We start from the raw sequence: 56,175 nt of genomic DNA, 5'->3' as shown, positions 1-56,175 counted from the left end.
TCGTCGCGGCGTCCACCGACAGCCTCGAGGTCTTCGATCACCTGCACGTCTGCGACCCCGACAAGGCCACGGAGGATGAGATTTGATTTGATTCCAGACGCTGTGGATCGAGGCCGAGCTGCTGGGAAGCCGCACGTTCACCCATCAGTACACATCCAGCGGCTGACGGGGGGGGCGCAGTGGTGGAACGCGGGACAGGACCCCCGGACTGGTAAGTTGCGGCCCGCCGAGGGGTGGTTGCAGCGGACTGGGGCCCGGGAGCACACGCCGGACCATTCACGCTGGCTAACCTTGGGCCATTCACGTTGGGGGGACTCTTGAGGATCGCGCTCTATGTCATCTGGGCTCTGTTCTTCACCGCCGTGGCGATCACGCTGGTCCACACCGTGCGCAAGACCCGAGCTCAGGAGCGGCTGATCGCCAGTTGGCCCAAGGCCGTGGCCGCGGTCACCGGCAGCCGCCAGGGCTGGACACACGGTGGCGGCAACATGAACCGGAACATTCGCTACTGGCCGCGCTTCCAGTTCCACGACTCGCGCGGCGTCCGCTACGTGGGGGAGTCCGAGGTCTCCTACGCCAATGCTCCGGCGCCAGGGTCACCCCTCGAGGTGGCGTACAACCCCCAGGACCCGACCCAGTCCTTTCAGGTCGCCGCGCCGTCCAAGATCGTCCTGGGCTGTCTCGTTCCGACGTTCGTGCTGCTTGGCCTCGTGGCCTTCTGGTTCATCCAGATGCTGCCACTGGACTGATCCGAGGCCGGCCAGTCATTCATAGGGGCGGGCCGTGCTCGCGACCAGACCGTCGCTCCCGGCAAGTCAGGCGCGTAGATGGGCCGCCAACTGGCGTAGCTGCGCGTCGTCCATGCCGCCGGCGTCCTGCAGGATCCACAGTCGCACGGTGGCGCCGCTGACAGTGGCGACCTCGGCCCAGACGCTCCCGTCGGGAAGCAGCCGTCGTCCCAGCCAGAGCCCCGGCGCGGACTCGATCCGGATGACGCCGGGTTGCTGCGCCGAGGGGCGGGCCGGGCAGGCACCCAGTTGCTGCTCGAACGCGCCGAGATAGCGCAGCGCCGCCTGCTGGGAACTGAACTGCATGATCAGGCCAACCCCGGGTCGTCCGTCGCGGCTGACGGCGACCTCCAGGGCGTGCGCCGGGTCGATCCAGGTGCGCCGGTCCACCGGGGCGCAGCCGACCATCATCGCCTCCCAGGCGGCGTAGCGCGGGTCCCGCGCCCGAGTCGCCGTGGGTGCGTGGGCGGCGGTGGGAGTCCAGCCCGGCGGGCGCGGCTGGGAGTCCAGGTGCAGGGGTCCGGAGGTCGCGGCCGGGCTCGGATCCTGGGTGGGCGGTGGCAACGTCGCCGCGGTGTTGGGTGCGGTCGGCGCGCCGGTGGCGGGCTGGGTCACCCACGTCGTCGGGGGGATGGCCCGGGTGGTCGAACCGACGGGGGAGGCGGGTGTCACCGGAGATGGTCGTGCGGTGGCGGACTGGTCCGTGGTCGGGGGGCGAGTGGTCGCGGGACCGGTCGTGGACGCAGTGGTGGCCGAGGGAGCACGGGTCGAGGGACCGGTGCTCATCTGGGGCGTGGTCGCCGGCGCCACGGTATTCGGGTCCGGAAGGGCGTCCTGGTCGCGGGTGCAGGCGCCCATCCCGGCCGCGAGCACCACCACCAGGGCCACGGCCGCAGCTGTGGTGAGGCGACGGGTCATGGGTCTGGTCATGGTTCGAAGTGGTGCCAGTCCCAGCCAGAGAACCAGCGGAAACCCTGGCCCTTCAAGGCGGTCACCATCGGGGACGTGGCGGTCAGCAGACCGGTCACCGAGGCGGGACGGGAGGTGGCGTAGGTGGCGTTGGGGTACCAGACGCCATTGGGGGCGCGATAGGGGTTCTCACGTTGGTTGATGTCGATGGCGCTGCCATAGGAGTGCGGCGACTGGGCGTAGGGGTTGCCCACGACGTGGCGGCAGTTGAACGCGCCAGTGTTTCCGGCGGCCATGATCTTGATGTCGTCACCACCCCACAGGTTCAGGCTCTTCATCGACTGGATCGGCCAGCGCGCGTCAAAGGCCTGGTGGAAGGCGGCCATCACCTTGGGTGCCAGGTCCTTGCGGACGATCAACACCCCCGACCGCACGGTGCCCTGGTAGTCCCAGTGGTTCATCTCGATGGTGGCCAGCCCCGAGGGACCGACTGGACATCCGGCCCGGTACAAGGAGGTGACGTCGGCCGAGGTGGTGGCCCGGATTCGTCCGCCGAACCCCTCGCGCAGCACCACGAGCTGGTTCGAGGCCACCGCGTACCCGGCGCCGTCGCTGATGCTCGCCTGCAGCGTCACCGTGCCGACCACTCCGATGTTCAACCCGAAGGCGACGCGGAACTGGCCGTTGTCGTCCAAGGTGCCCTGGCCGACGATGCGGGTGCTGGTCCCCGAGCCCGTCCACACTCGCACGGGCAACCCGGACGCCTGCGGCCCTGCCGTCACTGTCAGCACGGGGCGGTCGGTCAGGGTGGTCCTGGCGGGGCCGGACAGGCGGAAACTGGCGGGGTTGGCCGTGATCGCGCTGGAGAAGTCCCCTGCTCCGGGCACTTGGCCGGTAGTGACGGCGAAGCGGTGCTTGCCGACTCGCAGGCCGGACGCGAGTGGCAGTTGCAGTTGGCAAGCCGCGCCGGGCGCAGCAGTCAACGCCGGCCGCCACCTCAGGGTCTGCGTGTCGGACCACCACACTGTCACGGGCTGGGCCGGTGCGCAGGTGGTGCGGGTGGCGCGCAGGGTGAGAGTCGCTCCGGCGAGTACCGTCGTCCCCGCCGAGGTGGTGACCACCCAGTGATCGACGGCCCGCGCCGGGGGCGCCCCGAGCACGCCGCCGAGGACCGACAGCAGCACGGAGACCGAGAGCAACGTAGTCAGGGTGCGCATGGAGCCACGATATTCGCGCCACGCCGGATGCCGGGGGACCGCCATGCAAACATGGGGACATGCTCGAGAATCCGCAGATCACCACCCTGGACCCGCAGCACACAGCGGTCGTCCGCCGGACCGTCCCGATGGACCAGATCCGTGACTTCTACGACACCTCCTTCGCCGCCGTCGCTCGCGCCGTCGCCGAGCAGGAGGTGGGAGTCAGGGGCGCCATCGGCCACTACCTGAGCACCCCGACCGACACGGTTGAACTGGAGGCTGGCGTCATCACCGACGGAGCCATCACCGCTGATGGCGACGTCATTCCCGCCGAACTGCCGGGTGGAGAGGTGGCCCACGCCACCCACGTCGGTCCCTATGACGGGCTCGGCTCGGCCTGGAACGAGCTGTACCAGTGGGTGCTGGGCCAGGGCCGCCACGTCGGTGAGAAAATGTGGGAGGTGTACGTGACCGAGCCGACCCCCGAGGTCGACCCGGCCACGATGCGCACTGACCTGTTCTGGCCTCTGGTCTGAGGCCTCAGCCCAGCAGGCCGTCACCGACGATGTCGGCGGCCTCGAGTCGCGCGGCCGCGGCGGCGGCATCGTCCGGCTGCTCCTGGGCTGCCAGTTCCGCGGCGACCCGGTCACGGTAGTTCTGCTTCTCGGCCTCGACCCGGGCATCGTCCCAGCCCAGCAGGGGTGCGGCGATCTCGGCGACCTCGTCCACGGCGGACGCACCGCGGTCGGCGGACTCGGAGTTCAGCCGCACCCGCGCGACAAGGATGTCCTCCAGGTGCAGGGCGCCCTCGACGGCGCAGGCCCGGTGCACGTCGGCACGCAGGTACTGGGGTGCCGCCGCCAGCGGCCGGCCGAGTGAGGGATCCTGGTCGATGAGGGCCAGCACGTCGCCAAGTTCGGAGCCGTAGCGGCGCAGCAGGTGCGTCACCTCGCCGGTCTCGATGCCGTAGTCCGCCGAGATCTCGGCCGCCCGGGCACGCAGTTCCTCGAAGCCGGTCGCGCCCAGCAGCGGCAGGTCGGCGGTCACCGAGGGCCTGGCCTTCGCGGCGTCTCCCAGGGCGAAGTCGACGGCGTCGCTGGCCATCACCCGATAGGTGGTCAGTTTGCCGCCCGCGATGGCGGTCATGCCCGGGGCGACCTCGGTGACGGTGTGCTCGCGCGAGACCTTGGTGGAAGCGGACTCGTCCAGGACCTTGGGCTGCAGCAGTGGGCGCAGCCCGGCGTAGGTGCCGATGATGTCCTGACGGGTCAGCGGGCTGGCCAGGACCTGGTTGGCCTGCTCCAGGACGTAGTCGATGTCGGCCGCCGAGGGAACCGGGTGCTTCAGCGGTTCGTGCCAGGCGGTGTCGGTGGTGCCGATGACCCAGTAGTGCTGCCAGGGAATGACGAACAGCACCGACTTCTCCGTGCGCAGGAACAGACCCGACTGGGCCGTGAGGCGCTCCCGGGGAACCAGGATGTGCACCCCCTTGCTGGCCAACACCTTCAGGCCGCCCGTGCCGCCGGCCAGGTCCTGGGTCTGCTCGGTCCAGACGCCGGTGGCATTGATGACGTGCGTGGCCGACACCGTGATCTGCTCACCGGTCTCGACGTCACGGACGACGGCTCCGGTGACCCGGGCACCGTCCTTGGTCACCGCGGTCACGGCGGTGCGGCTCGCGGCCACGGCACCGTGGGCCAGGGCGGTGCGGACCAGGGTGATGACCAGGCGGGCGTCGTCGACGCGGGCGTCATAGAACTCGATTGCGCCGATCATCGAGGTCGGGTCGATCTCGGGGAAGCGTTGCAGGGCACCCTGGTGGGACAGGTGCTTTTGCACCGGCACCGACTTCTTCCATCCGGCGCCGGCGATGGCCATCGCGTCGTAGAGGCCGACGCCGAGGGCGGAGTAGGCACGCTCGATGACGCGCCGCTTCAGCGGCCACAGGAAGGGCTGGGCCTCGACCAGGTGGGGGGCGATCGTGGTGAGCAGTCGGCCTCGCTCGGCCAGGGCCTCGGCGACGAGCGCGAAGTCGAGGTTGTACAGGTAGCGCAGGCCGCCGTGCACCAGCCGCGAGGAGCGCGACGAGGTGCCCGAGGCCCAGTCCTGGGCCTCGACGATGGCGGTGCGCAGCCCACGCGAGGCGGCGTCCAGGGCGATGCCTGCGCCGGTGACTCCTCCGCCGATCACCAGGACGTCGAACTTCTCGGAGCCCAGTGCCGCCAGAGTGCTGGAACGTTGAGTGGGGGTGAGTGCTGATGTCATGCGAATCCTTCTGGTGTGGAAGTCTCTGCCACGTACGGCGCGTCGCGGGACGCTGCCCCCAAGTCTGCGTCGGCTGCACGTTTGTCTCAAACTGATGCACGAACGTTCAGCGGGGCACCGCGGGGGTGACCGGGACAACCCCGCAGCGGGCCTGGGGGAGAAACGGGGGACTGGGCGGGAGGCGACGACGTCCTGGCCGGTAGCCCGGGCGCCGGGGAACGTGGCGCCGGGTGTCGCACCCCACTGGCAGACTGGGCACGTGAGCACCCACGCCTTCGGAACCGCCCTCTTCGTCCAGGGACCCGAGTCATTGTTGGCCGACCGCGCCGTCCAGGCGTTCGTCGCTGCCGCTCGGCGGACAGAACCCGAGGCCGACCTGAACACGGTCGCCGCGTCCGGACTCGATGCCGGCACGTTTGCTGAACTGGTCGGCGGTTCGCTGTTTTCGTCGGCCTCCATCGTGGTGCTCGAGGACATCTCGCTGCTCGACCAGGACCTCTTCGACGTGGTCGCCCAGACCGCCATTGACCCGCCCGAGGACCTGGCCCTGGTGCTGGTGCACCCCGGTGGGGTGAAGGGCAAGCGGCTGGTCGACCAGCTCAAGAAGGCCAAGGTCCCCTTCGTCGACGCCGCCGCCATCAAGCCGTGGAAGCTACCCGACTTCGTGAGGGCCGAGGCCAAACGGGTCAGGATCTCCCTCGCGCCGGCAGCCGCCGACGCCCTGGTCGAGGCGGTGGGTCACGACGCCCGGGCCCTGGCGAGTGCCCTCGAGCAACTGGCCACCGACCTCACCGAGGGGCAGGTCACCGTCAGTGACGTCCATCGCTACTTCGCGGGACGCGCCGAGGTCTCGGGCTTCTCGGTGGCCGACGACATCATGGCCGGACGCACCGGCCAGGCCCTGCTCAAGCTGCGGTGGGCCATGGACACTGGCGTCGCCCCGGTGCTGCTGACCGCCGCCATCGCCAACTCGTTGCGGGGGCTGGGCAAGTACCACGACCTGCGCTCCACCCGCATCCCCGAACCTGAACTGGCTCGCCAGATCGGGGTGCCCCCCTTCAAGATCAAGCAGTTGGCGCAGCAGTCACGCCACTGGAGTCCCGGCGCCATTGCAGTCGGGGTCAGGGCGGTGGCCGTGGCGGACGCGGCGGTCAAGGGTGCCGCGCACGACCCGGAGTTCGCCCTCGAGCAACTGGTGGCCCAGCTGGCCGCGGCCCGCGACGGTTCCTGAGGGCTGGCGTCGTCCGAGCCTTGTCCGGGCACACAAAACCAGCGTCCCGATCACCCAGAGGACCGGAACGCTGGTGGTGGACGTCAGTGCACTGACGTCAGAGGTATCAGAAAGCAGCAGCCTTGGCAGCGACAGCCGACTTGCGGTTGGCGGCCTGGTTGGCGTGGATGACGCCCTTCGAAGCGGCCTTGTCGAGAGCGCGGGTGGCGACCTTGGCCAGCTCGGCGGCCTTCTCGGTCTCGCCAGCCTCAGCGGCCTCGCGGAAGTTGCGGACGTGGGTACGCAGCTGCGACTTGACGGCCTTGTTGCGCAGGCGCGACTTCTCGTTGGTCTTGTTCCGCTTCATCTGCGACTTGATGTTTGCCATGGGGCGATGTCTCCAAGCTCAAAGTGTTCTGGGTGATGCTCCTACCAGCACGGCAGGTGCGACACACGACTCTATCAGCGTGTCCGGACGTGCCCAAATCCGGAAGCGATGGGGTGATGGACGGGCGGCGCCAGGTGGAGCGGCGGCACTTGGTGAACGATGTGCCCGAGGGGGGTCCATCGCCCGGCACTTTGTGAACGATGTGCCCCCTCCGGGTCCATCGTCCGGCACTTTGTGAACGATGTGCCGGCCGGGGATGCATGGTCCGGCACTTTGTGAACGATGTGCCGGCCGGGGATGGATCGTCCAGCACTTTGCGAACGATGTGCCGCCTCCGGGTCCATCGTCCGGCACTTAGTGAACGATGTGCCCGTCCGGGCCCTGTGGCTGGGCAAGACGCGCCGCCCGAACCCATTGGGGCGGGCGGCACGTCTCAACGCCGTCAGTCGATCTTGAGTTCGCCCATCTCGTCCCAGCCGTTGCCCTCGACCTGGCGGCTGACGATGCTGGGGGTCTTGGCGAGCTTCGGGCGCATCGCATCCAGCCCGGCCTTGAAGTGGTCGGAGTTCACGTGCGGGCCGGCACCCTCGTCGGTGAACGCCTCGACGAGCACGAACGTGTCCGGCTCCTCGATGCTGCGCGACCACTCGAAGAACAGGTTGCCGGGCTCCTGGCGGGTGGCCTCGGTGAAGGCGCGCACGGTCTCGGGGAACTCCTCGGTGGCCTCGGGCTTGGTGGTGAACTTGACGGTGATGAAGTACATGGACGTCCTTTCGCAGGTGTTCATGGGGCTGTGGGGCCCATCGTCGGCCGGAATGGCGAACTCGTCAATAGTGGGTTGGACGTCGAGGCCGTCCACGGATGCGGGGGATACCATCGGGGCATGACGACGACGTCATCGCAGACAGCGGAGACAGGGGCCCCCGACGCTCGGGTGCGGACGGGCCAGTTGGAGCGTGCCCTGGGCATGCTCGAGGTGGCCGCCGACCGCAATGGCGCGAGCGCGCGTGAACTGGCCGACGCCCTCGACCTGCCTCTGCCCACCGTCTATCGCATCGCCAAGGAACTCACCGGCGCCGGGTACCTGACCCACGTGCAAGCCGGACGCTTCGAGCTCGGCCACAAGTTGCACCAGCTCGGCATGTCGCTGCATCGGCAGGTGGGGCTGTCCCGAGGGGTCACCGCCGAGATCAGTCGACTGCACGACGCCACCGGACTCGCCGCGTACCTGGCCATCCTGCGCGGTGGCGAGATGGTGGTGGTCCATGTCGTCGACTCAACCGACTGCCCACGCCTGCAACCCATGCGCTTCGGATTCCACGAGGCCCCCCACGCCACTGCCTTCGGCAAGCTGCTGCTGGCCGACCTGGCCGTCGAATTCCGTGGTGACTACCTGCATCGCCACGGGCTGGTGGCGCTGACGGCGCGCACCATCACCGAGATGGACGCGCTGGACGCCGAACTCGAGCGGATCGCCCGCCGCGGCATCGCCTGGGAGTTCGGCGAGTTCGTGGCCGGCTGGGACTGTGCGGCGGTGCCGGTGCGGGCCGGCGACAACCGGCTGCTCGGCTCGGTGGCGGTCTCGGGGCAGGCGGGACGACTGGCCGGACGCGAACGGGTGCTGGAGTCGACCCTGCGGGCGGTGTCGTCCCGGGTGGGCGGACTGCTGCGCTCGGGTCTGTGAATTCTCAGGTCGTTATCACTGGGTGAGAACTGCCCCTGTTGCTGCAACGGCCACCTGCCTACGTTGAGTGCAGGCCCACACGGTGGTGGGCCGGGCCACCGGGTGCAGCCTCGCGCAACACACCGGTCACGGGGTCAATGCTCAACGGCCCCCTGCTCAAGGGCCCCAAACTCAAAGGAGAGTGCCGTGAGTGTCGACGGACGCGAATCAGAACTTCAACCAGAAGAGATCCAGCAGGACCAGACCGAAGCACCCGAACCCCAGCGCCCCGAACTCGACGACAAGCAGTTCGCCACCCTGGTGAAGGTGCTGCGGGTGCTCTACCCCCACCCGCAGTTCCCCGACGGCCCCTATCAGCGCTGCGCCGAGGCGGTCCGCGACAACACCCAGGCCGACCTGGCCGGGGGACTGGCCCGCGTCGACCAACTCGCCGGCGGCTCGTTCCTGGACGCTGATGACGCCACCGCACGTCAGGTCATCGACGGACTCGGCGAGGACCCCGACTTCCTGCTGGCCGTGCACAGCGTCAGCGTCAACACCCTCTACGACGACCACGAGGTCTGGGACCTGCTCGGCTACGAGGGTGCCTCCTTCGAGAAGGGCGGCTACATCAACCGCGGCTTCGACGACCTCGACTGGCTGCCCGACCCGCGCATCACCGAGTACGAGGGTGATCCCCGCGTCGAACTCGTCCCGCTGACCACCACTGAAGGGAACTGACCATGGCAACCATCGAGGAGAAGGACCCGGTTGTCGTCATCGTCGGCTCCGGTGCCGGCGGCGGCACCCTGGCCTACGAACTGGCCACCAAGGGCGTCAAGGTGGTCCTGCTGGAGGCGGGTCCGCACCTGACCGCCGACGACTACGAGAACGACGAGTGGCGTGCGTTCAGCCAGATGGCCTGGCTCGACCCGCGCACCACCAGCGGCTCGTGGCGCGTGGCCAAGAACTTCCCCAACCTGCCTGCCTGGATCGTCAAGGCCGTGGGCGGCACCTCCACCCACTGGGCCGGCGCCACCCCACGCTTCATGGCCCACGAATGGAAGGCGCGGAGCACCTACGGTGACATCGAGGGCGCCAGCCTGCTCGACTGGCCGATCGACGCCGAGGAGATGGCCCCCTGGTACGACAAGGCGGAGAAGGCGATGGGCTCGAGCCACCGCCACGGCCGTCCGCCGATGCCGGCGAACAACAACTACAAGGTCTTCGCCAACGGCGCCGAACGTGCTGGTCTGAAGCACTACGCCACCGGACCGTACGCCACCAACGCCGAGCCCTACGACGGACGCCCCGGCACCGTGCAGGACGGCTTCAACTTCCAGGGCGACAAGTCCGGTGCCAAGTGGAGCACCGCCGTCCGCGAGATTCCCCGGGCGCTGGAAACCGGCAACCTGGACCTGCGTCCCGAATGCATGGCCACCCGCATCACCCATGGCGCCGACGGCAAGGTCGACGGAGTGGAGTACCTGGACGCCTCCGGCGCGCTGCACAAGCAGGCCGCCCGCATCGTCAGCGTCGCCGGCAACTCGATCGAGTCGGCCCGCCTGCTGCTGCTCAGCGAGTCGACCCAGTTCCCCGACGGGCTGGCGAACTCCTCGGGCCAGGTCGGACGCAACTACATGCGCCACATGACGGCCTCGGCGTACGCGGCCTTCGACGAGGTCGTGCACATGAACCGCGGCGAGACGATGGCCGGGATCATCGCCGACAACGCCATCCACGACCCGAACCGTGGTTTCGCTGGCGGGTACTACATGGAGACGCTGGCGCTGGGGGTGCCGTTCATGGCGGCCTTCGTCAATCCCGGCAACTGGGGCCCCGACTTCACCAAGATCATGGATGCCTACAACCACCTGGCCGGCATGTGGATCGTCGGCGAGGACATGCCGCAGGAGTCCAACCGGGTCACCCTCAACCACGACGTGCTCGACCAGCACGGCCTGCCGGTGCCCAACGTCCACTTCGACGACCACGCCAACGACATCGCCATGCGGGAACACGCCTGGGGGGTGGCCGAGCAGATCTACAACTCGGTCGGCGCCAAGTGGGTCGTGCGGACACCGCCCTACCCGTCCACGCACAACCTGGGCACCAACCGGATGAGCGAGAAGCCCGAGGACGGGGTCGTCAACAGGTGGGGCCAGGCCCACGACGTGCCCAACCTGTTCGTCAGCGACGGCTCGGTGATGACCACCGGCGCCTCGGCCAACCCCACCCTGACCATCGTCGCCCTGGCCATCCGCCAGGCCGACCACATCCTGGGTGAACTCAAGGCCGGAAACCTCTGAGCCAGCAACGAGCCAGCCGGGACGGGGAGCAGACTCCTCGTCCCGGCTGGCACGTCCGGCAGGACCGTCCGGCAGGCACGTCCTGCTGGAGCGCACCCATGGATCGCCCCGCTGGACCGCGTGGCCGGACCGGCCGGCAGGTCAGAGCCCGCTGGACTCCAGGGCGATGCCACCGTCGACCGTGATCGTGGTCGCCGTCAGGTAGGTGCCGTGCCCGCTGGCCAGGAACATCACCAGCCCGGCGATCTCGTCGGGGGTGGCGATGCGTTCCAGCGGAATCTCCTTCTTCAGTGCCCGCTCGGCCTCGCGCCATCCCGCCGACTCGGTGTTCATCGGAGTCGCCACCGCTCCCGGCGCCACGTTCACCACCCGAATGTCGTGGGGGCCCAGTTCGATTCCGGCGTTGCGGGTGAGCATCCGCATGCCGCCCTTGCTGACGCAGTAGGCGTGGTTGCCGGGCATCGGCCAGTCCTCGTGCACCGAGCTCATGTTGATGACCACCCCGCCGTCGCCCTGGGCGATGAACTGGCGGGCGGCGAGTTGGGTGCCGAAGTAGGCGCCCTTGAGGTTGACGTTCATGGTCAGGTCGAAATCAGCCTCCGTGGACTCCAGCAAGGACTTGCGGGTCTCCAGGCCGGCGTTGTTGACCATCACGTCGAGGCGACCGAACTCGCTGACGGCGGTGTCGACCAGCAACTGCAGGTCGGCGACGCTGGTGACGTCAGCCCTGACCGCCACCGCGCGGCCACCGGCGGCGATGATCTCGTCGATCAGCGGCTGGTTGTTCTCCTCGCGGTCGATCCAGTCGATGACCACGTTGCCGCGGTTGAGTCCGACGAAACGGCAGATCTCGGCGCCGATGCCGCTGTTGCCGCCGGTCACGATGAAGGTCTTGCCGGCCACCGAGGCAAAGGTGTCATGGGTGGGTGTGGTGCTCATCGATCTCCTGGTCCGGTCGGGTGCGCGTCGGGTGACGGTCCCAGCCTATGACCGCGGGTCGGGCGAGGACTCAGTCCTTGGCGTAGATCGTCTTGCCGCCCATGGTGCGGATCCACCGGTCGAGCGCTCGTCCGGTGTTGTCTCCGTCGTCGAGCAGGACGCCTTCGTAGTCCCACTGCGACTCGAGTTCGCCCGACTGGGGGTTGTAGACGGTGATGATGCGTTCGGGCACCGCGCCAGCGGCGCGGCAGGCCTGCACCAGTTCCACGTCGGTGTTGGTGTCGGCGATCTCCTCGACGAGGGCCTCGTGGTCGTAGTCGTTGCTCGGGTCGGCAGCCTCGAGGTCACCGTGGTTGTAGAACTCGTCGTGCAGCCGGAAGAACGGGTGGCTCGAGATGCCCCCGAAGGCCATGTCGGTGTAGACCCAGATGCGGTCGACCTCGGTGTCCTCACCCAGGAAGTTCACGATCGACTGCAGGGTGTGCTCGATGTAGGCCTGGTAGGCCTGCTGGACACGGGTCTGGTCCTCGGCTGACATGGGCGGCTCCTCGCGGGACTAGTTGGGGAATTTTCGGATCGGCTGGGTGACCCCGTCGATCACGGTTTTCACAGTAAAGCCTGTGGGTCGGGCGCCATCACCGTAATTGATCTCGGTGAACACTTCGACGGTCTTGCCATCATTGATGGCATCAGCCCAGCTCTCCTCCATGTTCTTCCAGGCACCCTGGTTCAGGTCTCTGGCCTGGGAGACGATGTTGTCCAGACCGCCGGAGCCGTCGAACTGGTCGGCGAACAGGTGACCGGCGTCATCGCCGTCCTGCTTGCCCCTGGACCGGGAGTTGTGCGAACCACGCTTCTGGCCCTCGGGTTTCAGGTGCAGGTTGTCGGTGTAGGCACCCTTGATGCGTCCCTTGTCGTCGGTCACGTACTCGTAGCGCGGCTTGCCGGGGGTGTTCTTGCCGGCCTTGTAGTACATGTTGGGCTCGAGTCCGCCCAGGGTGGATCGGTTGTACTTCGCCTTGTCGAACTCCACGACCTTGAGCTTGTCGACGAGCTTCTTGAACGGCCCGCGCAGCTTCGCGGTCGGAACCCTGGTGGCCATCCCTCAGTCCCCCAGGATCTCGTTGATGGCGATGCCGATGGCCTCACCAATGGCCCACTCGACGCCCTTCTTCACCAGGAAGGCCACCGGCCCGGCAGCGATCGCCGGCGCCATCAGGGCCAACTGGAAGAGCACCACGCCCTTCAGCGTGACCACCGCGTAGGCGCAGATCTCGCACCCGTTGGCCGCGATCTCGGTGCCCTCGGCGAACCGGTCCAGGGTCGACACGTCGCTGTCGGCGCCAGACGCGGTCGCCTGGAAGGCCGCCACGGCCGGCCCCTCGTTGTGGGACTCGACGTGCGAGATGGCGCTGACCACCGAGGTGGTCGAGTCGTTGAACACCGTCGACATCGACCGCAGCTGGTCGGCCCATTGGTGCAATGCGTCTTCGTTGGACTGGGGGAAGTCCATGCCCAGGTAGTGCATGGCTTCGACCAGCCAGCCGGGGAGCGTGAGTGCCATGGTGAGGGGCCTTCCTCAGAGGGTGGTGGACTGGCTGGCATGTTCAGTCGTGGCGGCCTCGAACTCGGCGTAGGTGGCGCCGGTGTCCTGCAGCGACGTCCCGACCGCCTCGAGATTGCTCGCGAGGTTCTCGCAGGCCTCGAGGAAGGCGTCCTTGATGACCGGCACCGCCAGCGCGAGGGCGATGTCGATCGGGTGCTCGCCGTTGGTGCAGCCCAACGAGGCCACGTCGAGGGTGTTCAGGTAGGACGCCACCGCTGAGCGCAGGTCACCCGCCTCGTCGAGGTAGCCCTGGCCGCCCTTGTTCCAGGCTTCGGGACTGAACCGGGTCTGGCTCATCGGACGTCCCCGCGAGGCAGGCGCTCCGCGGCCTTGGTGTAGGCGGCCCGGAAGTCGGCCGAGAGCTCCTTCAACCCGGCATAGACCTCGCTCATCGGCAGGGCATGATCCTGGACGTCCAGGATCTCTTCACGCAGGTACTGGTTCATCACGGCATTGACGGCGGCGGCGGTGTGCCTGGCCACGGTCTCGGCGCTGGGGGACTGGCTGTCGAACCAGTAGGAGTCGAACGAGATGCGATCGACCTTGAAGTCCTTCATGGTGACCGTCACCAGCCCGTCGGGGTCGGTGCCGGTCAGTTCACGGTCGCTGGACAGTTCGAACTCCGCGGGTGGCCCGGGATTGTTCCGGGACCACTCACCGACCTGGGTGGTGAGCCGGTCGAACATGTCGGGCATTTCGGGCGATGACATGGCAACTCCACGAGGTGAGCGGTGCGGACACCCCACATCTTGGTACCCCAGGGGGTCAGTTCCTCACCGGAAGGACGTCCCGGGCAGCTCCTGGGTCGGGCCCAGGTCGAGGTCCTCCGGGTCGGGGGTGCCCGCGACCAGGGAGACGACCTCCCCGTGCCGGGGGACGACCACGTTCCAGCCCAGGTCCTCGGCGATGCGTTGCCGGAGGGCCTGCTGGGCGCGTGGTTCCCCGTGCACCAGGAAGACGGTCCGGGGTTCGGTGCCGAGTTCGCGCAGCCAATCGACCAGGTCGGAGGAGTCGGCGTGCACCGAGAACTCGTGGTCGCGGACCATCTCGGCCCGGACGGCGACGTACTGGCCGTGGATCTTGACCTGTCGGGCGCCCTGCTCCAGGGCCCGGCCACGGGTGCCCTCGGCCTGGTAGCCGGTCAGCACCACGGCATTGCGTGGGTGCGGCAACAGCCGCTTCAGGTGGTGCAGCACGCGTCCGCCCTCGGCCATGCCCGAGGAGCTGAGGATAATCGCCGGGCCCTTGTAGGCGTTGATCTTGCGGGACTCCTCACCGCTGCGCGTCTCACGCAGCCGTGGCATGCCCAGGAAGTCGTCGACGGTGAGGCCGTCCTGGAGTTCGTCCAGGCTGGTGTCGCGGTAGACCTCCAGCGCCGCCAGCGCCATGGGGCCGTCGACGAAGACCGGCACGTCGGGAATGCGTCCGGCGCGGTACATGTCGGTCAGTGCCTTCAGCACGGTCTCGGTGCGGTCGATGGCGAACGCCGGGATGACGACCTGGCCGCCCCGGTCGACGGTGCGGTTGATGACGTCGGCCAGGGCGGCATGCTCGACGTCCGGCTCGGGGTGCTCCCGGTCACCGTAGGTCGACTCCATCACCACGAAGGGTGCCGCCGGGGGCACTGCCCGGCCCCTCAGGATGGGGTGGTCGTGGCGTCCGAGGTCACCGGACAGCAGCAGGTGCGCCTCGCCGTGGCGGATGGTGACCGAGGCGGACCCGAGGATGTGGCCGGCCCGGGTCCACCGGGCGCGGAGCCCGTCGCCGAGGTCGACGTCGGTGTCGAAGTCGACCGCCCGGAACAAGGGCAGGGCCGCCTCGACGTCCTCGGTGGTGAACAGCGGCCGCGGGTCGGCGTGCCGCGAGTAGCCGCCGGCCACCGCCTGCGCGGTCTCGAGTTCCTGCAGCTTGCCGGCATCCCGCAGGACGATCTCAGCCAGTCGGATGGTGCCCTGGGTGGCCCACACGTCGCCGTGGAAGCCGCGTCGGACCAGTGCCGGCAGGTAGGCGACGTGGTCGGCATGGGCGTGGGTGAGCACCACGTCGCTGATCCGGGCCGGGTCGACGGGGAACTCGGCCCAGTTCAGGTCGCGCCAGACCTTTTCTCCCTGGAACATGCCGGCGTCCAGCAGCACCAGGCGCCCGGCGACGTCGAGCAGGTACTTGGACCCGGTAACGGTGCCCGCAGCACCGAGGAAGGTGAGGGTTGCCGTGTCAGCCATGACTCAGCTTGTCACACCGGCCGCCCTGCTGACCCCTGACGGCAGGGTCTCGTGGGCATGCCGGTCGGAGTACTCGCTGAGCGCGCGCAGCGCCCGGCGCAGCACCCGGTACTCGTCCTCGCCGACCACGCCCTGCCATTCCCGTTCGACCCGGTCGACGACCTGGCGGCCGGTCTCGATCATGGCCCGACCCTGGTCGGTGATGGTGACCAGGCGGGCGCGCGCGTCGAGGGGGTCGGGTTCGCGGGTGACGTGGCCGGAGCGGACGAGCTGGTCGACGATGAACCCCACCGACTGCTTGGTCAGCGAGGTGGCCGCGGCCAGGTCCACGATGCGGCTGCCCCCCTCGGAGATGCGTTGGAAGACGCGGGCCTGGGAGGCCGTGATCCGGTGGTCCTCGGCATTGGCTGCCTCCAGCACCTGTTCCTCCAGGTAGCGGTAGGGCAGGTACAGCAGCAGCCCGGTGTTCATGGCGCCGTAGTCGGTGGTCACCAGACCATGCTTGCACATGGTCAGAGAAGCTGACTACAATGGTCAGAGAAGCTGACTAATTTGGTCGGCAGCCCGAAGGAGGGCGGACATGAATACTGTCTCGATCGTCGCGATCCTGGTGGATGCCGCGATTCTCATCGCCGTCGCACCCGTGGAGATGTTCCTGGTCGACCGCCCGTGGGCGCACCGGTTCCTGCACGTCGAACCACGCCACCCGGACGAACTGCGCCTGTGGCCCTTCTGCATTGGTGCCCGGAACCTGATCAGTGCTGTGGGGGCCCTGGTCGGCGTGGGGATGGTGTTCTTCGGGGACGAAGCCTCGGGGCGCGTCGTCGTGCTCACCGTCGCCTGGTACATGCTGCTGGCCAGCCTCGCCATGGGGGTGGCCGACCTTCTCGGCCAATGGCGGCCCCGCGGGGGCAGCGTCATGGGCACCATCATGTCGAGCCTGCTGCCCCTGGTCGTGATCGTCGCCGACGCGCTGTGAGTCCTTCGACGGTGGTGCGCGACGGGTGGACGTGCGGGGGCGGGTGTGCTGACACAATCGCTGCATGACGAGCGCACGCTTCGACGACCTGAGGCCGCAGCGTCGCCGGTCGTTCCGGTTGGAGGGTTTCGTCGAGGCACTGGAGGCGGCGTCCCTGGCTGAGGTCACCGGTGTGCTGGCCCGGGCCGAGGCCGCGGTCGCCGCCGGTCGGTGGGTCGCGGGCTGGGTGTCCTACGAGGCGGCGCCGGCCTTTGACGACGCCTTCGTCGTCCGCGACACCAGCGGCACCGCGTTCAGCGACCTGCCGCTGGCCTGGTTCGGTGTCTTCGAGCGTCGCGTGGCTGCCGAGGACCCGATGGGGGACATGGCTCCGGGGGAGTGGACGCCGACCATCGATGCTGCCCGCCACGCCAGCGACATCGCCCGGATTCGTGAGCTCATCGCCAGTGGTGACACCTACCAGGTCAACCACACCTTCCGGCTGTGGGCACCCTTCGACGGTGACCCGGCGGCGCTGTACGGACGCATTGCCCATGCCCAGCGCGGCGGATTCGGGGCGCTGCTGCAGACCGGACGGTGGGCGATCGCCTCGGCCTCACCGGAACTGTTCTTCGAATGGGCCCAGGGCCGGTTGACGTGTCGTCCGATGAAGGGGACGGCCCGCCGCGGCGTTGATGCGGCCAGCGACCAGGCGGCGCGCGTCGGCCTGCTGGGTTCGGCCAAGGACCGCGCCGAGAACCTGATGATCGTGGACATGGTCCGCAACGACCTGGCCCGGGTGGCGGTGCCGGGGACGGTGGCCGTGCCCGAACTGTTCGCCATCGAGCGCTACGACACCGTCTGGCAGATGACCTCCAGCGTGGTCGCCAGGACCCGCCCCGGGACCGGGTTGGTGGACGTCTTCGGTGCCCTGTTCCCGTGCGCGTCGATCACCGGCGCACCGCGCTCCTCCACCATGGGCATCATCGCCGACCTCGAGACCACCCCGCGCGGCATCTACTGCGGGGCGATCGGCTTCGGCGGTCCCGGGATGGGTACCGACGGGGTCCGTGGCGATCGGGCTCGGGAACCGCGCTGGGCCTTCAACGTCGGCATCCGCACCGTCCTGGTCGACACCGAACACCAGGTCGCCTGGTACGGCACCGGCGGCGGCGTCACCCACGACTCGACCGCGGCGGGGGAGTACGCCGAGGCGGTGCTGAAGGCCGAGGTGCTGCGCCGGGCCCCGGCCAGGTTCAGCCTGCTGGAAACCATGCGCTGGAGCCCCGGGGAGGGCATCGGTCGCTGGACCCGACACCGGGACCGGGTCCGGGCCTCGGCTGCGTACTTCGGCATCTGCTGGGACGAGGCGCAGGTCGCCGAGCTGCTGGCGAGGGCCACCGCCGGGCGCAGGACCGCGGCGCGGGTCAGGCTGCTCATCGACCAGCGCGGTCGTCCCAGCGTGCAGGTCGACGACCTCGAGGACGCCGGCGGCGTCGGCGTCGGCGTCGGCGGCCTCGAGGGGAGCGACGCGGCGTCACCGGTGCCGGTGGTCATCGACACCGTGCCGGTCGACAGCGCCGACCCGTTCGTCCACCACAAGACCACCGAGCGTGACGTCTACGCCCGGGCCGCCGCCCGCCATCCGGGGGCCGCTGACGTGGTGCTGGTCAACGAGCGCGGTGAGGTCACCGAGACCACCATTGCCAACGTCGCCGCGCTGATTGACGGTCGCTGGGTGACCCCGCCCACCACCTCGGGATGCCTGCCGGGCACCGTCCGGGCGGACCTCCTCGATGACGGCACCCTGGTCGAGGCAGTGTTGACCCCGGACGACCTGCGGCGGGCAGCAGCGTTGGTCCGCTTCAACGCCGTGCGCGGCTGGCAGCCGATCACACTGCAGTCATGAGACAATGGCGCGTCAGGCGGACGCTAGCCGCCCCCCACCATTCGACACTGTCTGGAATTTGCTGAATGCCTGCTGCGCCCCACGGTTCCCCCGCTCCCGGTTCGACGCCGGCGGAGATCATCCGGAACTTCTGCATCATCGCCCACATCGACCACGGCAAGTCGACCCTGGCCGACCGGATGCTGCAGTTGACCGAGGTCGTTGATGCGCGCGCCGCCCGCGCCCAGTACCTGGACCGGATGGACATCGAGCGTGAGCGCGGCATCACCATCAAGTCCCAGGCCGTCCGTATGCCCTGGCAGGTGGGCGAGACGACCCACGTGCTGAACATGATCGACACCCCCGGCCACGTCGACTTCACCTACGAGGTGTCGCGTTCCCTGGCGGCCTGCGAGGGCGCGGTGCTGCTCGTCGATGCCGCCCAGGGCATCGAGGCCCAGACGCTGGCGAACCTGTACCTGGCCATCGAGGCCGACCTGACCATCATCCCGGTGCTGAACAAGATCGACCTGCCCAGCGCCAACCCCGAGAAGTACGCCGCCGAACTCGCCGGCATCATCGGCTGCGACCCCAGCGAGGTGCTGCGCGTCTCGGCGAAGACCGGTGTCGGCGTCGCCGACCTGTTGGACGAGATCGTCACCCAGATTCCTGCCCCGGTGGGCGACAAGAACGCCCCGGCCCGGGCGATGATCTTCGACTCGGTCTACGACACCTACCGCGGTGTGGTCACCTACGTGCGCGTCGTCGACGGGGAACTGAGCCACCGCGAACGCATCCAGATGATGTCGACCCGCGCCTCGCACGAGGTGCTGGAGGTCGGGGTCATCTCTCCCGAGCCGCTGAAGTCGGATGCCCTGGGTGTCGGGGAGGTGGGTTACCTGATCACCGGCGTGAAGGACGTGCGCCAGTCCCGCGTCGGCGACACCGTCACCTCGCTGCTGAAGCCCGCCACCCAGAGTCTTGGCGGCTACAAGGACCCGAACCCCATGGTCTTCGCGGGCCTGTACCCGATCGACGGTGACGACTTCACAGTCCTGCGCGAGGCGCTGGAGAAACTGCAGCTCAATGACGCCGCCCTCACCTACGAACCGGAGACCTCGACGGCGCTCGGCTTCGGTTTCCGGATCGGCTTCCTGGGCCTGCTGCACATGGAGATCACTCGCGAGCGACTCGAGACGGAGTTCAACCTCGACCTGATCTCCACCGCCCCGAACGTGGTCTACCGGGTCGAGATGGAGGACGGCAAGGAACACGTCGTCACCAATCCGTCGGAGTATCCCGAGGGCAAGATTGGCCAGGTCTTCGAGCCGATGGTCAAGGCCACGATCCTGGCGCCCAGCGAGTACATCGGCGTCATCCTGGAGTTGTGCCAGACCCGGCGGGGCATCCAGTTGGGACTGGACTACCTGTCCGAGGACCGCGTCGAGATTCGTTACAAGCTGCCGCTGGCCGAGATCGTGTTCGACTTCTTCGACGCGCTGAAGTCGAAGACGAAGGGCTACGCGTCCCTCGACTACGACGAGGACGGCGAGGAGGCCTCCGACCTGGTCAAGGTCGACATCCTGCTGCACGGCGAACCCGTTGACGCGTTCAGCTCAATCGTCCACAAGGACAAGGCCTACAACTACGGCGTGGCGATGGCCGGCAAGCTGAAGGAACTGATTCCGCGCCAGCAGTTCGAGGTGCCCATCCAGGCGGCCATCGGGGCTCGGGTGATCGCCCGCGAGACCATCCGCGCCATGCGCAAGGACGTGCTGGCCAAGTGCTACGGCGGCGACATCAGCCGCAAGCGCAAGCTGCTGGAGAAGCAGAAGGAGGGCAAGAAGCGGATGAAGATGGTTGGCCGCGTCGAGGTGCCCCAGGAGGCGTTCGTCGCCGCGCTGCAGACCGGTGAGGGTGGCAAGGACAAGGACAAGAAGTCCTGAGCCAACCCGGCCTCGGGGCGAGATGACTCCTGGCGCACGGAGTTCTGATCCCACACCCGGTGCCTGGAGGGAAGATCCCTTGCCTGCGCCTGGAGTTCGTGCGGTTCAGTAGCTGACTGCGGGTTCGCAGTGGCAGGGGCAGCCCAGGGAGCAGCCCGGCCCCTCGTGGCAGTCGACGTCACAGAAGCAGGGTTCTGGTGCGGGCACCCTGGGCCAGGTGGCCCGCTCGGCCTGCCGCTGCTGCCGTCGGGTCTGGTGGATTGTGGCGACAATTGCCGACCAGTCGGCATGGTCCTGCGGAGTGGGGATGTCGTGGCACTGGCGACGTGACCCATCGTGGTTGGTGTGGAAGGGCACGCACCCCGACACCCGCGTGACCGCCGTGTGTGCAACGTCATCGCGATGCAGGTCGCGCCGCCAGCGTCGTGGGGTGTGAATGGTGTGCGGGACGGACCGCCACCCACCCGGAACCTCGGGGTCGGCCTGCCACACGGTGTCCTCCTGCAACACGACGTCGAGGTGGGGCGGGATGCGCCGTCCGCGCCTGTCCCGCAGCGTCTCTCTCGGTGCCGGGGTGACGGGCTCGCCGCGATGGTCGATCAGACCCATTCGGTATCCGGCGAGGTCCGCGATGGCCGCGAGGGTGTCGGCGTTGGGCATCCGTTCGCCCGTCTCCCACCGGGCAACAGTGCTGGGGGAGACACCGAGCAGGGCGGCCAGTTCACGCTGGGACAGGTCAGCGGTGCGGCGGCAGCGCAAGATGATGCCGACCACGTCAAAGCCCGGCGGGGCCGATGATGGGTCTGACCTGAGCGTCCCGGTCGCGCTGCGCGGCTGCGTGGCCTCCTCCACCAGCAGCCAGTCACCACTGCAACTGCCGCGGCCGCTGCTGGCGAGTGTCGCGCTGCCATTGGTGCTTGCGGTCTCGTTGCCGCTGCTGTCAGCAGCGCCGTCGTCACTGCCGCTGCTGTCAGCAGCGCCGTCGTCACTGCGGCCGCTGCGGCTTGCCGTGCTGTCAAAGTCCCCGCGACTGCTGCCCCCTCTGACGTAATCGTCAGCGCTTCGTCCCGGTCCGTGCCCCCACAACCCCCGCCACATGAGTCCCCCCCGGAGAGTGTTCTTCGTGTGGATCGTCGTCGACCCGTGATGGGAGCCTCGCACTCGCCTCCGACAATTCTGGTCACGCTGCACCAGCTCTCACACACCCGCGAGGCGACCCCCGGCTTCCGCATGCTTGGGCGTGACCCATTCGGTTCCTCTGTACTGCTGCCCTGAGGTCAGCAGTGCAGAGCGTGCGAAACGGGCAACCTTGCCGGCTCGCTCGCAGCCCTGGGCACCGGCAGGGGCAGTGCGATGGGACGGGCAGTGAGATGGGACACGGCACTGGGGGTCACAGCAGCACTGGGGGTCACAGCAGAGGGACGGGCCCATGCAGCGAGACCGGGCACTGCCGTGGAACACCAACGCGGACGTCTGGGATCGCCCGGCGTGCCAGGGTCGCCCGGCGCTGGGTCTCACCTGATCCCCGAGGTCTCCACACCTTCGACCAGGTAGCGCTGCAACACCAGGAAGACGATGACCACCGGGACGATCGCCACCAGTCCGCCAGCGAACAGTTCCGGGTAGCGCACTCCTTGGCTGGTCATGAACTGGCTCAGCGCCAACTGCACCGTGGTGGTGTCGCCACGGGTCACCAGCAGGGGCCACAGGAACGCATTCCAGGCACCAATGAAGGTGATGGCGCTGACGGCCCCGATGATTCCGGTGCAATTCGGCACCACCACCCGCCAGAACGTCGAGAAGGGGGTCGCGCCGTCGATCAGGGCCGCGTCCTCGAGTTCGGTCGGGAAGTTGCGGAACGCCGAGTGGAACATGAACGTGGCGAACGCCGAGAACATCACCGGAATGATCAGGCCGCGGTAGGTGTCGATCCACCCGAACTGTGCGGTCATCACGAACATCGGCAGAAACACCACCGCCATCGGCACCATCAGGGTGAGCACCGTCAACGCCATGAACACCCTGCCGAGCCAGTTGTTCAACCGGGCCAGGGCGTAGCCGGCCAGCAGTGAGACCACCACCGTCGCCACCGTCTGCACCACCGAGACCACCGCCGAGTTGACCATGGCATTGGCCAGGTTGAGGTTCTTGTCGGCGAACATGCTGGTGATGACGCTGAAGTCCCATTGCTGGGGAATCCATTGCCAGCGGGCAGCGATGATCGTCGAATTGGTGCTGAACGCGTTGCGGACGATCACGTAGAACGGCAACAGGAAGAACAGCGCCAGCCCCACCAGCACGACGTAGCGAATGACATTGACCACCCTGGAGCGACGACCACCGACCATGCTCATGACTGCTTGGCCTCCTTGCGGTCAGCGCGTCCCAACAGCCAGTTCTGGGCGAGTCCGAACAGGACGATGATGGTGGTGATGATGACCGTCGCGGCGCCACCGAGGCCGAGGTCCTGCTGACCCCCGCCCAGGCTGATCAAGTACATGTGCACCAGTGGTGGACGAGCGTAGGGCGGGTAGCTGCCGATGCTGCCGAACAGGTTGTAGAACTCATCAAACGCCTGGAAGGCGCCGATCAGCAGCAACATCAGCACCGCGATGGTGGTCGGACGAAGCTGCGGCAGGGTGATGTGGCGCAGCCGCCGCCACCCGGTGGCACCGTCGATCGCGGCCGCCTCATAGGTGTCCTGCGGAATGCGGTTCAGGCCCGCAATCAGCAGGATCATGTAGAAACCCACCTGAAGCCACAGCCGCAACGAGATCACCACCGGCCAGTACCAGTAGTTCGTGCCGCCCAGCCACAAGATGTTCTCACCGCCGAGTTGCCGCCAGATCGAGTTGGCCAGGCCGAAACGTGCCCCGTTGAAGAAGCTGAGCCGCCACACCATGGCAGCAATGACGTAGGACACCGCGGTGGGGATGAAGAAGACCGACCGAAAGAATGCCTGGCCCCATCGGGCACCCTGCAGCAGCAGCGCCAGACCCAGCGAGCAGACATAGGTGAGCGGCACGATGAAGATCGCGAACACCACGAAGACCAGCAGCGACCCGACGAACAGGTCACTGTTGAACAGGTAGGCGTAGTTGTCCCAGCCGACGAACGTGGTCGGGTTGATGGTGTTGCGGGCGTCGAAGAACGACAGGTAGATGCTCCACACGATCGGGATGTAGACGAAGACGACCAATCCGACCAGGAACGGTGTGAAGAAGGCGAGGTACCAGAGGTTGCGGCCCTGGAAACCGCGGAAGGCCCGCCACCGCGACAACTGTCGGGTGGCGGGCTTCGTGGCGGTGGGCGCCGCGGGCATCAGCCCTTGACGCGCTTGAGCTCGGTGGCCGCCAACTGTCCGACCGAGGCGAACTCGGCGGCGGGGTCGGCATTCTTCTTGATGACGTTGGTGACGGCGGCACCGTAGGCGTCGCCCAGCGGACCGGTCCACATGATGTCGTTGGTGAACCCGTTCTCGGCGACGAACTTTGCGGCGTCGGCGCCGGGGCCCTCGGCGAGCTTGGAGGCCTTGGGCACCAGTGCGGTCTTCGCCGGGATGTGGGTGCCGAAGGCGTCAGCGAACTCGACCTGCTTGTCCTCCTGGTCGATCCACAGCCACTTGACGAAGGCCTTGGCGGCGTCGACGTTCTCGCCCTTGGCGGCGACGCAAGAACCGAACGCACCGAACGGGACGGCCACGCGTCCGCTGCTGCCGATGGCCGGGAACGGCACCACACCGAAGTCGTCCCCGTGGGCCTTGGTGATGTCGGGCATCGACCACAGACCACCCCACTGCATGGCCGTCTCGCCATTGACGAAGGCGGCCCCGTCGTACCACTCCTTGGAGGCGGCCTGCAGCAGCCCCTTGGTCTTGGAGAAGTCCCGGTAGGCCTTGAGGGCGTCGTAGAACGCCGGGTCGGTGAAGGTGGCCTTGGTGCGTGCCTCGTCAAACTGGTCCAGACCGGAGGCCCAGATCAGCATGGTGCCCAGCACCCCGACACCGCCGTCGTTGCCGGCGAAGAAGCCGCCCATGTCGTTGGTCGCGACCTTGTTGGCGGCATCCACGAGTTCGGCGAACGTCTTCGGCGGCTGCACCCCGGCTGCCTCCAGGACCGACTTGCGGTAGTACAGCAACTGCATGTCGATCACCTGGGGGACCGCGTAGTACTTGTCCTCGAAGATGAAACGCTTCATCACGGCCGGGGCGAACTGGTCTGCCACCGGGCCCATGATGTCGGTGAGGTCGGCCACCTGGCCCTGCTTGATCATGTCCAGGCTGGCGCCCTGCTCGGACTCGAAGACATCGGGGAAGTCGTTGGTCAGCAGCGCCGCCCCCAACTTCTTGGTGTACTCACCGGGGTTCCAGCCGACGGTGACCTTGGCCTGGGTGTAGTCGGCCGCGTACTTCTCGACGGCCTCCTTCACCCCGGCCTCGCCGTACTCGTGGTACCACTGCGACAGTTCGATGGTGGCGCCGCCACCGTTGGTGCTGGCCGGTGCCGACGACGAGCCGAGGCCTCCGTCATTGGAGCCACAGGCAGCGAGTGTTGCCGCGGCGGCGAGTCCGCCGGCCGCAGCAAAGAGGTGACGACGATTCAAGTTCATGCTGCGATCTTAGGAACCGGGCCCTGCAAAATTGATCCGTCCACGGCGTTGAGACCCAAACGAGTCCAAACTTCGCTGTCGGCGGAACCGTGCCGGGTGTCATGGGCCAGGTTCGGCAACACGACCGCCGCCCCGCGGCGAACCCCGACCGTCGAGCAGGAGCCGGGCCGCGTCAGCCACGTAGGATGACCACCCATGGGATCACAACAGCCAGACGGTGACGACGTACCCGCCGGCGGACCGATCCCGGCGGGGCATCCGACGGACCCCGCGACCACGCTCAGCGCCTACCTGCACGTGCCCTTCTGCACCACCCGCTGCGGCTACTGCGACTTCAACACCTACACCGCCTCCGAACTGGGCGAGGACCCGGGTCTGGGCATGGGCAGCTGGTTGAAGGGCATGCATGCCGAGATCGACGCCGCCGCCATCGCCCTGGGCACGAGTCGGCCGCTGACGACCGTCTTCGTGGGTGGCGGCACCCCGTCCCTGGTGCCCGCCGCCGACATGGCCGGGCTGCTGGCCCACCTGGGTGACAAGTTCGGATTGGCCGACGGGGTCGAGGTGACCACCGAGGCCAACCCCGAGTCGGTCACCGAGGAGTGGCTGGACGGGCTGTTGTCGGCGGGTTTCACCCGGCTCAGTCTGGGCATGCAGTCGGCGCGCCCCCACGTGTTGGCTCTTCTCGACCGCCGGCACACCCCCGGGCGGGCCCTCGAGGTGGTCGCCATGGCCCGGCGGGCCGGGTTCAGCGACATCAGCCTGGACCTGATCATGGGCACCCCGGGGGAGTCCCTCGACGACTTCCGCGCCAGCCTGGAGGCGGTCCTCAGCGCCGAGGTCGACCACGTCAGCGCCTACTCCCTGATCGTGGAGGTGGGTACCCGGTTCGCGGCTCGAGTGCGGCGCGGCGAGATCCCGATGCCCAGCGAGGACGACCATGCCGACAAGTACCTGCTGGCCGAACAGGTGCTGGGCGGTGCCGGCTACCAGAACTACGAGGTGAGCAACTGGGCGCGCCCCGCCGATGGTCGCCAGCACCGCAGCCAGCACAACCTGGCCTACTGGCGTTCACAGGACTGGTGGGGGTTCGGCCCGGGCGCCCACTCCCACGTCAACGGCGTGCGGTGGTGGAACCACAAGCATCCGGCCAAGTACACCCGGGCCCTGGCCGAGGGTGCTCCCGCCGCCGTCGGCCGGGAGAGCTTGACGTCCGAGCAGCGTCACGAGGAGCGGGTGCTGCTGGAACTGCGGATCGCCGACGGGCTGCCGATGGACGTCCTGACGGCAGAGGAATGCGCCCGGCTGGACCGGTGGGTCGCGTCCGGCCATGCGGTGGTCACCGAGCAGAGGGTGCGGCTGACCCTGTCCGGTCGGTTGCTGGCCGACGGCATCATCCTCGACCTGTTGGTGTGATCGAGCTGCTCTGAGCGCCCTGTTGCTCTGTTCGGCGTCGACACACAAGCACCCCAGAGCACGCGGGGTGCATATCTGCAGGGCTCGTGCTCCGGGGAGCTTGGTTGTTCACCGCACCTGAGGCTGACTGCCACGCGTGTCGGTTCGGGGCTGCCCAACGTCTCACCGACACGTCGCCGACAGAACAGCCCCACGCGCGTAGGGTCGGGGCATGAGTGTTGACGTAGCCAAGGTCCTTGCCGCTGTCCCTGTCGGCCAGTTCATCGGCGGTGAGTTCGTCCAGACCCAGGACACCTTCGAGGTGACCAACCCGGCCACGGGCCAGACGCTGGCCACCGTCAGCGACGGCAGTCCCGACCATGCCCGCGCCGCCATGGACGCCGCCTGCGCCGCCGCCGAGGCGTGGGCTGCCACCGATCCCCGCGAACGGGCCGAGATCCTGCGGCGCGCCTTCGACCTGGTCACCGAACGCGCCGACACCTTTGCGGCGCTGATGACCCTGGAGATGGGCAAGCCGTTGGCCGAGGGACGCGGTGAGGTCGCCTACGGTGCCGAGTTCCTGCGCTGGTTCGCCGAGGAGGCCTGCCGGATCGAGGGTCGCTGGTCGGTGGCCCCCAGCGGCGGCAACCGGATCATGACCATCAAACAACCCGTCGGCCCCGTCTACGCGATCACGCCGTGGAACTTCCCGCTGGCCATGGGCACCCGCAAGATTGCCCCCGCCCTGGCGGCAGGGTGCACCGTGGTGATCAAGCCGGCCTCGTCCACGCCGCTGACGATGCTGTACCTGATGCAGGCGCTCCAGGACGCGGGCGTGCCCGACGGGGTGGTCAACTGCGTCGTCAGTTCCACGTCCAGCGACGTCTCCGAGCCGATCATGGCTGACCCACGGCTGCGCAAGCTCACCTTCACCGGCTCCACCGAGGTCGGCCGCAAGCTGCTGGCCCAGGCCTCCGACAGCGTGCTGCGCACGTCCATGGAACTCGGCGGCAACGCGCCCTTCCTGGTGCTCGAGGACGCGGACGTGGAGGCAGCGGTGAAGGGGGCGATGGTCGCCAAGTTCCGCAACAACGGCGAGGCGTGCACCGCCGCCAACCGGTTCTACGTGCACCGCGACGTCGTCGAGCAGTTCCAGGTGGCACTGGTCGAGGCGACCGAGAAGCTGGTCGTCGGCCCGGGCATCGAGGACGCGACGACGCTGGGCCCGCTGGTGGACCAGGACACGCTGGACAAGGTCGCCGAACTCACCCAGGACGCCGTCAGCAGGGGCGCCCGGGTGCTCACCGGCGGCGACCGCGTCGATCGTCCGGGGTTCTTCTTCGCCCCCACGGTGCTGGGCGACGTGCCGCGCGATGCCCGCCTGCTCAAGGAGGAGATCTTCGGGCCGGTCGCCCCGATCGTGGTGGTCGACTCCGACGAGGAGGCCATCGACCTGGCCAACGACACCGAGTTCGGGTTGATGGCCTACGTCTACAGCCGCGACCTCGGACGGGCGATGCACGCCGTCGAGCGCCTCGAGTCGGGCATGGTCGGACTGAACACCGGTCTGGTCTCGAACCCGGCCGCGCCCTTCGGTGGGGTGAAGCAGTCCGGGCTGGGGCGTGAGGGCAGCCACGAAGGCCTGGAGGAGTACCTCGAAACCAAGTACGTCGGCATCAGCCTGTAACCTCAACTCACGTGAATCGATACTCCGGCGACGTGCTCAAACAAGGCTGGCGCAAGGAAGGCCGCCCCACCTCCACCGACGTCCCCCTCGAGAAGGGGCTGGTCGTCGAGGAACCCACCAGCGGCTTTGTCGGCGCGGTCATTGGCTGGGAGAACGGCATCGTCATCCTGGAGGACCGCAAGGGCGCCAAGCGGTCCTTTCCCGTCGGACCCGGCTTCTGGGTCGAGGGCAAGCCGGTCAACCTGCGCATCCCGCTGCGCAAGGGCGCCAGCTTGCCGACCTACACCGCGTCGGGGTCACGCGCCGACGTCACCCCCACCAAGCCCCGGGTGGCGCTGCCCAGCCGCATCTACGTCGAGGGACGCCACGACGCCGAACTCGTCGAAAAGGTCTGGGGCGATGACCTGCGCCACGTCGGCGTGGTGGTCGAGTTCATCGGCGGCATCGACGAACTGCCCTCGATCGTCGCCGACTTCGCCCCGGCACCCGGACGCCGGCTGGGGGTGCTGGTCGACCACCTGGTGCCCGGGTCCAAGGAGTCACGGATCGCTGCCCAGGTCGCCAAGGCCGGCTACAAGGACCTGGTGATGGTGACCGGCCACGACTACATCGACATCTGGCACGCCGTGAAACCCGAGCGCGTCGGACTCAAGGCCTGGCCCAGCATTCCCAAGGACGTCGACTTCAAGAAGGGGACGCTGGCCGCGCTCAAGCAGCCGCACGAGACCCAGGCTGATGTCGCCCATTTCTGGCGGGCGCTGCTGGCCACGGTGCGCAACTACCGTGACCTGGACGCCCGGTTGGTCACCGAGGTCGAGAAGCTCATTGACTTCGTCACCGCCGACCACCTGCAGGACTGAACGGAGCGCGGGCATGGCCGAGAACCCGACGATGCCGCCGCTGCACGTGATCACCGACGAGTTGTACTCCCGTGACCCCGGCGAGTTCGTCGCCCGCCGCGACGCCTGGGCCAAGCAGGCCCGCACGCTCAAGCAACGCGAGCTGGCCGCCCAGATCAAGGCGCTGCGCCGCCCCACCGTGGGGGCCAGCTACCTCAACCGCGCCGTCCGCGCCCCGCTGCCGGCGCTGCTGGAGTTCCTCGACCTCGGTGAGCCCATGCGCGAGGCGCAGGCGGCCCTGAGCATCGCCGAACTCGGCCAGTTCGGGGCCCGGCGTCGGCAGCTGGAGGACCAGGTCATCACCGACCTAGTGGCGTTGCTGCGCGACGCCGACGTGCACCCCAGCCCGACCAGCCTGGACGAGGTGCGCCACACCCTGACCGCCGCTCTGGCCGACCCCGCCGCCGAACAGGCCGTCCGGTCCGGGTGCCTGGCCCGCACGCTCAGCTACGCAGGGTTCGGCCCGGTGGACCTCGACCAGGCGCTGGCCGCCGACCCCGGGACCAGCGCACCCCGCGACCGCTCGCACCTGTCAGTCGTCCCCGACCCGGCACCCGACGTCCAGACCCCCGAGTCCACGGACACCGAGACCCCCGACACCGAAGCCGCCAACACCGACGCCTCCGAGACCGCCGAGCGACGCCGACGTGAGCGCGCCGCACGGGCACTGGCGGAGGCGCAGCAGGCCCACCGGAGCGCCGAACGCGCCCATGACCGGCTCACCCGCAGCCTCGAGCGGGCCGCCACGGCACGCACCCGCGCCCAGAAGGCCCGCGAGGAGGCGGCCTCCCGACGCGCCGAGGCGCAGGCCGAGCTGGAGGCTGCCCGGGCGGCCCTGGCCAGCGCCCAGGAACGACTGGAGCGCGCCGACGCGGCGCTCGACGACGCCGAGACGACGCTGGCCTCGCTCGAGGCCGACCGCGACGAGTCGGCCCACCACCTGCAGCAGGCCGCCGACCTGCTGGCCGAGGCCGCCCGCAGCCACGATCTGGACCCGGGTTCGTGACCCGATGACCACAACTGGTTGACTCGTCTGGCCGGACCAGGCCGCGAACACGACGGACAAACAACCCACATGGGGGAGTGCAATGGATACCGAAGCAGTACTGGACATGATGAAGCAGGTCGCCGCCGAGGTGATCAACCCGCGTTTCCGTGCCCTGGCCGACCACGAGATCATCGAGAAGGCCGGCCCCGGCGATCTGGTCACCATCGCCGACCGCCAGGCCGAGGAGGCGATCGCCGCCCAGCTGAGCGCCGCCTACCCGGGGTGCGTCGTCATCGGCGAGGAGGCCAGCTTCGCCAACCCGCTGCTGCTCGACCACGTCGGCACCGCTGAGCACGCGTTCCTGGTCGACCCCATTGACGGCACCAAGAACTTCACCGAGGGCAAGGTGGAGCACGCGGTGATGATCGCCGAGTTGAAGCACGGGGTCACCACCCGCTCGTGGATCCTGCAGCCGGCCATGGGCCATGCCTACGTCGCCGAACTCGGCTCCGGCGCCTACCGCGACGGCGAACGGATGGCCAAGCGCCGTGCCGTCCAGGGGGTTCCGCAGGGACGCACCAGCCGTCAGCGCCTGCTCAAGGCCGACACCGGCGGCCAGCTGGCGTTTTCCATGAGCAAGTGGTGCTGCGGCGTCGACTACCCCGACATTGCCACCGGGGACAACGACTTCCTGCTCTACGTCAACAACAACCCGTGGGACCACGCCCCCGGGGCGCTGCTGGTCGCCGAGGCGGGCGGTGGCGTGTTCAGCTGGACCGGCAGCCCCTACCAGGCCAGCAGCACCGAACGCGGCCTGCTCGCCGTCGGCCATCCCGACCTGGTGCCGACCATCAAGAGCCTGCTCGACCTGCGCGTCGACGTCTAGGCGCTGCCTGCGCAGACACCACCGTCACGACAGTGGCGAGTCCGCCACCGAACACGGCGTGCGAGATTCGCCACTGTCGGGTGCCCGGCGCAGGACGCGGTGGCTCAGGGACGAATCAGCGGCAGCTTCGTGCGCGGCACCTGCCCGTGCCCGGCGAGTTCGGCATAGACCAGCGGCAGGGCCGCCTTGATCGCGGCAGGGCCGAACGGCCATTCCCACTCCGAGGCCCCCGGATGCGGGCTGCCGTCGGCGAGCACGGGGGTGTCGATGGCGGCCAGCGCCTGCTCCAGGCGGACCCCACGATTGACCAGCGCCTCACCGGCGCCGTACAGCATGGAGATGTTGGCGCGGTGCGCGAAGACCTCGACGGTGCCCGCGACCCGGCCGTGGCCCGGCACGAAGATGGTGCTCTCGTCGGCCCCACCCAGGATGCCGTCCAGCGCCATCGGCCACTTCTCGATGGTCGACTCGTCGCTGATCTCGACGTCCCCGGCGGTCTCGACCAGGTCACCGGTGAACCAGACCTTGCGGGCCGGCACGTGGACCAGCACGTCGCCCTGGGTATGGGCCGGGCCGAAGTGCAGCATCTCGACCCGCAGCCCGCCCAGGTCGAGGGCCCGCACCAGCGAGAACAGGTGCGTGGGCCCGACCAGGCCGACGGCCGTGGCGGGATCCTGCTGGGCCGCGGCCAGGTCGGCCAGCAACTGCTCGTGCCCGTAGGACTCGGCGTCCGGAATGCCGGCCAGACCATGGAAGTGGTCCCAGTGTCCGTGGGTGAGCACCACCCGGTCGACGGGGCGACCGACCAGGTCCCGCGCCGACTCGGCGATGGCTCGTCCCTGCGCCGGGCTGGATCCGGTGTCGACCAGCAGCACGTGCTCACTGCCGACGACCAGGCCAATGTTCACCCCGGCCGGTTCGGCGACCATCACCCAGATGTCCTCGGTGACGGGCTGCCAGCTGCCCAGCGACCAGGCGTCGGTCGGGCGGGGGGAGCGGGGGGCGGCGGGGCTGGTGTCAAGTCGTGGTTCCACGCCCCCAGCCTGCCACGGATGAGGCACCCGACGATTCGGAGTAGACTGGCACTCGTTTGCCGTGAGTGCCAGCATGGGGCACCATCGGCGTGGCCGGAAGAGGAGGGTGGTGTGGTGGACGAACGCAAGATCGACGTACTGCGGGCCATCGTCACCGACTACGTGGCCAGCCGCGAACCCGTCGGCTCCAAGGCCCTGGTCGAGCGTCACAACATGAAGGTCTCGGCCGCCACGGTGCGCAACGACATGGCGGTGCTCGAGGACGAGGGCTACATCACCCAGCCCCACACCAGCGCCGGCCGCATCCCCACCGACAAGGGCTATCGCCTGTTCGTCGACCGTCTGGGCGCGGTCAAGCCGCTGTCGGTGGCCGAGAAGCGTGCCGTCACCACCTTCATGAGCGGTGCCGTCGACCTGGACGACATCGTCTCGCGCACCGTCCGACTGCTGGCCCAGCTGACTCGTCAGGTGGCGATCGTCCAGTACCCGAGCACCCAGGCCGCGGTCATCCGGCACGTCGAGCTGGTCTCGCTGACCGTCGACCGTGCCCTGGTCGTGCTGATCACCTCCAGCGGACGCGTGGAGCAGCGCGTCCTCGACCTGCCCACCCACACCGAGGACCAGCTGGCCTCATTGCGCCAACGGCTGAACGCCGCGGTGGCCGACCAGCTGCCCAGCACCGCCGCCGACCGGCTGCACACCGTCGTCGACGAGACCCACCCGGAGGAACGGGTGGCCACCAACACGGTGGTGGCGACACTGCTCGAGATGCTGGCCACCGATCCCAGCGCCCGCATCGTGGTGGCCGGGGTGCCGAACCTGACCCGTTTCGCCGAGAACTTCGAGACGGCCGTCCAGCCGGTGCTCGAGGCCCTCGAGGAACAGGTGGTGCTGCTGCGGCTCCTGGGCGAGACTCGCGGCGACGACGTCACCGTGCGGATCGGGCAGGAGAACCCCTACCAGGGTTTGCAGTCCACCTCATTAGTGACCTCGTCCTACGGTGACCCGGGCCACACCTGGGCCAGCCTCGGCGTGGTGGGACCCACCCGCATGGACTACCCCTCGACCATTGCTTCGGTGCGTGCTGTGGCGCGCTACCTGAGCCGATTCCTGGCGGAAGGATGACACAACTCCGATGAGCAGTGACTACTACGAGGTGCTGGGCGTCAGCCGCGACGCGACCGCCGAACAGATCAAGAAGGCCTATCGCAAGATGGCCATGAAGGTGCATCCCGACGTCGCCTCCGACCCGGATTCGGCCGAGAAGTTCAAAGAGGTCCAAGAGGCCTACGAGGTGCTGCACGACGAGCACAAGCGGGCCGTCTACGACCGCGGTGGCGACCCCCACGGACGCGGCGGCGGCTACCAGGACTTCGCCGGCTTCGGCGGCGGCTTCGGTGGCGGTGGCGCCGGCGGATTCGACTTCACCAACCTGGTCGACGCCATGTTCGGCGCCCAGGCCCAGCGCGGTCCCCGCTCCCGGACCCGCCGCGGCCAGGACGCGCTGGTGCGCCAGAGCCTGACCCTGGCCGAGGCCGCCTTCGGCGTGACCAAGCCGCTGACCATCGACACCGCCGTCCTGTGCCCCCGCTGCTCGGGGTCGGGCGCCGAAGAGGGCTCCGAGCCGGTGTCCTGCCCCACCTGCCATGGCCGCGGCGACGTCACCTCGGTGCAGCGCTCGTTCCTGGGCGACATCCGCACTTCGCAGCCCTGCCCCAACTGCCGCGGCTACGGCACCGTCATCCCGCAGCCCTGCGGGGAGTGCTCCGGTGAGGGTCGGGTGCGGCACAAGCGCCAGATCAGCGTCAAGATTCCCGCCGGCGTCAGCACCGGCAACCGCATCCACCTGGAGTCGCAGGGCGAGGTCGGCCCGGGCGGTGGCCCCGCCGGCGACCTGTACGTCGAACTGATCGTCGCCAACCACGAGGTCTTCACCCGCGACGGCGACAACCTCGAGATCGCGCTGCGGATCCCGATGACGGCGGCCGCGCTGGGCACCAAGATCGCGGTGACCACCCTGGAGGCCGAACGCGACGACTCCGACCTGGCCGACCGCGAGGTGCTCGTCGAGGTGCCCTCCGGCACCCAGTCGGGCACCCGCGTCTCGATCCCCAACCGTGGTGTGCCGCGGCTGCGCGGCGGTGGACGCGGCGAGCTGGGCATCACCTTCGTCGTCCAGACCCCGACCCGGCTCGACGACGCCCAGCGCGACCTGCTGCGACAGTTGGCAGAGGTGCGCGATGAGACCAGTGTCGCCTCCGAACCGGACAAGGGCCACAAGGGCGTCTTCGGGCGCCTCAAGGAAGCCTTCGGCGGATGACCGCCGCGCTGTACCTGGCCGGGGCCGACCAGGTCGCCGCGGCGACCGTCGGTGACTCCTTCACCCTGGCCGGGGACGAGGGGCGCCACGCCGTGACCGTCAAGCGCACCCGGGTCGGTGAGACCATCCTGGTCGCCGACGGCCTGGGCCGGGTGCTGGACCTGCTGGTGGCCTCGGTCGACGGGAAGTCGCTGACCGGTCAGGTGCAGGCGGTCCACGACTACCACCAACCGCGCTGGACCTGGCGGGTGGTGCAGGGTCTGGCCAAGGGCGACCGCGGCGACCTGTCGGTGGAGATTCTGACCGAGGTCGGCGTCCACTTCCTCAGCGCCTGGCAGTCGCGTCGCAGCATCGTGAAGTGGGACGCCAAGGCCGACAAGGGGCTGGCCAAGTGGCAGGCAACCGCCCGGGAGGCTGCCAAGCAGTCCCGCCGTGCCTGGGTGCCGCAGGTCCATCCCGAGGTGATCACCCCCAAGAGCCTGGCCCGCCACCTCGAACAGGTCGGGGGACTGGTGCTGGTCGCCCACGAGGAGGCCACCACCCCGCTGGCCTCGGTGGCCCTGCCCGACGCCGGCCCGGTGACCCTGCTGGTCGGCCCCGAGGGGGGCATCAGCCCCGAAGAAATCGCCGAGCTGACCGCCGCCGGTGCCATCCCGGTGCTGATCAGCGACGGGGTGCTGCGCGCCTCCACCGCGGGCGCGGTGGCACTGGCCCAGCTGCAGCTGTTGGCCCACCAGCAGCACGGCGATGCTGCCGTGACGGTGGACGCACCGGTGGACGTGTCGGCGGACGCATCGGAGGCGGCGCGGTGAACGACCCCTGCTTTGGTTTCACCCCCGGTGCCGTCCTGGACAACGGACTGGGACGCACCGGGGTCATCCACACCCCGCACGGCCAGATCCAGACCCCGGCCTTCGTCGCCGTCGGCACCAAGGCCACCGTCAAGGCGGTCGTCCCCGAAGCCGTCAGCGACCTCGGCGCGCAGGCCGTGCTGGCCAACGCCTACCACCTGTACCTTCAGCCCGGCGCCGACATCGTCGAGGCCGGCGGCGGGCTGGGTCGGTTCATGAACTGGCCCGGGCCCACCTTCACCGACTCCGGCGGCTTCCAGGTGATGAGTCTGGGGGTTGGCTTCAAGAAGGTGCTGGCCATGGAGACCCAGCGGGTCACGGACGACCAGGTCATCGCCGAGGGCAAGGAGCGGATGGCCCACGTCGACGACGACGGGGTCACCTTCAAGAGCCACCTGGACGGCAGCCGGCACCGGTTCACCCCGGAGGTGTCGATGCAGGTGCAGCACCAGTTGGGGGCCGACATCATGTTCGCCTTCGACGAGTTGACCACCCTGATGAACACCCGCGCCTACCAGGAGGAGTCGCTGGAACGGACCCGGTTGTGGGCGATCCGGTGCCTGGCCGAGCACCGTCGGCTGACCGAGGCCCGCGCCGGGATGCCCTACCAGGCACTGTTCGGGGTGCTCCAGGGCGCCCAGTACGAGGACCTGCGCCGCACCGCCGCCCGCGACCTGGGCTCGATGGAGGTCAACGGGCAGCGTTTCGACGGGTTCGGCATCGGCGGGGCCCTGGAGAAGGAGAACCTGGGCACCATCATCAGGTGGGTCGCCGAGGAACTGCCCTTCGACAAGCCTCGACATCTGCTGGGCATCAGCGAACCGGACGACTTCTTCGCCGCCTGCGCGGCCGGCGCCGACACCTTTGACTGCGTCAACCCGTCGCGGGTGGCCCGCAACGCGGCCATCTACACCGCCGACGGGCGCTACAACGTGAACACCGCCGCCTCGCGTCGCGCCTTCGTCCCGCTGGAGGAGGACTGCGACTGCTACACCTGCACCCACTACACCCGGGCCTACCTGCACCACCTGTTCAAGGCCAAGGAGATGCTCTCGGCCACCCTGGCGACCATCCACAACGAACGGTTCACGGTGCGCCTGGTCGACACCATTCGTGCGGCGATGGCCTCGGGCGACTTCGAGGCCTACCGCGAGGAGTACTTGGGTCGCTTCTACGGCAACAGCACCTCGAGGTCCAGGTAGCGCCCCAGCGACGCCAGCTCCGCCTCCACCCCGTCACGCACCGCAGCCGGCCACGGCTCGTCGGCGTGGACGGCATGCACGTGCAGCTGCCCATGGCGACGGTCGGCCTCGGCGTCGACCTTGCCGACCAGGCGGTCGCCGTGCAGCACCGGCAGGGCGTAGTAGCCCCACCGTCTGGCCGCGGCCGGCTTGTACATCTCCAACGCATAGTCGAACGCGAACAGTTCCTCCATCCGCTTGCGGTCGAAGACGAGCCGGTCCAGCGGGGACAGCAGCGCGGTGCGGGGTGCGAAGTCGTCGTCCAGCAGCGCCGGGTCGACCTGCCAGTGGCCACGCAGGCCCTCGACCCGCACCCGCTCACCGACCTCACCGACAGCCAGCGGCTCGACCGGGGTCTCCCGGGTCCGGGCCCGGGCAATCCCCAGGCTGCGCAGCCGGCGTTCGGCGCGGATGCGCAGGGCCTGCTCCAAAGGCACGGGTGCCACGGCGGGGTAGATCCGCTCGGCCAGGTCCCAGATCCGCTCCTTGCCCTCCCGGTGGCTGACGGCCACCTCGCCGCGTTCCGACATCCGTTCCAGCAGCATCGGGATGTTCTTGTGGTGGTTCCATCCCGACGAGCGCCAGCCGACGGCGACCTCGACGTCGATGGCGCGGGCCGGCAGCGGACCCTCGGAGCGCAGTACCTGCAGCACCTGCTCGCGGGCGTGGTCGTTCTGTTCCACCCAGCGGGCCAGCCCCGCACGCCAGGCCGGCGGATCGGCACCCGGCCAGGCAGCCATCTCGGCGGTGAACAGGGCAATGTCCTCGCACCGGCGCAGGAACCCCTGCACCTCGACCAGGTCGCGTCCGTCGATGGCCTCGGCCAGGTCGTCCCTGCTGGTCCGGTCGCCCAACCGCGACCAGACCACCAGGTCGGCGCTGGGCGCCAGGTAGGCGGTGATGTCGACCTGGATGGCGCCCAGTCCCGCGGCTGCCTCCAGCAGAGCATCGGGACGCCGCGCGTCCAGCAGTTGGGCCCTGACCGCCACGCGGCGGGCGTCGGCCCGGGCCAGCTCACGCATCCTGGGCCCTCATGTCAGGGTCGGTGTCGTCCAGGGTGGGCAGGGGGTGTGCAGCGTCGGCGGGGTGAGCAGCACCTCTTCGGGTGGAGCGCCGGTCCGCGGGGTGATCGACAGGACGTCGTGGCATCCACGGCAGAATGTCCGGTCCGCGGGGCGATTCCACCCGACGTCGTGGCATCCACGGCAGAACGTCCGGTCCACGGGGCGATTCCACAGGATGTTGTGGCATCCAGGGCAGAACGTCCGGTCCGCGCGGCGATTCGGCGGGAACGAGGTGGCACCGGCACGAGAATCTGCACCCGTGGTCCCGGTCGACCTGGGTGGGACCGGCATCGAGAACCATTCCTCCATGGTGGCACCGGTTCAGAACAGTTGGCATCCGGATTGGTGTCCAGCGTGGAGGTACCCCAGGGAAGGGGACCGACATGACGACCATGACCGGCCGGGCCGAGGGTGCGCTGACCCATCGGTCGCCGGGTCGGGAACCGCCGCGCTCAGAGCTGGTGCAGCGCGGCCTGGTAGCTGGGCTCGTGGCGCTTCAGCCGTCCGATGATCGCCCGGGTGATCGGCACCAGGGCAAACTCGACCAGTGTCTTCCACAGGAACCCGAAGAACACGTAGCTGGCCCACTGGCTGAGCGTGGTGATGCCGATGGCGCCGGCCGCAATCGTGCAGAACAGGATCGTGTCAATGGCCTCGCCCACGCCTGTCGAGCCCATCAGCCGCAGCACCAGACCCTTTTCGTGGGTGCGGGCCTTCATCCGGCTCATCACCCATGCATTGGACAGCTGGCCCGCGACGAATCCCACCATGCTGGCCACCACGATCTGCCAGACCGGGCCCAGGGCGACCTCCAGGGCCTGCTGCTTGGCGATGCCGTAGTCGTCGGTGAAGCCGGGCAGGGCGATGACCACCCAGAAGCTCACCACCGCCAGGGCCGAGGCGGCGAAACCGACCAGGGTGGCGCGGCGGGCCGCCCGGAAGCCGTAGACCTCGCTGATGACATCCCCCAGGATGTAGGCCAGCGGGAACAGGAAGAACCCTCCGTCGGTGACCACCGGCCCCAGCTGCACGCCCTTGGACGCCCCAATGTTGGACAGGACGATCACCACGGCCATGCCGGCGACCAGCAGGTCGAAGTAGGCGGAGCCGCGCTGGGCGTACGCAGGAGCACTTCGGGGGGCGAGGATCGCAGTCACCCGCCAGAGTGTAGGTGCTGGTCGGGTGGGTTTCGCGACACCGCCGGGGTTTCCTCCCGCGAGTGCGCCGGTGGTGGCAGAATCAGGTCATGGAAGCCATCTACGAGACCCAGGCCGACGACGACCACGTCGTCGAGCAGCTGCAACCAACCGAGACGTTGATTGATCGTGGTGTGGATGACGCCCTTGACGAGGGCATCATCGCCCCCTTCGACTACTCGCCGGCCCAGGGCTACGGCAACACCCCTGCCGAGATGCGCCAGGGAGAAACCCTGGAGATGCGGATCAAGCAGGAGGAACCCGAACGTCGCCGCTCCGACCCCGACCAGGACGAGGACTGGAATCCGCTGAAGGAACGCCGCCAGGTCGGCGACCGACGCGCCGGACGCCTCGTCGCCCATGACGGCGGCTACGACGCGGTCGACACCGAGAAGGAGGCCGTGGGCGAGGACGTCGGTTTCGCCGGCGGCGCCGCCTCGGCCGAAGAGGCCGCCATGCACATCATCACCGACGACTACGTCGAGGACGACGAGGACGCCGACGAGGTGTTCGGAGCCGGCCTCGACCAGGCTGCCGCGACCGAGGCCAACGTATCCGAGCGGACTGCCTAACTGCCGCTCGGCGGCCGGTGGGTGACCGTGTAGCGCCAGAAGGCGGGGGTCAGCGCCGCGGCGACCAGCACCCCGACCACGACCAGGACGCCGCCAATCGTCGAGGTGGGTCCGGCACCAATGATGCCGGCCGGGGCGCCGTGGAGGATGTCGGCCAGTCGGGGACCGCCCACCACCACCACGAAGAACACGCCCTGGATGCGTCCGCGCACCTCGGCGCTGGCCGCCTGCAGCAACATCGTCTGCCGGAACGCGGCCGAGACCATGTCGGCCATCCCGCCGAGCACGAAGAACAGTGAGGCACCCAGGAACCACGGCCAGACCCGTCCGTCGGCCAGGCTCACCGAGACACCGAAGCCGACCATGGCCACCCCCCACACCCCGATCGCCACCACGATGGCTCGCCCCTGCCGGGTCACCCGGGACACCCAGCCGCTGAACACCCCGCCCAGAAAGGCCCCGGCCGGCATGGACGCGTACAGCACCGCCATTCGCCAGTCACCGGCCAGCGGCCCGCCGAAGTCGACATTGGCGATCTGCGGCACGAGGATGCGCGGCATCCCGAAGACCATGGCGATCAGGTCCAGCACGAAACTGGCCAGGATGATCTTGTTCAACCACGCGTAGCGCAGCCCCTCCAGGATGGAGCGCAGGCCGTGTTGTTTGCGGGGAGTGACCCCCTGCACCTGCACCCCCACGGCCACCGGCGGCATGCTGTGCAGCTTGACCACCGCGTACAGGGTGGCCAGCAGGAAGACCGCATCCAGCAGGTAGAGCAGGTCGAAGCCGAGCAGCGGAATCATCGAACCGCCGATCAGGGGCCCGGCGATGCCGCCGAAGGTGAGCACCGTGGTGTTCAGCGCATTGGCTGCTGGCAGTTCGCCCGGGGTGACCAGGTCGGGCAGGATCGCCGTGCGGGCCGGGGAGTTCAGCCCGAAGAACGCCTGCTGCACCGAGAACAACCCGAGGATCACCCAGACGTTGTTCAGGTCAAGCCACGACTGCAGGAAGAACAGGAAGCCCACCACGATCAGGCCCACCGTCGCCACGATCAGCACCGTGCGCCGGTCGAAGGCGTCGGCGATGGCGCCACCCCACAGGCCGAAGATGACCAGCGGCACCAGCCCGAAGATGCCGGTCAAGCCGACGTAGAACGAGTCCTGGGTGATCGTCCAGATCTGGGCGGGCACACTGACCACGGTCAGCTGGGCACCGATGGTCGTAATGATGTAGGCCAGCCACATCCGACGAAATTCCGGTCGCCTCAGGGGGCGGGTGTCGGCGAGAATGGAACGCAGGGGCAGGGCCACCCGGTGAGGCTACACGTGAACAAGTGCTGCTCTAGGATGGATTTACACAACGCACGGAGGACCACCCTGACCAGTCAGCAGCACGAGACCAACCGCCCCCGCCCGGTGGCAGCAGTGGGCAGCCTGCACGGCACCCGCCAGTTCGACATTCCGGTGTCGATCCCGATGGTGAACATTCTTGGCCCGCGCGATGAGTTCCTGCGCCTGCTCGAGAGCCGACTCGACGCCGACATCCACGTCCGCGGCAACACCGTCACCCTGACCGGAACCGCCGACCAGATCGGTCTGGCCGTCGACGTGTTGACCGAGATGGTGACCATCCTGCGCACGGGCCAGGGTCTGACCGGCGAGACCGTCGAGCGGGTCGTCGCCATGACGCTGGCCGGCGACGAGGTGGCCCCGGCCGAGGTGCTCACCCAGAACATCCTGTCCGGTCGCGGCAAGACCGTGCGTCCCAAGACCCTGAACCAGAAGCGCTACGTCGATGCCATCGACCAGCACACCGTCGTCTTCGGCATCGGCCCGGCCGGCACCGGCAAGACCTACCTGGCCATGGCCAAGGCCGTCCAGGCGCTGCAGGCCAAGCTGGTCAACCGGATCATCCTGACCCGGCCGGCCATCGAGGCCGGCGAGAAGCTGGGCTTCCTGCCCGGCACCCTCAACGACAAGATCGACCCCTACGTGCGTCCGCTCTACGATGCGCTGCACGACATGGTCGACCCCGAGTCGGTGCCCAAGCTGCTCACCTCCGGCACCATCGAGGTGGCGCCGCTGGCCTACATGCGAGGCCGCACCCTCAACGATGCCTTCATCATCCTGGACGAGGCCCAGAACACCTCCATGGAGCAGATGAAGATGTTCCTGACCCGGCTGGGCTTCGGATCGCAGATGGTCGTCACCGGCGACATCACCCAGGTCGACCTGCCCAACGGCCAGCTCAGCGGTCTGCGCGAGGTCCAGCAGATCCTGGACGGGGTCGACGACATCACCTTCTGCCAGTTGACCAACCACGACGTGGTCCGCCACAAGTTGGTCGGCCACATCGTCCAGGCCTACGACCAGTACGACGTGACCCGCGCCCCCGACGACCGCGAACAGCGTCGCCGCCCGCACCACGACCGGGGGGACAGGCGATGATCGACCTGAACAACGAGTCCGGCGAGGTCGCCGACGAACTCGGGCTGGTCGCGTTGGCCACCTTTGCGCTCGACGAGTTGCGCATCCATCCGCAGAGCGACCTGTCGATCCTGCTGGTCGATGAGGAGACGATGGCCAGCTACCACGAGCGCTACCTGGACCTGCCCGGGCCCACCGACGTGATGAGCTTCCCGATGGACGAGCTGCGCGCCCCCGACCCGGACGACGAGCCGCCGCTGGGCCTGCTCGGCGACATCGTGCTGTGTCCGCAGGTGACCAGCCGTCAGGCCGCCGAGAACGGTCGGCGTCCCGACGAGGAGGCCGAGTACCTGCTGATCCACGGACTGCTGCACCTGCTCGGCCATGACCACGCCGAGCCGGCGGAGAAGGACGTCATGTTCGGGCTCAACGACAAGATCATCGCGGCCTGGCAACGCCGCAAGCTGGGGGCCTGAACCCGATGTCCACCCAGGATTGGGTCCTGCTCGTCGTCGCGTTCGGATGCGCCGTGCTGGCGGGCGTCTTCCAGGCGGCCGACGCCGCCCTGCAGTCCATGTCACGCTCCCGGGCCGAGAAGCTCGTGGAATCGGGCCACCGCAGCGCCGCCCGGGTCCGCCAGATCTCGGAGGATCCGGCGCCCTACGTCAACACCGCCATGTTCGTGCGCACCATCCTGGAGATCAGCACCATCGTGCTGGTCAGCCTGGTGGTGTTCCGCCACGTCGAGAACTTCGCGCTGCAACTGGTGATCTCGATCAGTTCCATGGTGCTCATCTCGTTCATCATGTGGGGGGTCGCGCCGCGGACCCTGGGCCGGCAGCGCGCCGAGAACATCGCCGCGTCGACCTCGGGCATCATCTCGGGGTTGAACACGGTGCTGGGCCCCATCCCGCAGCTGATGATCCTGCTCGGCAATGCGCTCACCCCCGGACGAGGGTTCGCCGACGGCCCGTTCTCGTCCGAGGCCGAACTGCGCGAGATGGTCGACATTGCCGAGGCCACCGACCTGATCGAGGCGGGGGAGCGCAAGATGATCCACTCGGTCTTCGAGTTGGGCGACACCCTGTTGAAGGAAGTCATGGTGCCGCGCACCGACGTGGTCTTCATCAGCGCCGACAAGACCCTGCGTCAGGGCCAGTCGCTGGCCCTGCGATCGGGGTTCAGCCGCATCCCCGTGGTCGGGGAGGGTGGCCTGGACGAGGTGCTGGGCATCATCTACCTCAAGGACATCACCCGGCGCATCTACGACAATCCCGACGCCGCGCAGAACGAGACCGTCGACCAGTTGCTGCGTCCGGTGAGCTTCTCTCCCGACTCCAAGCCCGTCGACGAGGTGCTGCGCCAGATGCAGCGGGACCGCAACCACCTGGCCCTGGTCATTGACGAGTTCGGCGGCACCGCGGGACTGGCGACCATCGAGGACATCCTGGAGGAGATCGTCGGTGAGATCGTCGACGAGTACGACGCCGAGCCGACGCTGACCCACGACCTGGGCGACGGTGCCTTCCGCATCTCGGCCCGGATGCCCGTCGACGACATGGCCGAGTTGTTCGGCCTGTCGGCCGACGACGACGACGTCGAGACCGTCGGCGGACTGATGGCCAAGGTGCTGAACGTGGTGCCCATCCCCGGCACCCAGATCATCTGGGAAGGCATCGAGATCACGGCCGAGAAGGCCGTGGGACGTCGCCACCAGATCGACACCTGCGTGGTGCGACGCGCCCCAGACCATGACCCCCAGGACGAGGAGTCCGACGATGACGCTTGACCCGAACCACCTGCTGGTCGGTGAACGCCCCGAGGGTTTCCGCTCGGGCTTCGCCTGCTTCGTGGGGCGCCCCAATGCCGGCAAGTCCACCCTGACCAATGCGCTGGTCGGGGAAAAGATTGCGATCGCCTCGTCCAAGCCGCAGACGACCCGCCACGCGATCCGCGGGGTCGTCAACCGTCCCGACGCGCAACTGGTGCTGATCGACACCCCCGGCCTGCACAAGCCCCGCACCCTGCTCGGTGAGCGGCTCAACGACCTGGTCCGCGAGACCTGGACCGAGGTCGACATCGTCGGGGTGTGCCTGCCCGCCAACCAGCGGATCGGACCCGGCGACACCTACCTGGTCAGCGAGATCGCCAAGCTGAACCGCCGTCCGAAGCTGGTCGCCCTGGCCACCAAGTCCGACCTGGTCAGCGACAGCCGCCTGCGCGAGCACCTGATGTCGATCACCAAGCTCGAGGACGAGCTGGGCATCCGTTTCGAGCACATCGTGCCCTGCTCCTCGGTCACCGGCGCCCAGTTGGACGACGTCGAGAACGTGCTGGTCAGCCTGCTGGAGGAGGGGCCGGCCTTCTATCCCGACGGGCAGGTCACCGACGAGCCGACCGAGACCCTGGTCGCCGAACTGGTCCGTGAGGCGGCGCTGGAGGGCGTGCGTGACGAGTTGCCGCACTCGATCATGGTTGTCGTCGAAGAGATGGGCCTGCGTGAGGGCCGTCCCGAGGACAAGCCGCTGCTGGACATCTTCGCGACCCTGGTCGTGGAGCGCGACTCCCAGAAGGGCATCATCATCGGGCACCAGGGCAGCCGCCTGCGCGACCTGGGCATGCGGTCGCGCCAGCAGATCAGCGCCCTGCTCGGCACCCCGGTGCACCTGGACCTGAAGGTCAAGGTCATGAAGGAGTGGCAGCGCGACCCGAAGTTCCTCAACCGACTGGGCTTCTAGTGCAGCTGCTGCGCGGCCGGGTCGCCGCCGAGCCCGACCCGGCCCTGGAAATGGCCGCCTCGCATGCCCTGCTGACCCGGGCCAGGGCTGGTGAGCTCGAATCGGTGCTGCGGGTCTTTCGTCCGACCCCGATGGTGGCCTTCGGACGCCGAGACGCCAATCGTCCGGGATTCCCGGCGGCGGCCTCAGCCTGCCTTCGGGTCGGTTTCACCCCGGTGGTGCGGGCCACTGGGGGACGGGCGGTGGCGTGCACCCCGAACGCCCTGGTGCTGGACCACGTGCAGCGAGCCCCCGGTGCCCTGGGTGGGATCGCCGTGGACGGCGCGAGTGCGGGGGACGGGTCTGCGAACACAGTGTTCGGAGGCATGGAACAACGCTTCGAGACCTTCGGGGCGATGCTGGCCGAGGTGCTGGCCGACGTCGGCATCGACGCCCGGGTGGGGGAGGTGCCGGGCGAGTTCTGCGCCGGAGCCCATTCGATCAACGCCCGCGGGACGGTGAAGCTCATCGGCACCGCGCAGCGGGTGGTCCGCGATGCCTGGTTCTTCAGTTCGGTGGTGATCACCGACGACCGCGACGTGATCGCACCGCTGCTGGTCGAGGTCTACGACGCCCTCGAACTGCCCTTCGACCCCGCCTCGGTGGGTGCGGTCGCCACGGAGGCACCCGGCACCACCATCGACCTGCTCGAGCAGGCCTTCATCGGCGCCTACGACGACCGCTTCGGTCTGGTCGAGACGCGAATGGACGCCGATCTCCTCACCGAGGCCGAGGGGCTGCGCGCGGACCACCAGGTGGCCCCCGCCGGCTGACCCCGCGACTCCCCCTCAGCCGGTCTCCTCAACCACTACGTCGGCAGCCTCCAGGGCCGTCACGTCGGGACGAAGCCGACGCAGCACCGGGTGGCGCAGCTGTCCGGCGTCACCCACACCCATGGCACCCTCGCGGGTGAAGCTACCCCTCCGACCCAGGAAACGCACCTGGACGCACAGGATGGGCTCCACCCACCGTGCCCGCCGCGCCTCGGGGCCTTGCGGCCTCGGTACGAAGGGACAGTGGTCGATCTCGATGGAGCGCAACACCTGCAGCAGCTGGTCGCGTTCGGCGTGCCCCAACCCCGATCCGGCGCGGGTGATGGGGTAAAGCAGACCGTCCTCGGCAAAGGTCTGCTCGTCGTGCGGGTGGCCGATCCACAGCGCCCCGAGCCGCCGCGGGTTGTCGGTCTCGGGCACCCAGCCGCCGATCACCCCGACGAACTCCGCACGATGGGGAACCTTCACCCAGTCGGGGCTGCGGACCCCGGGTTGGTAGATCGAGCCACGCCGTTTGCTGATCACCCCCTCGAGTCCCTGCTCGAGGGTCGCCTGCGTCAGCAACTCACCGTCGTCGTACTGCGGGGGCACCTGCCAGCCGGGTCCGTTGGATTCCAGGTCGAGGCCCTCGAGCAGACCCCGGCGCTGTTCCAGGGGCAGCCCCACCACCGGTCGTCCGTCCAGTCGGAGCACGTCGAAGACCATGAAACGGGCCGGCGTCGAGGCGGCCAGTTGCGCCACTCGCCGCGGGTCGCGCTGGTGCATCCGCGGCGCCAACGACTGCAGGTTGGCCACCCCGGACGGCGTGACCGCCACCACCTCTCCGTCCAGCACCACATCAGCCGGCAACTGCTGGGCGCCGTGCAGTTCGGGGTAGGTCACCGTCACGTCCACCTCGTTGCGGTTGCGCAACCGCAACTCGCCCTCGGCAACCTCTGCCAGCAGCCGGATGCCGTCCCACTTCACCTCGTGCACCCAGCGGTCGTCGGGCGGCAGTTGGCCCGGGACGGGGGGATGGGTGGCGAGCATCGGACGCATGGGTCCCATTGTGGCCGTTCGGCATGTCGACGGAATCAATTCCGGGCCGCCCGTGTTGAGCCAATGATTGAATCTGGAAGGATTGTGTTCATGAGTCTTCGCGTCGACATCTGGTCGGACATCGCCTGCCCGTGGTGCTACATCGGCCAGTCCCGGTTCAGCAAGGGGGTCGAACTCTTCGGCGAGGACGTCGACGTGGTCTGGCACTCCTACCAGCTCGACCCGACCCTGCCCGAGCAGTTCGACGGCACCGAGGTCGAGTACCTCAGCCAGACCAAGGGCATCCCCGTCGAGCGGGTCGAACAGATGACCGCCGGGGTGAAGCAGGCCGCCGACGGCGAGGGACTGCCCATGGACTTCGCGGCGGTGCGCCCCGCCAACTCGATGAAGGCCCACCGGCTGCTCAAGACCATCGGCCGCCATGACGGCGACGTCGACGCCGCCGAGCACGCGCTGTTCTCGGCCCACTTCGCCCAGGGCGAGGTGATCAGCGATGACCAGGTGCTGACCCGCATCGGTGTCGATGCCGGCCTCACGGCCGCACAGGTCGCTGCCGGCCAGGCCGACCCCACCATCGCCGCCGAGGTGGCCGAGGACATCGACACCGCCCGCCAGATCGGTGTGACCGGTGTGCCGTTCTTCGTCTTCGGCGAGAAGTACGCCGTCTCGGGCGCCCAGCCGGCCGAGGTCTTCGCGCAGGCACTGCAGCAGACCTGGGACGAGTTGCAGCCCCAGAAGCCAGCCTTCGTCACCCTCGGGGGAGAGCAGGGGGAGGCCTGCGGCCCGGCGGGCTGCTGAGGCTGGTGCGGGATGGCCCTCGGATGGCCCTAGACTCACCGCCATGGCCCACATCCTGGTCGTGGACGATGATCCTGACATCCGCGAACTTGTCACCCTGAAACTTCAAGCCTCCGGGCACACCACGGTCGACGCCGACTCCGCTGAGTCGGCCCGTGAAGTGCTCGCCACTCTGGTCGACGTCGACCTGGCGGTGATTGACCACATGATGCCCGGCATGACCGGCGTCGACCTGATCCGGCTGCTGCGCTCTGAAGGGTCGACCCTGCCCATGATCATGTTGACGGCCCGCAGCCAGGAGCGTGACCTGGAGCGCGGGTTCGACGCCGGGGCCGACGACTACCTGACCAAGCCGTTCTCGCCGCGAGAGCTGTCGGTCCGCGTGTCAGCACTGCTGGCGCGGCGATGATCGATGGGTTGACGCCCCGGGTGGTCCTGGCCGCCCTGGTGATCGTCTGGTCAACGGTCCTGTTCCTGGTCATCGGCACCGGCGTGGCCCATGGCACCCGGGTGCTGGTCGAACGGCGCCGCGCCCGCCACGACGAACTGGCCCGCCCGTGGGTGACGGCCTATGCGCTCGGTGACAGCGAGGACGCCCCGCGGTTGCGAGCTGCCTCCGGCGTCCTGGGCGATCGGGTCGACGAACGACTGCTGGCCCTGCTCGACGTGGTCAGCGGTGACGCGCGAGCGCGTCTGGTCGCCATGCTGGTCGACCGCGGACACCCGCCGCGGCTGCGCCGCCGGATGCGTTCGGGGTGGGCCGCCATCCGCGCCGGCAGCGTCCGCCGACTGGGCATGCTGGCACTGCCCGCGGACGAAAGACTGCTGCTGGACGCGCTCACCGACCGCTCGTCGGTGGTCCGCAGCGTCGCCGCCCGCGCCCTGTGCGCCTACCCGAGCCGTCGGGCCGTCCAGGCCGTGCTCGACCTGGTCAGGTCGGACGGCCATGTCCCCAGCCTGGTGCTCGTCAACGTGCTGATGGCGTTGGGTCGCGAGGACCAGGATTGCCGCGACGCGATCCGCGAGGGCCTGCTGGACTCCTCCGAGCGCGTGCGTGCCGCCTGCGCGCAGACGCTGGGGCTGCTGACCAGCGTCATCGATTCGCCCCGGCTGGGCATTCTGCTCAACCGTGACCCCGCACCCGTGGTCCAGCTCGCGGCAGCCACCGCACTGACCCGCATCGCCACCGGCAGCAGCGTGCCGGCGCTGCTGGCCGGCACCACCTCGTCATGGCCGCAGGTGCGCGTCGAATGCGTCCGCGCCCTCCAGGCGCTGCCCAGCGCTCTCGCCGGCACCGCTCTGGCCGAGGTGCGCCAGGCGCAGGACCCGGTGCTGGCAACGGTGCTGGCACCGGCAGCCCTCGGGGCGGGTGTCGACCGTGGCTGACATGATCCGTCTGCTGTTGTTCTGGACCGCGGTGCCCAGCCTGCTGTACTTCATCGTCATCAACGTCTCCTACGGACTGCTGGTGCTGCTCGGATGGTGGGAGGTTCGACGCTCGGCGCGTCGCCGCTCCGTGCTGGACCTGGCCGAGACGGCGACCGCGCCGGTCTCGTTGGGTCTCACCGTGGTGATTCCGGCCTACAACGAGGGACTGGTGATCGAGCAGTCGGTACGCTCCACGCTTGCCCTGGACTATCCCGACCACGAGGTCGTCGTGGTCAACGACGGATCCACCGACGACACCCTCGAAGCGCTGACCCGTGCCTTTGACCTGGTGCCCAGCGCCCGCACCGTCGACACCTCGGGCCAGGTGCAGGTGCGCGGCGCCATCCGTGGCGTCTACCGGGCGCGGGACCGCAGCACCCCGCTGGTGGTGCTCGACACCGACAACTCGGGACGTTCTGACTCGGTCAATGCCGGCATCTGCATCGCCGCCAAGGACCTGGTGGTCTTCATGGACGCCGACTCGGTGCTCGACCACGACGCGCTGCTGCTGGCGGTGCAACCCTTCCTCGACGACCCGGTGCGGGTGGTGGCCACCGGCGGCAGCATCCGAGCGGTCAACGGCTGCCGGGTGCTGGCCGGGCGGGTCACCAAGGTGGGGCTGCCCACGTCGTGGCTGGCCCGTCTCCAAGTGGTGGAGTACCTGCGCGCGTTCAGCCTCGGCAGGGCCGGGTGGTCGATGATTGGCGCGCTGATGTTGATCTCGGGGGCCTTCGGTGTCTACCGCCGCGACGTCCTGCTGACCGTCGGCGGGCTGGACGCCGACACCATCGGTGAGGACTTCGAGCTCGCCATGGCCGTGCACCGCTGGTACCGACGCTCGAAGCGCGACTACCGGATGGTCTACGTCAGCGAGCCGGTGAGCTGGACCGAGGTTCCCGACACCGGCAAGGTGTTGCGCAAACAACGCGCCCGGTGGCACCGCGGCCTGTGGGAGGTGCTGTGGAAGTACCGTGGCATGCTGCTGAACCCCCGCTACGGGCGGATCGGCATGATTGGCCTGCCCTACTACTGGCTCTTCGAGCTCTGCGCGCCGCTGTTCGAGGTGTTCGGGCTGGTCGTGCTGGTCGCGGCAATGGCGACCGGGGCGGTCAATCCGGTGCTGCTGCTGTCAATGCTGGGGATTTCCCTGGGCATCGGGGTATTGGTCTCGGTCGCCGCGATCCTGCTGGAGGAGCTCTCCTTCCACCGCACCCCGACCTGGCGCAGTGTGTGGCTCTTGATCGTGTGCGCGTTCGTCGAGAACTTCGGCTACCGACAATTCACCGCGGTGTGGCGGCTGGAGGGTTGGTGGAAGGCGTTGCGCCGGACCAAGCAGGAGTGGGGCGTGATGTCGCGCACCGGCTTCAGCAGCTGAGCCGCGTCCGCCGCGTCCTGTCCTGCAGGGGCGCCGGGGTCGACCCGGGTGGGACGTCCTCAGGTGCGCTGCAGGGGGACCGTCAGCGTCACGGTCGTGCCCTCGCCTTCGGTCGATTCCACCTCGAGTTCACCGCCGTGGGCGTGGGCGATGCGTCGGGTGACAAGCAGTCCGATGCCGGTACCCTCGGTGCCCGAGTCGAGCGCCGTGCGGGCCCGGAAGTAGGGCGTGAAGAGCTTCGGCAGGTCATCGGCGCCCACCCCGATGCCATGGTCGCGCACGGTCAGGGTGACCGACTGGCGGTCGCTGGTCAACTGCACCTCCACCACACCGCCGGGACGGGAGTACTTGACGGCATTCGACAGCAGGTTGTCGACGGCCTGTCCCAGCTGCACGCTGTCGGCATTGCCCAGCGGCAGTGGTTCCTCCAGCCCGCTGACCTGCCAACTGAGCTGCTGGGACTCGGCCCGCGGGCGCATCGACTCGACCTGCTCGCGCACCAGCATGGCGAAGTCCATGACGCAGGGGTCGCCGTTGCGGACCGAGCTGTGCAGCGTCCGCGCCGTCTCGAGCAGGCCGAGGATGAGCCGTTGGAGCCGGACGACGTTGCGGCCGACGACCTCGAGCCTGCGCAGCACGACGGCCGCGTCCAGGGTGCCGTTGGGGGCCTCGCGGGCGTCGTCCTCGAGGAGTTCCAGGTAGCCGGCGATGGAGGTCAGCGGGGTCTTCAGCTCATGGCTGACGTTCGCCAGGAATTGCTCCTCCTGCAGCACGGCCGACAGGGACGCCGTCACGTCGTGGACCACCACCAGCACGGTGCCGTCGACATGGCTCGCCGAGACCGACAACGCCACCTTGCGTCCCTTGGTGGCGGTCGTCCAGACCACGTTCCCGACGAACTCGTGGCCGTCGTGGGCCCGGCGCAGGGGGTACTGCTCGGGGGGCAACTCGTCGCGCCCGTTCTCGGCCAGCAGCGGCTGGTGCAGCACCTGGTCGATGGGAAGGTGCCGGGCGGGCCCGGCCAGGCGGCCGCTGACACTGGTCAGGTGCCCATCCGGCCCCAGGGCACCGTGGACGACGCCCAGGGCCGTGGTGACCAGCGCCAGTCGTCGCTGCTGCGAGTCGCGCTGCCGCACCAGTTGGGCCACCAGCAGTGCCACGGCCCCCACCACCACGACGGCGCTGACGCCGCGCACCAGGACGGGCTCCGTGGGCAGGCTGCCCATGCCCACCGGTCCGACGAACTGGGTGAGCACCGCCACGACGATGGCAATGGCTGCCCCGCGGAAGTGCAGGATCGACGCCAACCAGACCCCCGGCAGCGCCATCAAGAAGGCGACATAGCCCAGGCCGTCGGGCCCGGCCCACCGGAGCAGGGCAATGCCCACCATGCTGACGACCGCGGCCGTGGCGGCCAGGGTGATGAGCCGGTCAGGGTCCAGGGCGGCCCTGGTGGCCGGCAGCGCCACCACCACGACGGCCACGGTCACCCCCAGCACCAGGACCAGACCCGACCAGAACAGCCACGGGAACTGGACGAACTCGTGGTTGGCCAGCGGGACGCTGAAGGCGATGCACGCCAGCAGGGTGATCTGGTGGGTGAGGGCTGTCCCGGGCAGACGCAGCGCGACTCTCGGACCGGGGGTGGCTGGGGGCATGGCATTGATGGTTCCACATCGCGGCCACACCACGTGACCCGGCCCGGCCCGATGGCGGTTCAGGACGCGGTGTGCGGCGCCCGCCAGGTGGGCCGTCCACCCACCAGGGTGAGGGTGGGGCTGATCGCGTGGAGTTGGTCGGACGGCACCTCGAAGGGGCTCACGGGCAGGACGAGCAGGTCCGCCTCGGAGCCGACCACCAGCGCATGGACGCCCCGGGTGGAGGCGACCAGCGCCTGGGACAACGTCAGGGACTGCTCCGGGTGCCAGCCCTGGTCGGTGGCCGACGCGCGCCGGACAGCGGCCTCGATGGCCAACCACGGGTCGAGTCGGGCCACCGGGGCATCGGAGCCCAGCGCCAGTTCGACCCCCGCCGCCCGCATTGACGCCAACGGGAAGGCGTGCTCGGTGCGCCCGGCCCACAGCGCGTCCATCGCCTCACGGTCGTCGAGCAGGTGCGCCGGCTGGACGCTGGCCCGCACCCCGAGCCCCGCCATTCGGGTGATGTCCTCGGGGCTGATCAGCTGGGCATGCTCGATGCTGCCGCGGGCACCGGTCTCGGCGAAGGCGTCCAGTGCCTGGCCGGCGGCCCGGTCGCCGATGGCGTGGACGGCGCATTCCATGCCGTGGCTGGTCGCCTGCCGCATCAGCGCCACCAGGTCGTCCATGTCGACGCTGCGCACCCCGTGCTCCTGCCCAGGCAGCGGGTCACCGGTGCCGGTGCTGTGGAACGGTTCCCGGCACCAGGCGGTGCGGGCGGTCAGGGAGCCGTCGGTGATGATCTTCAGCGGGCCGAGGGTCAACAAGCCGTCGGCGTCGAGGACCTGACCGCCGCGCAGCCCCTCGGCGGCGACCCGGTCCAGGTGCTGCGGGTAGACCCCGGCCCGCACCCGCACCGACGAGAACCCGTGGGCGAAGCGTCGGCGCCAGTCGGCGGGATTCCACGCCATGGTCAGGTCGACCAGTCCCACCACGCCCCGGGAGGCGGCTCGACGGGCGCTGTGGTCCACCCAATCGTCGAGCACCGGCACGGGCAGGTCCAGCAGCCGGGTCTGCAGGTCGAAGGCGGGCTGCTCCTGCAGCAGCCCGGTGTTGCTCTGCAGCCCGAAGTGCGCGATGGCCGCGGTGTTCACCCAGGTCGAGTGGACGTCGTGGGAGATGACCACCGTCGGATGATCGGCGATCGCCGCGTCCAGCACGCCGGCCGTGGGGGACTCAGCCCAGGTGGAGTCACGGAAGCCGAAGCCGACCAGCACCGGGTCGCTGCTGGCCCGACGGGCCGCCGCCATCAGCGCCGCCGCCTGCTGCGGTGAGCGTGCGGCCGAGACGTCAACCCATCGGCTGCTCATCGCCCACTGGGTCATGTGCACATGCGCGTCCCACAGGCCAGGCATGACGATGCCGCCACCGTCAACGAGGCCGCCACCGTCAATGACCTCAGCGTCGGGGTGCCCGGTGCGGGTGACCCGACCCTCGACCACGTGCAGGTCGCCGAGCGGGCCCAGTCGTCCGGTGGACAGGTCGAGGCGGCGCACGTTGGTCAGGGTGATGGTCTGCGGCATGTCGGCCAGTCAATCCGACCCCGTGGTGGGCTCGGGCAGACGTCCAACCCGCGGTCGTGGTGTACGTTGGTGGGCATGTTCGGCCTGCGGCTTCTTCACTGCCGCAGCGAGGCCCAGTGAACGATCACCGGCGGCCCCCTCGCTGCGGAGTCCTGTCGTGCCCGCCCCTGCGATGACCTCGCAACCCAGCCGACCACCCCAGTGAGGAACCTCCCATGAGCACCCATTCTTTCGGAACGCGCCCGCAGCCTGTCCCCGTGCAGCAGCCCAGCCCGATGCCGTTCCAGCGCTACACCCCCTTCCAGCCGATCGACCTGCCCGACCGCACCTGGCCCGGTCGTCGCATCGAGAAGGCCCCGCGGTGGCTGTCGACCGACCTGCGCGACGGCAACCAGGCGCTGATCGACCCGATGACCCCGGCCCGCAAGCGCCGCATGTTCGACCTGTTGGTCAAGATCGGCTACAAGGAGATCGAGATTGGTTTCCCCTCGGCCTCGCAGACCGACTTCGACTTCGTCCGGCACCTGATCGAAGACGACGCCATCCCCGACGACGTCACCATCTCGGTCCTGACCCAGGCCCGCGAGGACCTGATTTCGCGCACTGCCGAGTCACTGGTTGGCGCGAATCGGGCCACGATCCACATGTACAACGCCACCGCCGAACTGTTCCGCCGAGTGGTGTTCAAGATGAGCGAGGCCGAGACGGTGGCGCTGGCCACCCGCGGCACCGAACTGGTGATGAAGCACGCCGAGGCCAACCTGGGCGACGTCGAGTTCGGCTACCAGTACAGCCCCGAGATCTTCACCCAGACCCCCACCGACTTCGCCGTCGAGGTGTGCAATGCGGTGGCCGACGTGTGGCAGCCGTCGGCCGGGCGCGAGATCATCTTCAACCTGCCCGCCACCGTCGAGCGGTCCACCCCGAACACCTACGCCGACCAGATCGAGTACTTCACCCGGCACGTCAACAACCGCGCCAACGTCGCGGTCTCGCTGCACCCGCACAATGACCGCGGCACCGCGGTGGCGGCCTCCGAACTGGGCATGATGGCCGGCGCCGACCGGGTCGAGGGCTGCCTGTTCGGCCACGGCGAGCGCACCGGCAACGTCGACCTGGTCACCTTGGCGCTGAACCTGTTCAGCCAGGGGGTCGACCCCCAGGTTGACCTGTCCGACATCGACGAGGTGCGTCGCACCGTCGAGTACTGCACCGGACTGCCCGTGCACCCCCGCCACCCCTACGCCGGCGACCTGGTCTACACCGCGTTCTCGGGGTCACACCAGGACGCCATCAAGAAGGGCCTGGAGGCACTGGAGCGCCAGGCCGAGGCCGCGGGAAAGGACCTGCACGAGATCGACTGGGAGGCGCCGTACCTGCCCATCGACCCCTACGACGTGGGCCGCACCTACGAGGCCGTGATCCGCGTGAACTCGCAGTCCGGCAAGGGTGGCATGGCCTACATCATGAAGTCGGAGTACAAGCTGGACCTGCCGCGCCGGCTGCAGATCGAGTTCAGCCGCGCCGTCCAGCGCCACGTCGACACCGAGGGCGGCGAGATTGCCCCCGCCGAGATCCTGGAACGGTTCAGGGCGGAGTACCTGGACGCCACCAGCCCGCTGCAGATCATCAAGTCGCGCCAGATCTCCAATGGCGGCGACTACCAGATCGACGCCATCGTCCACCATGGGGGCCAGGAGCGGACCATCTCGGGTGAGGGCAATGGCCCGCTGTCGGCCTTCGTCGATGCCCTGGGCCAGCTGGGCATCGCCGTCAAGGTGCTGGACTACTCCGAGCACGCCCTCACTGCCGGCGGCGACGCCCAGGCGGCCGCCTACGTCGAGGTCGAAACGGGCGACGAGGACGAGGGTGGCGTCTACTGGGGCGTCGGCATTGACGCCGACATCCTGACTGCCTCGCTGAAGGCCGTGGTCTCGGCGGTGAACCGCAGCCGTGCCTGAGCGCTCGGCGGGCACCGCCCCCGACGCTGCCTGGCAGCGCTGGATGGTGCGGGCGGTGCTCGCCGCCGCCATCGTCTGGGCCGTGCTGCCGGTCGGGCAGTTGTTCGTCACCTCCCAATGGGTCTGGGCGATCACCGGCACCATCGCGACCCTGGGGCTGGCGTGGGCGCTGATCAGTTCGTGGCGTCGCCGCCTGCGCCGCACGTCATGGATGCCGGTGGTGTGCCTGCTGCTGGTCGTCGGCATGGTGACCGTGGTCGCCGGTGACCCCGCGTGGCCGCTGGGGTAGGTGCCCACACGCCGCCTCGGCACCGATTGCACAGCGACGGTGTGCCTGGCCGCCGGCTCGGCCTGCCGCGAGCTCGGTGCTATCTCGGTGGACACGACCCCGACTGCGGTCCACACTCGAAGGATGACGAAGGACGCGTGGGTCGAGGTCGACGAACGGCTGGGCGAGCTGGCAGCGTCGGGGTCGTTCAGCGGTTCGGCCCTGGTCACCCGCGGGGACGAGGTGCTGCTCGAGACCTGCCACGGCTGGGCCGATCGGGCCCACGGCGAGCCCATCCACCCGGGCACGCGGTTCGGGCTGGCCTCGATGTGCAAGATGTTCACCGCCGCGGCGGTCCTCGACGCCGTGCGCCGGGGTGAGGTCGCGGTGGGCGACCGGGTCGTGGACGTGCTCCCGGCCCAGCGGCGGCCGTCGACGCTGGCCGACGAGGTCACCGTGCACCACCTGCTCACCCACACCTCCGGCATCGGCGACTATGCCGAGGAGGACGAGGACCTGCCCCACTACGTCGCCGACTACGGCTCGCTGTGGGTCCAGCGCCCCTGCTATGCCATGGAGCGCCCCGACGACTTCCTGCCGATGTACGCCGACCTCACGCCGATCGGCCCGCCCGGTGGCGACTTCCACTACTGCAACGCAGGCTACGTCCTGCTCGGTGCCGTGCTCGAGCAAGTCACGGGGACGCCCTTCGTGGACGCGGTGACCGAGCGGGTGCTGGTGCCGGCAGGGATGGCCGACTCGGGCTACCTCCGCTCCGACGAGCCGGCGCCAGACGTCGCGACAGGCTACCTTCCGCGCAGCAGCGACGACGCCCCGTGGCGCAGCAACGTCTTCTCGGTCCCGGTCGTGGGCGGGGGTGACGGGGGAGCGCTGGCGACGGCCAGGGACATCGATCGTTTCCTGAGGGCGATCAAGGACTGCTCCTTGCTGGGCGAGGAGATGACTGCCCTGATGCTCACCCCGTACGTGCCAATCCTGGAGGGCCTCGACATGGGCTACGGCGTGATGCTGCGGCCCGGGGGCACGTTCGGCCACGGCGGCGGTGACCCGGGGGTCAAC

The 56,175-nt window shown here is 68.9% G+C and carries 55 protein-coding genes; 31 read left to right on the top strand and 24 right to left on the bottom strand.

Features of this window, described 5'->3' with window-relative positions; translation table 11 throughout:
* Nucleotides 1-317 precede the first annotated feature (317 nt).
* Nucleotides 318-749: a DUF3592 domain-containing protein gene (locus IPV09_RS07390; protein WP_207474600.1), complete on the top strand. Its 432-nt coding sequence runs from the start codon at nt 318-320 to the stop codon at nt 747-749.
* 66 nt (nt 750-815) lie between these two features.
* Here the strand turns inward: IPV09_RS07390 and IPV09_RS07385 are convergent, their stop codons facing one another.
* On the bottom strand, nt 816-1,706 hold the full coding sequence (locus tag IPV09_RS07385; RefSeq protein WP_207474599.1) for a hypothetical protein: 891 nt from the start codon (nt 1,704-1,706) through the stop codon (nt 816-818).
* Nucleotides 1,707-1,714: 8 nt separating this feature from the next.
* On the bottom strand, nt 1,715-2,914 hold the full coding sequence (locus tag IPV09_RS07380) for a M15 family metallopeptidase (protein ID WP_207474598.1): 1,200 nt from the start codon (nt 2,912-2,914) through the stop codon (nt 1,715-1,717).
* Between the two features lie 59 nt (nt 2,915-2,973).
* Here IPV09_RS07380 and IPV09_RS07375 point away from each other — a divergent pair, with 59 nt between their 5' ends.
* Nucleotides 2,974-3,432 (top strand): GyrI-like domain-containing protein, encoded by a 459-nt coding sequence (locus IPV09_RS07375; RefSeq protein ID WP_207474597.1) that lies wholly within the window; start codon nt 2,974-2,976, stop codon nt 3,430-3,432.
* 4 nt (nt 3,433-3,436) lie between these two features.
* Here the strand turns inward: IPV09_RS07375 and IPV09_RS07370 are convergent, their stop codons facing one another.
* Nucleotides 3,437-5,161 (bottom strand): glycerol-3-phosphate dehydrogenase/oxidase, encoded by a 1,725-nt coding sequence (locus IPV09_RS07370; protein ID WP_207474596.1) that lies wholly within the window; start codon nt 5,159-5,161, stop codon nt 3,437-3,439.
* 259 nt (nt 5,162-5,420) lie between these two features.
* On the opposite strand from IPV09_RS07370, the gene holA reads away from it, so the two are divergent.
* Nucleotides 5,421-6,392, top strand: coding sequence for a DNA polymerase III subunit delta (holA, locus tag IPV09_RS07365; RefSeq protein ID WP_370590254.1), 972 nt, complete (start codon nt 5,421-5,423; stop codon nt 6,390-6,392).
* A gap of 106 nt (nt 6,393-6,498) precedes the next feature.
* Here holA and rpsT read toward each other — a convergent pair whose 3' ends face one another.
* Both rpsT and IPV09_RS07355 read right to left on the bottom strand, forming a co-directional pair.
* A complete protein-coding gene (rpsT, locus tag IPV09_RS07360) occupies nt 6,499-6,759 on the bottom strand; it encodes a 30S ribosomal protein S20 (protein ID WP_207474594.1) in 261 nt (86 codons plus the stop codon).
* 442 nt (nt 6,760-7,201) lie between these two features.
* Nucleotides 7,202-7,636, bottom strand: coding sequence for a putative quinol monooxygenase (locus tag IPV09_RS07355; protein ID WP_242681355.1), 435 nt, complete (start codon nt 7,634-7,636; stop codon nt 7,202-7,204).
* Between the two features lie 6 nt (nt 7,637-7,642).
* On the opposite strand from IPV09_RS07355, the gene IPV09_RS07350 reads away from it, so the two are divergent.
* The 3 genes from IPV09_RS07350 (at nt 7,643) to IPV09_RS07340 (ending at nt 10,731) form a co-directional block, all read left to right on the top strand.
* Nucleotides 7,643-8,443: an IclR family transcriptional regulator gene (locus tag IPV09_RS07350; protein ID WP_207474593.1), complete on the top strand. Its 801-nt coding sequence runs from the start codon at nt 7,643-7,645 to the stop codon at nt 8,441-8,443.
* A 186-nt stretch (nt 8,444-8,629) separates the two neighbouring features.
* Complete coding sequence (locus tag IPV09_RS07345) at nt 8,630-9,163, top strand: hypothetical protein (protein ID WP_207474592.1); 534 nt, start codon at nt 8,630-8,632, stop codon at nt 9,161-9,163.
* 2 nt (nt 9,164-9,165) lie between these two features.
* Nucleotides 9,166-10,731 carry a GMC family oxidoreductase gene (locus IPV09_RS07340; protein WP_207474591.1) on the top strand — a complete coding sequence of 522 codons (1,566 nt, stop codon included), beginning with the start codon at nt 9,166-9,168 and terminating at the stop codon, nt 10,729-10,731.
* A gap of 141 nt (nt 10,732-10,872) precedes the next feature.
* On the opposite strand, the gene IPV09_RS07335 is transcribed toward IPV09_RS07340, so the two are convergent.
* The 8 genes from IPV09_RS07335 to IPV09_RS07300 all read right to left on the bottom strand — a co-directional run bounded on the left by IPV09_RS07335 (nt 10,873) and on the right by IPV09_RS07300 (nt 15,990).
* Entirely contained in the window at nt 10,873-11,670 is a 798-nt protein-coding gene (locus IPV09_RS07335) for an SDR family NAD(P)-dependent oxidoreductase (RefSeq protein WP_207474590.1), read from the bottom strand.
* A gap of 70 nt (nt 11,671-11,740) precedes the next feature.
* On the bottom strand, nt 11,741-12,208 hold the full coding sequence (locus tag IPV09_RS07330; protein WP_207474589.1) for a hypothetical protein: 468 nt from the start codon (nt 12,206-12,208) through the stop codon (nt 11,741-11,743).
* An 18-nt stretch (nt 12,209-12,226) separates the two neighbouring features.
* The gene (locus IPV09_RS07325; RefSeq protein WP_207474588.1) at nt 12,227-12,772 is read right to left on the bottom strand and encodes a DNA/RNA non-specific endonuclease; all 546 of its coding nucleotides are present in this window, start codon (nt 12,770-12,772) and stop codon (nt 12,227-12,229) included.
* A gap of 3 nt (nt 12,773-12,775) precedes the next feature.
* Nucleotides 12,776-13,234: a hypothetical protein gene (locus IPV09_RS07320; RefSeq protein WP_207474587.1), complete on the bottom strand. Its 459-nt coding sequence runs from the start codon at nt 13,232-13,234 to the stop codon at nt 12,776-12,778.
* 15 nt (nt 13,235-13,249) lie between these two features.
* Complete coding sequence (locus tag IPV09_RS07315) at nt 13,250-13,573, bottom strand: hypothetical protein (protein WP_207474586.1); 324 nt, start codon at nt 13,571-13,573, stop codon at nt 13,250-13,252.
* Nucleotides 13,570-13,986, bottom strand: a complete 417-nt coding sequence (locus IPV09_RS07310; RefSeq protein ID WP_207474585.1) for a YbaB/EbfC family nucleoid-associated protein — start codon at nt 13,984-13,986, stop codon at nt 13,570-13,572. The genes IPV09_RS07315 and IPV09_RS07310 overlap by 4 nt, the downstream gene beginning before the upstream one ends.
* A 63-nt stretch (nt 13,987-14,049) precedes the next feature.
* The gene (locus IPV09_RS07305) at nt 14,050-15,498 is read right to left on the bottom strand and encodes an MBL fold metallo-hydrolase RNA specificity domain-containing protein (RefSeq protein WP_207474584.1); all 1,449 of its coding nucleotides are present in this window, start codon (nt 15,496-15,498) and stop codon (nt 14,050-14,052) included.
* Nucleotides 15,499-15,501: 3 nt separating this feature from the next.
* Nucleotides 15,502-15,990: a MarR family winged helix-turn-helix transcriptional regulator gene (locus tag IPV09_RS07300; protein ID WP_370590253.1), complete on the bottom strand. Its 489-nt coding sequence runs from the start codon at nt 15,988-15,990 to the stop codon at nt 15,502-15,504.
* Nucleotides 15,991-16,078: 88 nt separating this feature from the next.
* Between IPV09_RS07300 and IPV09_RS07295 the strand changes: the two genes are divergently transcribed.
* From IPV09_RS07295 to lepA, 3 genes are all read left to right on the top strand, one after another.
* Nucleotides 16,079-16,477 (top strand): DUF1304 family protein, encoded by a 399-nt coding sequence (locus IPV09_RS07295; RefSeq protein WP_207474583.1) that lies wholly within the window; start codon nt 16,079-16,081, stop codon nt 16,475-16,477.
* A gap of 64 nt (nt 16,478-16,541) precedes the next feature.
* On the top strand, nt 16,542-18,365 hold the full coding sequence (locus tag IPV09_RS07290; protein ID WP_207474582.1) for a chorismate-binding protein: 1,824 nt from the start codon (nt 16,542-16,544) through the stop codon (nt 18,363-18,365).
* A gap of 65 nt (nt 18,366-18,430) precedes the next feature.
* Nucleotides 18,431-20,290 carry a translation elongation factor 4 gene (gene lepA, locus IPV09_RS07285; protein ID WP_207474581.1) on the top strand — a complete coding sequence of 620 codons (1,860 nt, stop codon included), beginning with the start codon at nt 18,431-18,433 and terminating at the stop codon, nt 20,288-20,290.
* A gap of 105 nt (nt 20,291-20,395) precedes the next feature.
* Here the strand turns inward: lepA and IPV09_RS07280 are convergent, their stop codons facing one another.
* From IPV09_RS07280 to IPV09_RS07265, 4 genes are all read right to left on the bottom strand, one after another.
* Nucleotides 20,396-21,064, bottom strand: coding sequence for a helix-turn-helix transcriptional regulator (locus IPV09_RS07280; RefSeq protein WP_207474580.1), 669 nt, complete (start codon nt 21,062-21,064; stop codon nt 20,396-20,398).
* Between the two features lie 740 nt (nt 21,065-21,804).
* Nucleotides 21,805-22,644: a carbohydrate ABC transporter permease gene (locus IPV09_RS07275; protein ID WP_242681353.1), complete on the bottom strand. Its 840-nt coding sequence runs from the start codon at nt 22,642-22,644 to the stop codon at nt 21,805-21,807.
* Nucleotides 22,641-23,612: a carbohydrate ABC transporter permease gene (locus IPV09_RS07270; RefSeq protein ID WP_207474579.1), complete on the bottom strand. Its 972-nt coding sequence runs from the start codon at nt 23,610-23,612 to the stop codon at nt 22,641-22,643. Before IPV09_RS07270 ends, IPV09_RS07275 begins: the two co-directional genes overlap by 4 nt.
* On the bottom strand, nt 23,612-24,898 hold the full coding sequence (locus tag IPV09_RS07265; RefSeq protein WP_207474578.1) for an ABC transporter substrate-binding protein: 1,287 nt from the start codon (nt 24,896-24,898) through the stop codon (nt 23,612-23,614). The genes IPV09_RS07270 and IPV09_RS07265 overlap by 1 nt, the downstream gene beginning before the upstream one ends.
* 195 nt (nt 24,899-25,093) lie before the next feature.
* On the opposite strand from IPV09_RS07265, the gene hemW reads away from it, so the two are divergent.
* The 5 genes from hemW (at nt 25,094) to IPV09_RS07240 (ending at nt 30,753) form a co-directional block, all read left to right on the top strand.
* Complete coding sequence (hemW, locus tag IPV09_RS07260; protein WP_207474577.1) at nt 25,094-26,314, top strand: radical SAM family heme chaperone HemW; 1,221 nt, start codon at nt 25,094-25,096, stop codon at nt 26,312-26,314.
* A gap of 211 nt (nt 26,315-26,525) precedes the next feature.
* Nucleotides 26,526-27,980, top strand: a complete 1,455-nt coding sequence (locus tag IPV09_RS07255; protein ID WP_207474576.1) for an NAD-dependent succinate-semialdehyde dehydrogenase — start codon at nt 26,526-26,528, stop codon at nt 27,978-27,980.
* An 11-nt stretch (nt 27,981-27,991) separates the two neighbouring features.
* Nucleotides 27,992-28,840, top strand: a complete 849-nt coding sequence (locus IPV09_RS07250; RefSeq protein WP_207474575.1) for a DUF3097 domain-containing protein — start codon at nt 27,992-27,994, stop codon at nt 28,838-28,840.
* Between the two features lie 13 nt (nt 28,841-28,853).
* Nucleotides 28,854-29,885 carry a hypothetical protein gene (locus tag IPV09_RS07245; protein WP_207474574.1) on the top strand — a complete coding sequence of 344 codons (1,032 nt, stop codon included), beginning with the start codon at nt 28,854-28,856 and terminating at the stop codon, nt 29,883-29,885.
* 82 nt (nt 29,886-29,967) lie between these two features.
* Nucleotides 29,968-30,753, top strand: a complete 786-nt coding sequence (locus IPV09_RS07240) for an inositol monophosphatase family protein (protein WP_207474573.1) — start codon at nt 29,968-29,970, stop codon at nt 30,751-30,753.
* 104 nt (nt 30,754-30,857) lie between these two features.
* On the opposite strand, the gene IPV09_RS07235 is transcribed toward IPV09_RS07240, so the two are convergent.
* On the bottom strand, nt 30,858-31,787 hold the full coding sequence (locus IPV09_RS07235; protein WP_207474572.1) for an MBL fold metallo-hydrolase: 930 nt from the start codon (nt 31,785-31,787) through the stop codon (nt 30,858-30,860).
* Nucleotides 31,788-31,898: 111 nt separating this feature from the next.
* On the opposite strand from IPV09_RS07235, the gene hrcA reads away from it, so the two are divergent.
* From hrcA to tgt, 4 genes are read left to right on the top strand one after another with little or no spacing between them, the layout of a single operon-like run.
* On the top strand, nt 31,899-32,912 hold the full coding sequence (gene hrcA, locus IPV09_RS07230; RefSeq protein ID WP_207474571.1) for a heat-inducible transcriptional repressor HrcA: 1,014 nt from the start codon (nt 31,899-31,901) through the stop codon (nt 32,910-32,912).
* A gap of 10 nt (nt 32,913-32,922) precedes the next feature.
* Nucleotides 32,923-34,107, top strand: a complete 1,185-nt coding sequence (dnaJ, locus tag IPV09_RS07225; RefSeq protein WP_207474570.1) for a molecular chaperone DnaJ — start codon at nt 32,923-32,925, stop codon at nt 34,105-34,107.
* Nucleotides 34,104-34,919, top strand: coding sequence for a 16S rRNA (uracil(1498)-N(3))-methyltransferase (locus IPV09_RS07220; protein ID WP_207474569.1), 816 nt, complete (start codon nt 34,104-34,106; stop codon nt 34,917-34,919). The genes dnaJ and IPV09_RS07220 overlap by 4 nt, the downstream gene beginning before the upstream one ends.
* Complete coding sequence (tgt, locus tag IPV09_RS07215) at nt 34,916-36,160, top strand: tRNA guanosine(34) transglycosylase Tgt (protein WP_207474568.1); 1,245 nt, start codon at nt 34,916-34,918, stop codon at nt 36,158-36,160. Before IPV09_RS07220 ends, tgt begins: the two co-directional genes overlap by 4 nt.
* Here tgt and IPV09_RS07210 read toward each other — a convergent pair.
* Nucleotides 36,130-37,221 carry a DNA glycosylase AlkZ-like family protein gene (locus tag IPV09_RS07210; protein WP_207474567.1) on the bottom strand — a complete coding sequence of 364 codons (1,092 nt, stop codon included), beginning with the start codon at nt 37,219-37,221 and terminating at the stop codon, nt 36,130-36,132. The two genes, tgt and IPV09_RS07210, sit on opposite strands and share 31 nt — an antisense overlap.
* 494 nt (nt 37,222-37,715) lie before the next feature.
* Entirely contained in the window at nt 37,716-38,420 is a 705-nt protein-coding gene (locus IPV09_RS07205) for a queuosine precursor transporter (RefSeq protein WP_370590252.1), read from the bottom strand.
* An 89-nt stretch (nt 38,421-38,509) separates the two neighbouring features.
* On the opposite strand from IPV09_RS07205, the gene IPV09_RS07200 reads away from it, so the two are divergent.
* The gene (locus IPV09_RS07200) at nt 38,510-39,031 is read left to right on the top strand and encodes a DUF5709 domain-containing protein (RefSeq protein WP_207474566.1); all 522 of its coding nucleotides are present in this window, start codon (nt 38,510-38,512) and stop codon (nt 39,029-39,031) included.
* Here the strand turns inward: IPV09_RS07200 and IPV09_RS07195 are convergent.
* Nucleotides 39,028-40,341, bottom strand: a complete 1,314-nt coding sequence (locus IPV09_RS07195) for an MFS transporter (protein ID WP_370590251.1) — start codon at nt 40,339-40,341, stop codon at nt 39,028-39,030. The genes IPV09_RS07200 and IPV09_RS07195 overlap by 4 nt on opposite strands.
* Before the next feature lie 165 nt (nt 40,342-40,506).
* Between IPV09_RS07195 and IPV09_RS07190 the strand changes: the two genes are divergently transcribed.
* The 5 genes from IPV09_RS07190 to IPV09_RS07170 are packed head-to-tail and all read left to right on the top strand — an operon-like array spanning nt 40,507 to nt 45,007.
* Nucleotides 40,507-41,478: a PhoH family protein gene (locus IPV09_RS07190; RefSeq protein WP_242681358.1), complete on the top strand. Its 972-nt coding sequence runs from the start codon at nt 40,507-40,509 to the stop codon at nt 41,476-41,478.
* Complete coding sequence (gene ybeY / locus IPV09_RS07185) at nt 41,475-41,933, top strand: rRNA maturation RNase YbeY (protein WP_207474564.1); 459 nt, start codon at nt 41,475-41,477, stop codon at nt 41,931-41,933. Before IPV09_RS07190 ends, ybeY begins: the two co-directional genes overlap by 4 nt.
* A gap of 5 nt (nt 41,934-41,938) precedes the next feature.
* Nucleotides 41,939-43,246 (top strand): hemolysin family protein, encoded by a 1,308-nt coding sequence (locus tag IPV09_RS07180; protein ID WP_207474563.1) that lies wholly within the window; start codon nt 41,939-41,941, stop codon nt 43,244-43,246.
* Nucleotides 43,236-44,195, top strand: coding sequence for a GTPase Era (gene era / locus IPV09_RS07175; protein ID WP_242681352.1), 960 nt, complete (start codon nt 43,236-43,238; stop codon nt 44,193-44,195). Before IPV09_RS07180 ends, era begins: the two co-directional genes overlap by 11 nt.
* Nucleotides 44,195-45,007 (top strand): lipoate--protein ligase family protein, encoded by an 813-nt coding sequence (locus IPV09_RS07170; protein ID WP_207474561.1) that lies wholly within the window; start codon nt 44,195-44,197, stop codon nt 45,005-45,007. The genes era and IPV09_RS07170 overlap by 1 nt, the downstream gene beginning before the upstream one ends.
* Nucleotides 45,008-45,022: 15 nt before the next feature.
* Here IPV09_RS07170 and IPV09_RS07165 read toward each other — a convergent pair whose 3' ends face one another.
* Nucleotides 45,023-46,045, bottom strand: coding sequence for a DNA ligase (locus IPV09_RS07165; protein WP_207474560.1), 1,023 nt, complete (start codon nt 46,043-46,045; stop codon nt 45,023-45,025).
* Nucleotides 46,046-46,135: 90 nt separating this feature from the next.
* Here IPV09_RS07165 and IPV09_RS07160 point away from each other — a divergent pair, with 90 nt between their 5' ends.
* The 4 genes from IPV09_RS07160 to IPV09_RS07145 are packed head-to-tail and all read left to right on the top strand — an operon-like array spanning nt 46,136 to nt 49,646.
* The gene (locus IPV09_RS07160) at nt 46,136-46,843 is read left to right on the top strand and encodes a DsbA family protein (protein WP_207474559.1); all 708 of its coding nucleotides are present in this window, start codon (nt 46,136-46,138) and stop codon (nt 46,841-46,843) included.
* A gap of 43 nt (nt 46,844-46,886) precedes the next feature.
* On the top strand, nt 46,887-47,252 hold the full coding sequence (locus tag IPV09_RS07155) for a response regulator transcription factor (protein WP_207474558.1): 366 nt from the start codon (nt 46,887-46,889) through the stop codon (nt 47,250-47,252).
* Nucleotides 47,249-48,229, top strand: a complete 981-nt coding sequence (locus tag IPV09_RS07150; protein ID WP_207474557.1) for a HEAT repeat domain-containing protein — start codon at nt 47,249-47,251, stop codon at nt 48,227-48,229. The genes IPV09_RS07155 and IPV09_RS07150 overlap by 4 nt, the downstream gene beginning before the upstream one ends.
* A 1-nt stretch (nt 48,230) precedes the next feature.
* Nucleotides 48,231-49,646: a glycosyltransferase family 2 protein gene (locus tag IPV09_RS07145; RefSeq protein ID WP_207474556.1), complete on the top strand. Its 1,416-nt coding sequence runs from the start codon at nt 48,231-48,233 to the stop codon at nt 49,644-49,646.
* Between the two features lie 59 nt (nt 49,647-49,705).
* Here IPV09_RS07145 and IPV09_RS07140 read toward each other — a convergent pair whose 3' ends face one another.
* Both IPV09_RS07140 and IPV09_RS07135 read right to left on the bottom strand, forming a co-directional pair.
* Entirely contained in the window at nt 49,706-51,304 is a 1,599-nt protein-coding gene (locus IPV09_RS07140) for a cell wall metabolism sensor histidine kinase WalK (protein ID WP_207474555.1), read from the bottom strand.
* Nucleotides 51,305-51,363: 59 nt separating this feature from the next.
* Complete coding sequence (locus IPV09_RS07135; RefSeq protein WP_207474554.1) at nt 51,364-52,866, bottom strand: amidohydrolase; 1,503 nt, start codon at nt 52,864-52,866, stop codon at nt 51,364-51,366.
* Between the two features lie 215 nt (nt 52,867-53,081).
* On the opposite strand from IPV09_RS07135, the gene leuA reads away from it, so the two are divergent.
* The 3 genes from leuA to IPV09_RS07120 form a co-directional block, all read left to right on the top strand.
* Nucleotides 53,082-54,827, top strand: a complete 1,746-nt coding sequence (gene leuA / locus IPV09_RS07130) for a 2-isopropylmalate synthase (protein ID WP_207474553.1) — start codon at nt 53,082-53,084, stop codon at nt 54,825-54,827.
* Complete coding sequence (locus IPV09_RS07125) at nt 54,820-55,116, top strand: hypothetical protein (protein WP_207474552.1); 297 nt, start codon at nt 54,820-54,822, stop codon at nt 55,114-55,116. Before leuA ends, IPV09_RS07125 begins: the two co-directional genes overlap by 8 nt.
* Nucleotides 55,117-55,239: 123 nt before the next feature.
* A partial coding sequence (locus IPV09_RS07120) for a serine hydrolase (protein ID WP_207474551.1) occupies nt 55,240-56,175 on the top strand: 936 nt, incomplete at its 3' end.

The sequence above is a fragment of the Tessaracoccus sp. SD287 genome (assembly GCF_017355265.1).
Classification (GTDB): domain Bacteria; phylum Actinomycetota; class Actinomycetes; order Propionibacteriales; family Propionibacteriaceae; genus Aestuariimicrobium.
The sequence above is the reverse complement of the archived record's forward strand: the minus strand, read 5'-3'. Positions and strand labels throughout refer to the sequence as shown.

Coding starts and splice junctions, on each gene's coding strand:
- lepA (WP_207474581.1), top strand. CDS start 18,431: ATGCCTGCTGCGCCCCACGGTTCCCCCGCTCCCGGTTCGACGCCGGCG.
- dnaJ (WP_207474570.1), top strand. CDS start 32,923: ATGAGCAGTGACTACTACGAGGTGCTGGGCGTCAGCCGCGACGCGACC.
- IPV09_RS07255 (WP_207474576.1), top strand. CDS start 26,526: ATGAGTGTTGACGTAGCCAAGGTCCTTGCCGCTGTCCCTGTCGGCCAG.
- IPV09_RS07135 (WP_207474554.1), bottom strand. CDS start 52,866: ATGCCGCAGACCATCACCCTGACCAACGTGCGCCGCCTCGACCTGTCC.
- IPV09_RS07270 (WP_207474579.1), bottom strand. CDS start 23,612: ATGCCCGCGGCGCCCACCGCCACGAAGCCCGCCACCCGACAGTTGTCG.
- IPV09_RS07350 (WP_207474593.1), top strand. CDS start 7,643: ATGACGACGACGTCATCGCAGACAGCGGAGACAGGGGCCCCCGACGCT.
- ybeY (WP_207474564.1), top strand. CDS start 41,475: ATGATCGACCTGAACAACGAGTCCGGCGAGGTCGCCGACGAACTCGGG.
- leuA (WP_207474553.1), top strand. CDS start 53,082: ATGAGCACCCATTCTTTCGGAACGCGCCCGCAGCCTGTCCCCGTGCAG.
- IPV09_RS07265 (WP_207474578.1), bottom strand. CDS start 24,898: ATGAACTTGAATCGTCGTCACCTCTTTGCTGCGGCCGGCGGACTCGCC.
- IPV09_RS07340 (WP_207474591.1), top strand. CDS start 9,166: ATGGCAACCATCGAGGAGAAGGACCCGGTTGTCGTCATCGTCGGCTCC.
- IPV09_RS07155 (WP_207474558.1), top strand. CDS start 46,887: ATGGCCCACATCCTGGTCGTGGACGATGATCCTGACATCCGCGAACTT.
- IPV09_RS07290 (WP_207474582.1), top strand. CDS start 16,542: ATGACGAGCGCACGCTTCGACGACCTGAGGCCGCAGCGTCGCCGGTCG.
- IPV09_RS07320 (WP_207474587.1), bottom strand. CDS start 13,234: ATGGCACTCACGCTCCCCGGCTGGCTGGTCGAAGCCATGCACTACCTG.
- IPV09_RS07145 (WP_207474556.1), top strand. CDS start 48,231: ATGATCCGTCTGCTGTTGTTCTGGACCGCGGTGCCCAGCCTGCTGTAC.
- IPV09_RS07240 (WP_207474573.1), top strand. CDS start 29,968: ATGGATACCGAAGCAGTACTGGACATGATGAAGCAGGTCGCCGCCGAG.
- IPV09_RS07355 (WP_242681355.1), bottom strand. CDS start 7,636: ATGGTATCCCCCGCATCCGTGGACGGCCTCGACGTCCAACCCACTATT.
- IPV09_RS07315 (WP_207474586.1), bottom strand. CDS start 13,573: ATGAGCCAGACCCGGTTCAGTCCCGAAGCCTGGAACAAGGGCGGCCAG.
- IPV09_RS07140 (WP_207474555.1), bottom strand. CDS start 51,304: ATGCCCCCAGCCACCCCCGGTCCGAGAGTCGCGCTGCGTCTGCCCGGG.
- IPV09_RS07210 (WP_207474567.1), bottom strand. CDS start 37,221: ATGCGTGAGCTGGCCCGGGCCGACGCCCGCCGCGTGGCGGTCAGGGCC.
- hemW (WP_207474577.1), top strand. CDS start 25,094: ATGGGATCACAACAGCCAGACGGTGACGACGTACCCGCCGGCGGACCG.
- IPV09_RS07305 (WP_207474584.1), bottom strand. CDS start 15,498: ATGGCTGACACGGCAACCCTCACCTTCCTCGGTGCTGCGGGCACCGTT.
- IPV09_RS07220 (WP_207474569.1), top strand. CDS start 34,104: ATGACCGCCGCGCTGTACCTGGCCGGGGCCGACCAGGTCGCCGCGGCG.
- rpsT (WP_207474594.1), bottom strand. CDS start 6,759: ATGGCAAACATCAAGTCGCAGATGAAGCGGAACAAGACCAACGAGAAG.
- IPV09_RS07385 (WP_207474599.1), bottom strand. CDS start 1,706: ATGACCCGTCGCCTCACCACAGCTGCGGCCGTGGCCCTGGTGGTGGTG.
- IPV09_RS07375 (WP_207474597.1), top strand. CDS start 2,974: ATGCTCGAGAATCCGCAGATCACCACCCTGGACCCGCAGCACACAGCG.
- IPV09_RS07245 (WP_207474574.1), top strand. CDS start 28,854: ATGGCCGAGAACCCGACGATGCCGCCGCTGCACGTGATCACCGACGAG.
- IPV09_RS07380 (WP_207474598.1), bottom strand. CDS start 2,914: ATGCGCACCCTGACTACGTTGCTCTCGGTCTCCGTGCTGCTGTCGGTC.
- IPV09_RS07335 (WP_207474590.1), bottom strand. CDS start 11,670: ATGAGCACCACACCCACCCATGACACCTTTGCCTCGGTGGCCGGCAAG.
- IPV09_RS07200 (WP_207474566.1), top strand. CDS start 38,510: ATGGAAGCCATCTACGAGACCCAGGCCGACGACGACCACGTCGTCGAG.
- IPV09_RS07165 (WP_207474560.1), bottom strand. CDS start 46,045: ATGCGTCCGATGCTCGCCACCCATCCCCCCGTCCCGGGCCAACTGCCG.
- IPV09_RS07310 (WP_207474585.1), bottom strand. CDS start 13,986: ATGTCATCGCCCGAAATGCCCGACATGTTCGACCGGCTCACCACCCAG.
- IPV09_RS07150 (WP_207474557.1), top strand. CDS start 47,249: ATGATCGATGGGTTGACGCCCCGGGTGGTCCTGGCCGCCCTGGTGATC.
- IPV09_RS07275 (WP_242681353.1), bottom strand. CDS start 22,644: ATGAGCATGGTCGGTGGTCGTCGCTCCAGGGTGGTCAATGTCATTCGC.
- IPV09_RS07180 (WP_207474563.1), top strand. CDS start 41,939: ATGTCCACCCAGGATTGGGTCCTGCTCGTCGTCGCGTTCGGATGCGCC.
- IPV09_RS07370 (WP_207474596.1), bottom strand. CDS start 5,161: ATGACATCAGCACTCACCCCCACTCAACGTTCCAGCACTCTGGCGGCA.
- IPV09_RS07330 (WP_207474589.1), bottom strand. CDS start 12,208: ATGTCAGCCGAGGACCAGACCCGTGTCCAGCAGGCCTACCAGGCCTAC.
- era (WP_242681352.1), top strand. CDS start 43,236: ATGACGCTTGACCCGAACCACCTGCTGGTCGGTGAACGCCCCGAGGGT.
- IPV09_RS07190 (WP_242681358.1), top strand. CDS start 40,507: ATGGTGAACATTCTTGGCCCGCGCGATGAGTTCCTGCGCCTGCTCGAG.
- IPV09_RS07160 (WP_207474559.1), top strand. CDS start 46,136: ATGAGTCTTCGCGTCGACATCTGGTCGGACATCGCCTGCCCGTGGTGC.
- IPV09_RS07325 (WP_207474588.1), bottom strand. CDS start 12,772: ATGGCCACCAGGGTTCCGACCGCGAAGCTGCGCGGGCCGTTCAAGAAG.
- IPV09_RS07295 (WP_207474583.1), top strand. CDS start 16,079: ATGAATACTGTCTCGATCGTCGCGATCCTGGTGGATGCCGCGATTCTC.